Genomic DNA, 55,928 nt, shown 5'->3' with positions numbered 1-55,928 from the left:
GGGTCGATTTAGAGGATAAAGAAACTCAACTTGCTCCATTGACGACTGAAATTGTGATGCCGTGGGTGAAGCTGTTTTTAACAGAAAGTACAATTGCTTAGATAGTGACTAAAGCAAGTTTTACATTGTTACTTGTCTTTTAAAAACAGAGGAATATTTAAGTTTCTGCACTTGCGATACACATTGCGTAAACTTTATGACAACCCAGTTCTTCAAGCTTTTGTTTTAATGCATAGATAGAGCTGCCTGTGGTCACGACGTCATCTAAAATAAGTACACGGCGGTAACGAAGCTTTGATGTGGGGTTGATCTGAAACTGTTGTTCAATCTGATCAATGCGTTCTAATCGGCTTAAGCCTTTTTGTGAATGTTGCTGTAAACGACTAACAGGTTGCCAGATGGGAACATTCATTTGTTTGGCCATAATTTTAGCCAGGATCAGAGACTGATTGTAACCGCGTTCTAGGAGTCGTCTAGTAGATATCGGCATCGGGACAATAGCCTGAATTTTAGGTAGGCGAAGTTCGATTAGTGCGCCAGCAAGCAAGTTTTGAAAATGCAGTTGTTGTTCGTATTTAAATTTTTGAATAATCCTGTCAATTGGATAGGCATAATGACAAGCCACCTGAATATCCATTTGCTGACGCTGAACTGTACTTTTAGACCATGGCAATTGTTGCCAGCAATCTTTGCAGAGTGAATGGCGGTGTTGTAAGTCTATTCCACAAAGTACGCAGGGGGAAATGCTTTGGATTGCTTTGTAAAGTAATGGGCTAATGAATTGCAGCATGTTTTTATTTTTCTTTTTATTTGATATTAATTTTACACCACATGTATGAAGGCTCAAGAGTTTTTTATTGGATTTAATCATTCATTTTAAAATCTACAAAGCGTATAGCGACTCTTGTTAGGACGGCATCCATGCCACTCATGTGATCGTTGCTACTTGATTAAACATTTTATTTGTACTTGTTATCTAATGTGTTCTTTTGAAATCATGCTTTACACATATGCATAGCGTGGGGCTTCTGGCAGCCAGCGTTTGAGTAAAGCTTTGGCATTTTCCGGATAATCTTTGAGAATTTGCTGTGCCACATAATGCGCCTGATTCAGCAGATGGTCATCACGTTCTAACTTGGCAACCCGAAAACCCATATCTCCGGTTTGCTTGGTGCCAAGTAGCTCACCCGGGCCGCGAATTTCCAGATCTTTTTCTGCAATCACAAAACCATCATTACTTTCACGCAAAATGCGTAATCGTTCCTGACCATTTTGCGATAAAGGACTTTTATAAAGCAGGGCACAGAAACTGGCGGTTGCGCCACGCCCAACCCGTCCACGTAATTGATGTAACTGAGAAAGCCCTAAGCGTTCAGCATTTTCAATTACCATAATCGAGGCATTCGGCACATCAACCCCAACTTCAATGACGGTGGTGGCAATGAGGAGTTGCAGCTGATTGTCTTTAAATTGCTGCATCACCGACTGCTTTTCATCGGCTTTCATTTTGCCGTGTACCAAGCCAATATTGATATGTGGAAAGCGTTCTTTAATTTCCTGATAAGTGGCTTCTGCCGCTTGTGCATCTAAAGTTTCAGATTGTTCCACCAAGGTACAAACCCAATAAGCTTGCTTGCCTTCAGCACAGTTTGTAGCAATCCGGGCTAACACTTCTTCACGGCGGTCTAAAGGAATGGTGACGGTTTGAATCGGGGTACGACCCGGAGGAAGTTCATCAATCACTGAGGTATCCAGATCGCCATAAGCAGACATCGCCAGTGTGCGAGGAATCGGGGTAGCTGTCATCACCAGTTGATGTGGCGTCATGTTGTTGGCCCCTTTATTACGCAAGGCCAGCCGTTGATCTACGCCGAAGCGATGCTGTTCATCAATAATCACCAAACCGAGTTTGGCAAATCCGACATTTTCCTGAAACAGGGCATGGGTACCGACCACCAGATTAGCGGTGCCTTCCTTAATACCTTGTTCTGCTGCTGCACGAGCTTTCCCTTTTTGCTTGCCTGAAAGCCAAGAAACATTAAGACCTAGGGGTTCAAACCATTTTTTAAAATTTAAATAATGCTGTTCAGCCAGAATTTCCGTCGGTGCCATTAGTGCCACTTGCCAGCCTTCTTCTAAAGCATGACAGGCTGCCACGCCAGCCACCAAAGTTTTACCTGCACCTACATCGCCCTGAACTAAACGCAGCATCGGTTTGTTTTGTTTTAAGTCCTGCACAATTTCTTTGGAGACACGTTTTTGCGCATCGGTCAGGCTAAAGGGCAGACTGTTTAATAACTGTTTGGCAAAATTTTTACTGGGTGAAAAAGACGGAGCTTCAATTTGCTGAATATAAGCACGGCGTGAGAGCAGACTAATCTGGTGCGCGACCAGTTCTTCAAAGATTAAGCGCTGCTGGGCTGGATGCGAACCTTGTGCCAGTTGCAACATGTTGGCATTCAGTGGCGGCTCATGGATATATTCCAGTGCCTGTTTCAGCGCATAGCCATTGGTGAATTTTTCTGGCAATAATTCAGGCAGGTCATCACTGTGTTGTTTTAGGGCCTGTTTGACATAATCCCGCAGTTTGGCTTGGGTTAAACCTTCAGTAGCCGGATAAATGGCGGTCAGCTCAGTTTTAGGTAAGGGCGTATGTTCAGTAATCAGCTGGATTTCAGGATGATACATTTCCAGACCACGTGCACCGACACGGACTTCACCAAAGATGCGCAGTTGATTGCCCAGTTTAGCCCGATCGGTCAAAGCCTTATAGACATGGTAAAAACGCAAGGTGATTTTGCCAAAGTCATCTTCTAACAGCACCGCCATGGATTTGCGTTTACCGGGTGGAAAATCCACACCTTTGACGATGCCTTCTAGCAAATAGCTGCGCCCCACGGTCAATTGGTTCATGGGGATGATCGTGCTACGATCTTCATAATCACGCGGCAGATGAAACAGAAGATCATCTGTGCTGAAAATATTCAGTTTTTCCAGTAAAGCAGTAGAGGTATTTCCTACCCCTTGTAATTGATGGACTGCAGCCATTTACCCTCAACTTCGGTTATGTAATCAGGTGTTTAATGCATATATTATTTATTGGTTATGGTAAAACATCTCGGCGCGTTGCTAAACAGTTATTTGAGCAAGGCCACCAAATTACCACAATTAGCCAAAGTCCGAAAACTGATGAATTTGCGACGCATCTAATTCAGGATGTTCATCAGCTCAATTTAACCCAGATCAAGCCTATAGATTGGGTGTACGTTTTGCTATCACCTTCACAGAGCAGTATCGAAGGGTATCAACAAACCTATATCGATTCTGTTGCTCCCATTGTAGCCGCGTTAAAACAGCATCCCATTCAAAAGATCGTGGTTGTGTCGTCTACTCGTGTCTATGGTGAAAATAAGGGTGAGCGCATTGATGATGCATCATGTATTCAACCTGTTGATGAACAGGGCAGATTATTACGACAAATGGAACAGCTTTATCAGCAGGCTTTTCCAAAACAATGCATCATTACTCGCCCAACCGGGATTTATGGAACTTCGATAGCCAGAATGATCAAGCTGGCCGAGAGTACTCGAACTTATGCCAACATACATTGGTCAAACCGAATTCATATCGACGACTTGGCACGGTTTCTTGCACACTTGATTCACGTGGAACATCTAAAGAATTTGTATATTGTCAGCAATAATCAGCCGCTCCCTTTGCATGAAATTATTCAATGGTTTCAACAACAGCTGAATTTAGCGGAACTAGTTCTAGACAGTGAGGTAGTGTCAGGAAAAAGGATTTATGCAACTCGAATGCTTGAAACAGGATTTGAGCTGGAACATGCAGATTGTTTTGAGGACTATTTGCAGATGTGGGAAAAAATATAAGAAACTCTCCTTCCTTCTTTTTAAAGGAGGGGTTAGGGGAGGATTAAAATTAAACCATCCCCTTGCGGACTTGAAATATATTTCGAGCTCCTCATCTCCTAAAAGGAAAATGAACTCGTAAGGCTCTTATTTCTTTTTGCGCTTCAAACGACGTTTCGCTTGTTGAGCAGCAACAGCATCCAAAGCTTCTTTCAGCTCTTCATCGCTAAAGGTCGTAATGTGCTGAAGCATTTGTAAAGTCACATCATCCAAAACCAAGTTGGCGTACTGCGCAACATTCTGGAAGTTCTCATCAAACACAATGGCGTTGTCTTCGTTGTTGCGAATATAGCCCTGCTGAGTCAGTACCTTAATAAAGCTTTGGAACAGGGCTTTATCAAAAAATTCTGGAGAATTGAACTCATACAGAACAGACAGGCGTTGACCGACCAAATAACTGAGTTCTTCAACTTGACGGGTTGAAATATTACCTGAACCACGTTGCGTGATTAGTGCTAAGGTCATGTAATACCGCTCAAGACTTTGCATCACAGGAGCAGCCAGAACCACAAGCTGGTTATGATCTTCTGAGTTTGGCGCTGGAGATTCCAGGTTGCCTTCTGTATCTATAGAGATCAATTCCGCATGAATTAAAGCTTCAACATAAGCACAAATCTGATCTTTGAGATCCTCATCTTGCCATTTCAAGAACAATTCAGCTTTCAAGAATGGATATAGCGTGCGAATCACATTGATCAGATCACCACGACGAATCGAACCGTTATGTTCAACCAAGGCAGCAATTAAAGACGGCAATACAAAAGCATGCAAAATGTTATTGCGGAAGTAGGTCAGTAATACAGCTTGATTATCTTCAATCGCAATAATATCGCCCAACACGTGTTTGATGCGTTTAATCAGCTTCAGTTTTAGACCATAGGCAATAATTTCTTTGCCTGAAAGCGGTGTGACTTGGGTGCGTTCATCGTAAGGTAAGGCAGCAACCAAATTACGATAAACATCCAGCTGTTTAATGCAGATTTCTTCATCTAAGGTATGTTTTGGCGTTGCCAGTAGAATCAGAGAAAGCAGCGATACCGGGTTAATTACCACAGCCCGGTTAATGTTTTCTAAAATTGCATTGCCTGAACCGTTGACTGCATCCGACACTTCTTGCGGAACTGGGTCATCATTCTTTTCAATTTTGATTTGATCTGCACCGTGTTTTTTCAGCATGTCATCTAAAAATACCGGTTCACCAAAGTTCACATGCACTTTACCGAAAATGCGCTCGATTTTACGCAAGGTTTTTAAAATGCCAATAATCGACTCAGATTCTTTCGGCTTGCCTTGCATTTCACCGACATAGGTTGAGCCTTCCATCAGGCGTTCATAGCCAATATACGTCGGCAGGAATACGATCGGTTTTGATCGGCCACGCAAATGGCTATGTACCGTCATCGCAAGCATGCCTGTTTTCGGTGGCAACAAACGTCCGGTGCGTGAACGGCCGCCTTCAATAAAATATTCCAGCGGGGTGTTGCGCGATAAAATGCTGTACAGGTATTCTTTAAATACCGTGGTATATAAGCCATTGCCACGGAAGGTGCGACGAATAAAGAAGGCACCGCCACCACGGAGTAATTGACCCACAAACGGCATATTCAGGTTATCACCTGCAGCAATGTACGGAACCATCATGCCACGTTTATAAATCACATAAGACAGCAACAAGTAGTCAATGTGACTGCGGTGGCAAGGGGTATAAATAATTTCGTAGTCTTTGGCGAGTTCACGTACGGTACTAAAATTATGCACTTCTACGCCGTCATATAGCTGTGTCCATAAACGGGTCAGCGCCATATCGGCAAAATGCACCGCAGAATGTGAATAATCAGAGACAATCTCGTTTAAATAAGCAATCGCACGACGTTCCGATTCAATCATGCTGACTTTACTGCGTATGCTTTCACGGCGAATTGCTTCTTGCACATCTTTAGATTTGATCAGTGAATGCATGACATTGCGGCGGTCTGACAGGTCAGGGCCGAGTACAACTTCGCGCTGACCGTCTAAATACTTATTCAGGGTATTGAGGATATAGGTCGCAGGCGACAAGTTTGGATGGGTCTTTCTGGCAAATTCGACCAGCGTACGCAAGGATTGCCCTTGATGGAATTCCAGATAAGACTGACGGCCATGCAAGCCGATATTCACCAGTTGTTTAACTGTACCCGGGGTTGCCCAAGTATCCGTAAACAGCAGCTTGAACCAGGAATCTTCTTTATCAGGTGAGCGCCCCCACAGCACAGTCACAGGAATAAGCTCGATATCAACTTCAGGATGATTTTCTAAAAGATCAATTAAACGGAGTAAGCGTGGCGGAAAAGCATGCGGTGGAGGATTGAGTAAATTATTTTCATTGTGATGTTGTAAGAACAACACAGATGCTTTTTCTTTCTGATTCCCGACCACTAACGGATCTAAGGCAGGGGGAAGTTTGAGACGTCGTGTTTCACCATCAACAATCAGTGCATTGCTACGTGAGTAGTTTTGTAGAACATAACAGATGATTTTTTGCTTAATCGGTTGCTCTGTTGCTGTATTTTCTTCTGTAGTTGTCGGTTCAGTAGGAACCTCACCAAGAACATGTGGGGTTACCACGAGGTCAAGCAGCTTGCTTGAAAGCTGACGATAGATTTGACCAAAGCCACTCTTGGACATATACACTCCTACTTAAATGACCGAAACCACAGATGTTCTGAGGGGGGATTATTTAGCATCATTATAATTTAAAACATTATGTCATTTTCTGACAAAATGCATGTTGATTGTTAAATATATCGTTAAAAATCGTCTTTTTAGCCACTATATACCATAAATAATCTGACACACCAGTCAGTCTAACTGTAGGGCTTTGGTCTGGATTTATGGCAAAATAGCTGCAATAGTTTATCTGATTGATTTAAATTTTTCGCCTACATTTCAGGTATCCCCCAGCAAAATAGGTCGTTTATGAATGCGTTAACCCAAGAATTGGTTGAATTACTTAGCCTTGAAAAAATTGAAGAGAATGTCTACCGAGGGATAAGCCGAAACTTGGTCGGAAAACGTGTTTTTGGTGGCCAAGTGTTAGGACAGGCATTACGAGCTGCCTCGTATACAACGGATCGTCCTGCACATTCACTGCATGCTTATTTCTTGTATGGAGGGGATATCAATGCACCTATTCTGTATCAAGTCGACCGTTTGCGAGATGGCAAGAGCTTTGTCAGTCGCCAAGTCCGTGCCATTCAACATGGTCGTACCATTTTTACCGCGATGATTTCTTTTGCCCATCCAGAAGAGGGGTTGAATTACCAGATTAGTGAACCTGAATATCCGGCACCAGAACAGGTAAAATCAGAAGCTGAACTGAAAAAAATGTTTGTGGAATTTGTGCCGGAAAATGTGCGTGCCAGTTTTATGCGCGATCGCCATATTGATATTCGTCCGATTGATCCAAGCAATCCATTTCAACCCCAACCTGAAGCGCCATCTTATGCGCACTATTTGCGGACGCATGATACAATCGCGCCAGAAATTGACGAGCTTTCTTTACATCAGGCCATTGCTGCATTTTATTCAGACTTTACTTTAATGACCACAGCGCTTCGTCCGCATGGTTTAAGTTATTTATCGCCAAGTTTGCAATGTGCCAGTATTGATCATGCCATGTATTTCCATAAGCCATTCCGTGTGGATGAATGGATGCTATACGACATGGATGCTACGGTAAGTGCGAGTTCGCGTGGCCTGAATTTCGGTCGCATGTGGCAAAATGGTGAGCTGGTATGCAGTACTACTCAAGAAGGTCTAATTCGTATCCGCGAAATTGAAACCCAATAACAGATCATATTTGTTTTTAAAAAAACCGGGTATAAAGCCCGGTTTTTTTAAAATGTTATTTTAGTGGCAGTGCGGAATATCTTCCGAGACATCTTTATGGCAGCCATGGCCAGAATGAGCAAAAGCTGTTCCCATACTGAATATGAGCGTGGCGATAAGAATTATTTTTTTCATATGGGTACTCTTTTAATTATTTGTAGAGGAGTAGTGATTCAAAAGCAGATTTTATGCCATTTATTCGGCAAGTCGTTGGAGATTCAGATAAAGTGTAAATTATGCTTTTGTATATTTGTGCTGAACTTGTGACAAAAAGTTCCTCGATTCTAAAAATAAGGCATGGCATAGTGCGTGCAAGACTTAACAATAAAAGCATGTAGAGATGAGCTTAAATACCCAAATTTTGATTGCTGCAATTTTAGGCGTGGCTTTCGGTTTTATTCTGAATCTTTATCCCGACACCGCATTTTTTAATGCCAGTTTGTATGGTTTGGGAATTGCCAGCAGTATTTTTATTGGCTTATTGAAGATGCTGTTAATTCCCCTTATTTTTAGTTCAATTGTAGTTGGCGTCTCCAATTTACAATCGGGTGGGCAATTAGGCAAAGTCTGGAAAATTACCTTGGCCTGCTGTGTTACGACCACCACTTTGGCTTTAATTCTCGGGATCAGTTGTGCGCATCTGTTTGATGTCGGCAAGGGCGTAGACATTGCCTTGTTTCAGGATGCTATGAATACGCATCAAACCCCGGACACTTTAACGCCAACCTCATTTTTCACCAATTTTATTCAAAATACCCTAATCAATCCTTTTAAAGCTTTTTCCGAAGGCAATGTCCTGGCTGTAGTACTGTTTGCCTTATTTTTTGGGGTGGCTTTGGTACATGGCGGCGAACGTTTCAAAACTGTACGTCAGGTCAGTCAGCAGTTTTTTGACATGATGATGTTTATGATCATCTGGGTAATGCGACTTGCACCGATCGGTATTTTTGCTCTGCTGGCAAAACTCATTTCAACCGAAGACATTTCTGTACTGAACCGTCTGATGGAATTTGCTGCTGTGGTGACCGGAACCACTATTTTTCACGGTGCCGTGGTTTTACCACTCCTATTGTGGATTTTTGGCAAGATGGATCCGATTACCTTTTTTAAAGGCACACGCACAGCCCTGATTACTGCTTTTGCAACCAGTTCCAGTTCGGCCACCCTGCCACTTTCCATGAAGTGTGCTCAAGAGAACTTGGGGGTACGTCCAGCAACAGCCGGTTTCGTTATTCCCTTGGGAACACAGCTAAATATGGATGGCACAGCACTTTATGAAGCTGCTGCGGCTTTATTTATTGCCAACTTGATGGGGCTGGATTTAAGTATTGGACAACAGCTTATTGTTTGTTTGACAGCTATGATTGCCTCCTTGGGTGCACCGGGTATTCCAAGTGCAGGCATGGTGACCATGATTATGGTATTGCAGTCAGTCGGTCTGCCCGCGGAAGCCATTGCCATTTTATTACCGATAGACCGTTTACTGGATACCGTGCGTACTGTGGTTAACGTGCAAGGCGATATGATGATTAGCGTGGTGGTCGACCGTCACACCCGTGATGAGGAAATTCCAACTTAATCGTTTTCCCAGCATGGATTCCAAATTACCTCCCAAACATGCCCATTGGGATCTTGAAAATAACCTGCATATCCACCGTAAAAGGTAGCTTGTGCAGGTTTAATAATTTGAGCACCTGCACGTGCTGCTTGTGCCATGACTTGATCGACTTCTAATGGACTAAAAACATTATGTCCAAGGGTCATTTGGGTCGGACACATTGGGTTCAGTTCCAGACCGGTATCCTGCTGAATACTCTGTTGCGGCCATAAGGCAAGTTTTAAATCTGATTGCAGATCTATAAAAGCGACTGCACCATATGCATAGTCTTGACCCAGAATGCCTTTACTATGTAAGCCCAAACCTTCACAATAAAACTTGAGTGATTCCTCTAAGTCCTTGACGGCAAGCGTAATAACAGAAATATACGGCTTCATTTTTTATCCTGATTTTTTTCTTATCTGGATTTATTGTAGTGTAAATAAAAGCAGGGCATAAAGCCCTACTGTTTGGTATTTGTGTGATTGCTTTAAGCGACTTTCAGTGCTGCCCGTTTTGCAGCAGGGGAAGTGTTCAAATAGGCAATTGCATCTTCAGTTTTGGCTTCATGCACCGGATCGTACCAAGGCATTAAATATCCCAGTTGTTGTGAAACCAGCCACAGTGGGTTCGGCATTAAGCGATTATCTTTTTGTGAAATGCGATACCATTCACGCCAGATCCACGGTTTAAATACCTGGGGGCGAACAGATTTAAAACGTTCATCCTGCTGCATGATATGCGCTGCACCATCGACCCATAAACCAAGCACACCTGCAATGACCACCACACTTAAGTAATAACGCGCAATATAGCCACCGCCGAGATGACGGTATAAATCAAAGGCTACGGTACGGTGTTCTATTTCTTCTGCGCCGTGCCATTTGACCAGATCGAGCATGGCAGGATCGGCACCAAGCTGTTCCCAATATTGGTTATACAAAATATATTTTCCCAGCACGCAGGTCATATGCTCAACTGTAGCGATAATGCCGAGACGAAATAAGTCCCACTGATGTTCGAGTGATTTTGGTACCCTTAAACCGAGCGGTTGGTCTGCCAGTAACGTGCCAAAGAGGAAATCCATGAGTTTAAGATTGCGCTCTACATCAATGTTGCGCACCGAGAGATATTCTTTATTCGCTGAAGCATGTGCCTGTGCATGCATGGCTTCCTGGCGGATAAAAGCTTTGACATCCTGTTTGAGTTTTTCATCGCTAATTTGTGGCAAGACTTTGTTATATAAACGGCAGAACCAGAATTCGCCCGCAGGTAAAATCATATTAATTTCATTGACGAAATAACTGACAAAAGGCTGATTGGGAATCCAGTCGACAGGGGTCTGTTGCCATTCAAATTTGACTTTACGCGGCTTGATTTGGTAATCAATTGATGATCCAGTTTTAGACTTTTTCAATAACGATAAAAACTTCATCATCCTGTCCTTATTTTGTCTGTGATCAAGTTATTTGGTCCGTGATCATGATTGCATCGACTTAGGAGCAGTATAAAAAAATGCCCTCAATTGTGCTTAGCAATAGAGGACATTCAAATATCAATAGATGATAAATTTTGTCAGACAACCGGTATTAATCAGCTTGTCTGCTTTCATCGGTCACATCGTCGGCAATTTCGATCTCTGCCTCATCATCTGCATCCATAATTTCTACTGGTTCATCCAGATCGTTGGCGTCAGCTTCAGGAATGCTATCTAAATCGAATTCAGTCGCTTGTTCCAGGGTAAAGTTCAGACGACCGGCCATCACGCTGGCAAGTTCTTCCAAACCTTGTTTGTTCATCGATGAGAACAACTGAATCGAAAAATTAAGCTTCATTTTTCTCAATTGCTGTTGCACTTCTTGCAACGCTTTTGATGCAGGGCCACGGTTCAATTTGTCTGATTTAGTCAACAATACATGGACAAACAATTTACGTGAATAGGCCCATTCCAGCATCATCACGTCAAAGTGTTGCAGGGGATGGCGAATATCCATCAACAACACCAACCCTTGCAGGCTTTGACGATGAATTAGATAATTTTCCAGTTCTTTCTGCCAAACCAGTTTCATTGCTTCAGGTACAGCTGCATAACCATAACCCGGCAAATCCACCAGACGCTGATCCGGATTACCCAAGCTAAAGAAGTTGATCATTTGGGTGCGACCCGGCTTTTTCGATGCACGTGCCAACTGTTTTTGATTGGTTAAGGCATTGATGGCACTGGATTTACCGGCATTTGAACGGCCTGCAAAAGCAATCTCATAACCTGTATCTTCTACACACAGGTTGAGCTTTGGCGCACTCATCAAGAATTCGGCTTGGCGTAACCAGTTGAGTGAACGCACAGAATATTCAGTAATGGCAGAATCAACTTTTTTCTCATAGCTGATCTTTTGCTTAGGCGCATTGGCTATTTTACTGTTTTTGGATTTTCCTCTGCTGTGGTGCATAACTCAACTTCAATAAATGATCTACAAAGAAACATTATAAAGGAAGTCGTCTAGGCAAGCGACCTTTGCATTTTGAAAGCAGTAAAACTTCCGCTGGCGATTTAAAGATTAATCAGCGAAATGAGGGGTGAGGTGGTAACTTTACTGGAACTACTTTGATCAAGTACATCGCCTAAACGATAGTGATCTAAGGATTGATAAAACTGTTCAAGTGCTTGATCTAAAATGCCTTTAAGGCCACAGTTGCTGCGCAGTACGCAAGGTGGTGTATTGCATTCCACAATCTGGTTATCGCCTTGCAGGATACGCACAATTTGACCCAGATTTAAATTTAAAGTTTCTGCATTTAGGCGAATCCCGCCGCCTTTTCCACGTGTGGTAATGATCCAGTCCTGTTTTCCCATGAAATGAACAATTTTAACCAGATGATTTTGCGAGACATGTAAATCTCGTGCAATCTCGGCAATGGTATAGGGGATATCTCTGGGTCTGGAGATGTACATCAATAGACGCAAGGCATAATCAGTAAATTTATTGAGTTGCATAGAGTCTTTAAAAGATAAAGATGAGGAGGGAGATTTATAGGGTAGCTTGAAAGTCCCCCGAAAGGAACTTTCAATCAGAATTAATTATTCAGCATTTAGCCTTTAACGGGTGCAGAAACCTGAACCACATCTCCTGTTTGGTAGTTTTCAAGCAAAATGTTGGCTACAGAATACTCTGTATGATTTACTTCAGGTTTTACATCAAAGGTAAACTGATCTGCAGATTGAGCATCTGCAAAGGTAAATTGTTGTGGCTGTTGAATGTCATGTCCAGGAACTTTAACTTTCACAGAAATATAACTTCCTGCTTCAGCAGCAACAACCGGCTTGCCATCTTGTGCTTTTAAAGTAAAACGTTTACCGGCATCGGTTGCTTCAACTGCAGTCACTTCAAAGGCACGCCATCCAGCCCAACCGCCATTTTGTGCAGCCAAACCTTCATATTTCTGTTTTTCTACCCCAGCCAGGATGCCTGCCAATTGCATATAAGCTTCTTTCCAAGCAGCAATCAGGTCAGATTCGAAGGGTACATTTAAAACTTCGCTAATTGAATGCAATAGATTGTCACCTACAATGGCATATTGATCAGGTTGAATATCAAGACTGACATGCTTAGTTGTGATGTGTTCAATCGCTTTAGCTAAAACACTTGGATTTTCAATATGTTCTGCATAGGCCAATACCGCTGCTGCTAAGGCACGTGGCTGACGGCCACTAGTTTGATGATCTAAGTTAAAGACATTTTTTAATTCTGGATTATTGTTCAGCATGCGGTTGTAAAAATAGCTGGTCAGTGCAACACCATTTTCACGTAGGACAGGGACAGTGGATTTAACAAGTTCAATATGTTGTGGAGTCATGGCTAGAACATCTTTTGTTGTGGCTATAAGATGTATTTAAAATACATCTTATAAAAATTATTGTAAATACATCTTTTTAAAAAACCATAAAAAAATTATGGAATATCTGAATATCCCATAATTTTGAAAATCCTGATAGGAAAAAGAAGTTATTTTCTGCCGAAAAGAGAACCGAGCAAACCACGGACAATTTTTTGTCCTGTACTGCCCCCTAAACTGCGTGCCGCACTTTTGGCAAATGTCCCGACAATATCCTGAGTCATTTTTTCGCGTTGTTTTGATACGTGATCAGCTTCTTTCTGCTGCTCACGTGCAATACGTTCTTGTTCGCGTGCTTGCTGCTTTGCAAAAGCTTCCTGATCTTTTGCTTGTTGTTTGGCTAACGCTTCTTGTTCTTTGGCTTGCTGTTTCGCTGTTTCTTCAGCAACTGCTTGTTGCTGACGTTGGACGACTTTTTGCTGCAACATTTCATAAGCACTTTCGCGGTCAATATGTTGTTCATACACCCCGGCAACGATGCTTTGATTCATCAGTATTTTACGTTCATCTACGCTCATCGGGCTAAATGAAGAGTAGGGTGGCATCACCCAGCCCCGCTCTACAATTTGTGGAATACCTTGTTCATCCAGACAGCTAATTAAGGCTTCACCGACACCCAGTTCGGTAATGGCTTGATCGACCTTAAATTCAGAATTGGCACGGAAAGTATCTGCTGCCGTTTTTACCGCTTTTTGATCTTTCGGGGTGAAGGAACGTAAGGCATGTTGTACACGGTTACCGAGTTGTCCTAAAACGCTTTCAGGCAGGTCGAGTGGATTTTGAGTGACAAAATAAATTCCTACACCTTTGGAGCGAATCAGACGCACCACCTGTTCAATTTTTTCCTGTAGCGCTGCGCTGGCATTATCAAACAATAAATGCGCTTCATCGAAGAAGAACACCAGTTTAGGTTTATCCATATCGCCCACTTCAGGCAATTGTTCAAACAGTTCTGATAGCATCCAGAGCAAGAAGGTGGCATACAGTTTTGGGGTATTCATCAGCTTGTCTGCGGCAAGTAAATTGATATTGCCGCGACCTTGGCTGTCAGTCTGAATGAAATCCATAATGTCTAAAGCGGGTTCGCCAAAAAACTGATCACCACCTTGGTCTGCAAGAGCCAGTAAGTTGCGTTGAATGGCACCCAGACTGGCAGGAGAAAGATTGCCGTATTCCGCCTGAAATTCTGCAGCATGTTCAGATACATAAGCGAGGATTGATTTTAAGTCCTTAAAATCAATCAGCAGTAAGCCCTGATCATCTGCAATCCGGAAAACCGCCGAAAGTACCCCTTCCTGTGTCTCATTCAGATTGAGCATTTGTGCTAATAGTAACGGTCCTATTTCCGAAACCGTAGTACGGATCGGATGACCTTGTTGGCCAAATAAGTCCCAAAACACTACGGGTGATGCAGCAAACGGGATAGATTCAATCTTTAGGACTTTAAGGCGTTCATCGAATTTAGCATTGCTTGACCCCGCTTTAGCCAAGCTTGAAACATCGCCTTTGGCATCGGCTAAAAATACGGGCACACCCATTCGGGAAAAGTTTTCTGCAAGAACTTTTAAAGTCACCGTTTTACCCGTTCCCGTTGCACCCGCGATTAAGCCGTGACGGTTGGCGAACTGTGAATGTAGAACAATCTCTTGTTGAGTATTCGAGGTTTTCTTGGCAATAACGATAGGTGTACCCATGTCTGTTCCTATTTTATTTTCTTGTGTTCTGAGTTATTCGAGTTGTGGTGTATTTAATTGTTTTAACGCGTTTTCTATATCTTGAATTAAATCGCTTGGATGTTCCAGTCCTATACAAAAACGAACCAATAATCCTTGTTGTAAATGTGTATGCTCAAGTACACGCATATCCTTTAAGTTATAAAGCATGACTAGGCTGATAGGGCCACCCCAGCTAAAACCCAGCTTAAATAGTTGTAAGGCATCGCAGAATCTGCGGATATCTTTCAAACTATATTCAGGTTTGAAAATAACACTGACCAGGCCGGTACTTTCACCTGTGGTACAAATCTCTTTCCAATAATTATGACCAGCAGATGAGTCATCGGCAGGATGTAGCACCTGAACAAATTCTTGCTGTTGTTTCAGCCAGTTCAGTAGTTTTAAAGTACTTTGAGACTGATGTTCATAACGAACTCGCATGGAAGCTAAACTGCGTTGAACTTGTGCAGCATCATCCCCTGAGATAGAAATGCCTTGAATGGCATGCATGCGGAACAGTTTGTGATGCAGGTTTTTGTCATCTGTCACCACCGAACCCATCAAAATATCACCGCCACCACTTGGGTATTTCGTCAATGCATGCACGGTCAGATCAACACTTAAATGCTGATCAGAAAAATCAAATGCATTAAAGGCAAGGCCTGCTCCCCAAGTATTGTCCAGTGCAGTCAGGATAGTGTGTGCTTGAGCTTTTTTGACCAAGCCGACCAAATCGGGAAACTCTAAAGTGACTGACCCTGCAGCTTCCAACCAAATCAGTTTGGCTTTATTCGTAGGTTGGAAACTATCCACATCTATTGGATTGTAAACCTTAACTGTAATACCGTAACGTGTTTCCAGATTGCGTAGATGTTCCATGTTTGGACCATAGATATTGTCTGCAACCCAAACTTCATCTCCGTGTGCCAAAAAGCATGAATTTACCAGATTGATGGCAGACAAACCACTTGGCGCCAGCAGGCAATATTCACCGCCTTCAATTTGGGCAAGGTTGTCGCCCAAAGTAAAAGTAGTCGGTGTACCATGGGTGCCATAACTATAGTCATAGTCGTCGGTCCAATGGCGATTAAACAGTGCATTGGTATCTTTAAAAATAATGGTTGATGCACGAAACAGGGGAGGTTGGACCGTAGAAATGTACTGAGGCGCTTTACGTGGTGCATGAATCAGTTCTGTTTGCGAATTCTTTTTCAATTTTTTGCTCTAAGTCGTATCAAAATTAGTCTTAGCTTAAGAGAAACTTGAACATTAGGCTATATAAATGCCGAAATGTATAGAAACGTTAATTTGCACATAATGTTGGCTTCATTTTTGCTAAACCTATATCAGAACACAACAATAGGCGGGAGCGCATGAAGTCGCATTTAAACGTACATTATTTTCAGCATATTGCTGGTGAAGGGTTCGGCAGTTGTTATCCATTTTTAAAACAGCACCAGGCTAAAATGAGTGCAACGGAGTTTTTTGCATTACCTGTAGATCGTCCTTTGGATATTGAAGCTTTACCCCATGTGGAAGATGTGGATTTACTCATTATTATGGGTGGGCCAATGAGTGTGAATGATGAAGCAAATTTTCCTTGGTTAAAAGTCGAAAAACGCTGGTTGCGACGTTATCTGTCGATGGGCAAACCCGCAATTGGTTTGTGTTTGGGGGCTCAGCTTATCGCTAATGCATTGGGTGCAGCGGTTAGCCGCAATGAAAAACAGGAATTAGGCTGGACTGGGGTGCGCAAAGTTAATCATGTGCCTGAAGCATGTTTTGAATTGCCAGCGCAATTTAATGTGATGCAATGGCATAGTGAAACCTTTGAAATACCGAAAGGGGCGATTCATTTAGCCGAAAATGATGTTTGCCGAAACCAGATGTACCAAATTGGCAAAAATGTCTTGGGATTCCAGTTTCATCCAGAGATTACACCAGAAACATTAAAACTGTTTTTAGAAAATAATGAAGAGCGGGTAAATTTTACAGGAGAGTATGTACAATCTGAACAACAATTAAAAAAGTCGCCAAAAATTAATTTTATTCAAGGAAATCAAATATTAAATAAAGCAATAGAGTATGTTTTGCAAAATACTGCATGTTGATTTATTTTTAAACAATGTTACAAATTTATAATGTCAGAAAACCACTAAAAAGCACAAAAGAGATTTGCTTAAGCGTTAAACAGTGGCTATAATGAGCGGCCCTTTAATGAAAGGGGTTAACTACGAATAAAGTAGTTAATATCGTGACAGTCGTGGCATCGATCATGACCTTAGTGATTTTCACTGCCTTTGACACTTACCAATAGGTGAGATGCGTCAGAGGTGATTCTTTATATTTTTGGCTTGGAGTTTACTGGTATGTCTAACCAGAGAATCCGTATCCGTTTGAAGTCTTTTGATCATCGTTTAATTGATCAATCTGCTCAAGAGATCGTAGAAACAGCAAAACGCACTGGCGCACAAGTTTGTGGTCCAATTCCGATGCCTACACGCATCGAACGTTTTAACGTTCTAACTTCACCGCACGTTAACAAAGACGCGCGTGACCAGTATGAAATCCGCACTTACAAGCGCTTGATCGACATCGTTCAACCAACAGACAAAACTGTTGATGCATTGATGAAATTAGATCTTGCAGCTGGTGTTGATGTTCAGATCGCATTGGGTTAAGGCTTTCGGGTTAATTAACACTCTAAGTTAATTAAGCCGCTTTTTTAGAGGTTTATGCACATGGCTATTGGTTTAGTCGGTCGCAAGTGCGGTATGACACGTATCTTTACAGATGCTGGTGTTTCTGTACCTGTTACAGTGATTGAGGTTGATCCTAACCGCATCACTCAAATCAAAACGCTTGAAACTGATGGTTATCAAGCGATTCAAATCACTACTGGTGAGCGTCGCGAATCTCGCGTAACTAATCCTCAGAAAGGTCACTTCGCTAAAGCGGGTGTTGCTGCTGGTCGTTTAGTTAAAGAATTCCGCGCTACAGAAGCTGATCTTGAAGGTCGTGAAGTTGGTGGTTCTCTTACTGTTGAATTGTTCTCAGTTGGTCAAGTTGTTGACGTAACGGGTCAATCTAAAGGTAAAGGTTTCCAAGGTGGTGTTAAGCGTTGGAATTTCCGTACGCAAGACGCAACTCACGGTAACTCACTATCTCACCGTGTTCTAGGTTCTACTGGTCAAAACCAGACTCCTGGTCGCGTGTTCAAAGGCAAAAAAATGGCTGGCCATTTAGGTGCTGAACGCGTAACTGTACAGGGTCTTGAAATCGTTTCTATCGACACTGAACGTTCAGTTCTTGTTGTTAAAGGCGCGATTCCTGGTGCTACTGGTGGCGACGTTATCGTTCGTCCTACGATCAAGGCCTGAGGGGAAATATTGTGAATTTAAATACTGTTTCCGGCTCTGCTGTTGAATTGTCTGAAGTTGCTTTCGGACGTGAGTTTAACGAAGCTCTTGTACACCAAGTTGTTACAGCTTACTTAGCTGGTGGTCGTCAAGGTTCTAAAGCTCAAAAATCGCGTGGCGATGTATCTGGCGGTGGTAAAAAACCTTTCCGTCAAAAAGGTACGGGTCGTGCGCGTGCTGGTTCTATTCGTAGCCCGATCTGGGTTGGTGGTGGTAAAACTTTTGCTGCCCGTCCACAAGATTGGTCTCAAAAAGTTAACCGTAAAATGTACCGCGGTGCTATGCAATGCATCCTAGCTGAACTTGTTCGTCAAGATCGCTTAGTTTTAGTTGAAGATTTTGCTGTTGCAGCTCCAAAAACTAAAGAATTGCTTGCAAAACTTAACGACTTGAATGCGACTCGTGCATTAATCGTTACTGATGCTGTTGATGAGAACTTGTATCTTGCTGCTCGTAACATTCCACACGTTGATGTGGTTGATGCTGCTGCAATTGATCCTGTTAGCTTGATCGCGTTCGATAAAGTTGTTATGTCTGTAGCTGCTGCTAAGAAAATTGAGGTAGAACTCGGATGAACAACGAACGTATCTATCAAGTCCTACAAGGACCTGTATTCTCAGAAAAAGCACAAGTTTTAGGTGAAGCTGCTGGTGTTCAAGTTTTTAAAGTTGCTATCAATGCAAATAAACTTGAAATCAAAAAAGCAGTGGAACAACTCTTTGGTGTGGAAGTTGTTAAAGTTAACACAACGATCACTAAAGGTAAGACTAAACGCTTTGGTAAAACATTGGGACGTCGTTCTGATGTTAAAAAAGCATACGTCACCCTGAAAGCTGGCCAAGAAGTTGAAATGGCTGACTTGGGCGATACCGCTGAAAGCGCAGCGGAATAAGGACGAGAATTATGCCTATTCAAAAATGTAAGCCAACGTCACCAGGACGTCGCTTTGTAGAGAAAGTCGTTCATGACCATCTTCACAAAGGCGCGCCTTATGCACCGTTGGTTGAAGCTAAAAAACGTACTGGTGGTCGTAATAACAACGGTCACATTACGACTCGTCACGTTGGTGGCGGTCATAAGCAGAACTACCGTATTGTTGACTTCAAACGTAACAAAGATGGTATTCCTGCAACTGTAGAGCGTATCGAATACGATCCTAACCGTACTGCACACATTGCTTTGGTATTGTATGCGGATGGTGAGCGTCGTTATATCATCGCTCCTAAAGGTTTACGCGCTGGTGATAAAGTACAGTCTGGTAACGATGCTCCAATTCGTCCAGGTAACTGCTTACCACTTCGTAACATGCCTATCGGTTCTACTCTTCACAACATCGAACTTAAAATCGGTAAAGGCGCGCAATTAGCTCGTTCAGCTGGTACTTCTGTTCAGTTGTTGGGTCGTGACGGTTCTTACGCAATTGTTCGTCTACGTTCTGGCGAAATGCGTAAAATTCACGTTGAATGCCGTGCAGTTCTTGGTGAAGTTTCTAACCAGGAAAGCAACCTTCGTTCACTCGGTAAAGCGGGTGCTTCACGCTGGCGTGGCGTTCGTCCTACCGTACGTGGTATGGCGATGAACCCAGTTGACCATCCACATGGTGGTGGTGAAGGGCGTAACAAAGGTATTCAACCTGTAAGCCCATGGGGTCAAAAAGCTAAAGGGTACAAGACACGTACCAACAAGCGTACGACTAAGATGATCATTCGCGACCGTCGCGTTAAGTAACAAGTAAAGGAATCTGACAATGCCTCGTTCTCTGAAAAAAGGCCCATTCGTCGATGCGCACTTGTTCGCTAAGGTTGAAGCGGCTATCGCGGCTAATAACCGTAAGCCGATCAAAACTTGGTCGCGTCGTTCGATGATACTCCCAGATTTTGTTGGTTTAACAATTTCTGTTCATAATGGTCGTAACCATGTTCCGGTAATTGTGTCTGAACATATGGTTGGTCATAAACTCGGTGAATTCGCGCCAACTCGTACCTATCGTGGTCACGGTGTTGACAAGAAATCTAAACGTTAAGGTGCTATGATGGAAGTTACTGCTAAATTACGCGGTGCCGCTATCTCGGCACAAAAAGCACGTTTGGTTGCAGATTTGATTCGTGGCAAGTCTATTGCTCACGCTCTAAACATCTTGAACTTCAGCAACAAAAAAGCTGCAGTTTTAGTGAAAAAAGCGTTGGAATCTGCAATTGCAAACGCTGAACATAATAACAGTTTAGATGTAGACGACCTTAAAGTTGCTACGATTTACGTTGATGAAGGCACTAGCCTTAAACGTATTATGCCACGTGCTAAAGGCCGTGCAGATCGTATCACTAAGCGTACTTGTCACATCACCGTTAAGGTAGGGGTTTGATATGGGTCAGAAGGTTCATCCAATCGGTATCCGCCTAGGTGTTGTGAAACGTCATAACGCTAACTGGTATGCGAATCCGAAACAATACGCTGAATATTTGCTTAAAGATCTTCAAGTTCGTGAGTTTTTAACTAAAAAACTTAAGAATGCGATGGTTAGCAAAATTCTTATCGAACGTCCTACAGGCGCTGCTAAAATTACAATTAGTACTGCTCGTCCAGGTATCGTAATCGGTAAAAAAGGCGAAGATATTGAGAAATTACAACGCGAATTAACATCTATTATGGGTGTTCCTGCGCAAGTAAGTATCAACGAAATCGACCGCCCAGACTTAGACGCTCGTTTAGTTGCTGAAGCTATCGCTTCTCAATTAGAAAAACGTGTAATGTTCCGTCGTGCTATGAAGCGTGCGGTTCAAAACTCTATGCGTGCTGGTGCTAAAGGTATTAAAGTTGAAGTTTCTGGTCGTTTAGGTGGTGCTGAGATTGCCCGTACTGAATGGTATCGTGAAGGTCGTGTACCTTTGCATACACTTCGTGCTGACATCGACTACTCATCTGTACGTGCTGAAACTACTTACGGTACGATCGGTGTTAAAGTTTGGGTATTCCGCGGCGAGATTTTAGGTGGCATGAAACAAGTCATGAACCCTGCTCCTGCTGAAGAACGTCCAGCTAAACGCGGTCGCGGTCGTGGTGAGGGTCAGGAGCGTCGTGGTCGTCGCAATGATCGTTCTGCTGAAAAAGGAGAATAATCCATGTTGCAACCTAAACGTACTAAGTTCCGTAAGGTACAAAAAGGCCGTAACACTGGTCTAGCGCATCGTGGTAGCACTGTATCTTTCGGTACTATTGCACTTAAATCTCTCGAGCGTGGTCAAATGACTGCTCGTCAAATTGAAGCTGCGCGTCGTACAATCAGCCGTCGTGTAAAACGTGGTGGTAAGATCTTTATCCGTGTTTTCCCGGACAAACCAATTACTGAAAAACCATTAGAAGTTCGTATGGGTAAAGGTAAAGGTTCTGTGGAATACTGGGTTTGCCAAATCAAACCAGGTAAGATCTTGTACGAAATGGATGGTGTTAGCGAAGAATTGGCACGTGAAGCGTTTACGCTTGCAGCTGCTAAGCTTCCGTTTAAAACCACTATCGTTACTAAGACGGTGATGTAATGAAAACTAATGATCTACGTGAAAAATCGGTAGAAGAGTTGACAGCTTTGCTTGATGAGCAACAGCTTAACCAATTCCGTCTTCGTATGGCTAAAGCAACTGGTCAATTGGGTAAATCGCATGAAGTTGCGCTTACTCGTAAGACTATTGCTCGTATTAAGACACTCCTTACCGAAAAACAGGGGAACGGACAATGAGTGAACAAACAGTTCGCACGTTAACTGGCAAAGTCGTAAGCGACAAGATGGATAAATCTATTGTTGTACTTATTGAACGCCGCGTTCAACACCCGTTGTATGGCAAATTAATCCGCCGTTCAACTAAATTACACGCTCATGATGAGAACAATGTTGCTAAAACTGGCGACTTGGTAACCATTAAAGAAAGCCGCCCAATTTCTAAAACTAAGTCTTGGACTCTAGTTGAAGTTGTTGAAGCAGCTGCTGAGTAATTAACGTTCTTGTTGCATCATCGGTTGATTTCGAGTACTCTTTGAGCCTTTCGAAATTTCGACCGGTGTTGCTCGGTTTTGGAGTAGGGCAATGATTCAGACCGAAAGTATGCTCGACGTAGCAGACAACAGTGGTGCACGCCGCGTACAATGTATTAAAGTACTTGGTGGCTCGCATCGTCGTTATGCTTCAGTTGGCGACATTATTAAAGTTACTGTAAAAGAAGCTATTCCTCGCGGTCGTGTTAAAAAAGGCGACGTGATGAATGCTGTAGTTGTACGTACGAAATTCGGTGTACGTCGTCCGGATGGTTCTATCATCCGTTTTGATGACAATGCTGCTGTGATTTTGAACAACAACAAAGCGCCGATTGCAACTCGTATTTTCGGACCAGTGACTCGTGAACTTCGTACTGAACAGTTCATGAAAATCATTTCATTGGCTCCTGAAGTTCTATAAGAGGCACTCATGGCTAAGATTAAAAAAGGCGATCAAATTATTGTGATCGCAGGTAAAGAAAAAGGCAAACAGGGAACTGTTCTGTCTGTTTCAAATGATCGTGTTAAGGTTGAAGGCCTTAACTTGGTTAAGAAGCATCAAAAGCCGAACCGAGCTACTGGCGCTGAAGGCAGCATCGTAACTCAGGAAGCTACGCTTCATATCTCAAACGTGGCAGTTTTTAATGCTACAACCCAAAAGGCTGACCGTGTTGGTTACCAATTTGATGCTGAAGGCGTGAAAACTCGCGTATTCAAATCAAATGGTGAATCAGTGGCGGTAGCGAAGTAATAGGTTGATATAGGCCATGGCCAGACTTAAAACACGTTACAACGAAGAACTTAAAGCTCAATTGTTAGAAACTTTGGGCGTTAAGAATGTGATGGAAATTCCACGCATTACAAAAATTACCATCAACATGGGTGTTGGTGCTGCATCAGCTGACAAGAAATTGTTAGACGGCGCTCTTTCTGATATGCAAGCAATTGCTGGTCAAAAACCAGTACTTACTTTAGCTCGTAAATCAATCGCAGGTTTTAAAATCCGTGATGGTTGGCCGATTGGTTGTAAAGTTACTTTACGCGGCGAACGTATGTACGAATTCTTAGACCGTTTGATCTCTATTGCGATCCCTCGTATTCGTGACTTCCGCGGTTTTTCTGCGAAATCATTTGATGGTCGTGGTAACTACTCGATGGGTCTCAAGGAGCAAATCATGTTCCCTGAAATCGATTTCGATAAGATTGATCGTATTCGTGGTATGGATATTACCATTACTACGACTGCTCGCACCGATGACGAAGGCCGTGCGCTTATGCGTGCATTCGGCTTCCCGTTCAAATAAGAGGTCGATATGGCTAAGAAAGGTATGATTAATCGCGAATTGAAACGCGAAGCTACTGTTGCTAAATTTGCTGCAAAGCGTGCTGAATTAAAAGCAATCATTGCAAATGTAAATGCATCAGAAGAAGAACGTTTCGAAGCGATGATGAAATTTCAAGCATTACCACGTAATGCGTCTCCAGTACGTCTTCGTAACCGTTGTGGTTTAACTGGTCGTCCTCATGGTTACTTCCGTAAGTTCGGCTTAAGCCGTAACAAATTACGTGAAACAGTAATGCAAGGTGATGTACCGGGCGTTGTTAAGGCAAGCTGGTAAGGAGCGACTATAAATGAGTATGCAAGATACCGTTGCCGACATGTTAACCCGTGTTCGTAACGCACAAATGGCTAAGAAACAAACTGTTTCTATGCCTAACTCTAAGTTGAAGGTTGCTATTGCTAACGTTCTTCAACAAGAAGGTTACATTTCTAACGTAGAAGTTGCTGATGCCGAAGGCAAAGCAACTTTAACAATTACGTTAAAATATTTTGAAGGCAAACCAGTTATCGAAACTGTGAAACGCGTAAGCCGTCCAGGTCTACGTCAATATCGCGGTAAAGATGCACTTCCGAGCGTTAAGCAAGGTTTAGGTATTGCAATTGTTTCTACAAGCAAAGGCATCATGACTGATCGCGCAGCACGTTCTGCTGGTATCGGTGGTGAAGTTATTGCTTTTGTTTCTTAATAGGTGAATCCTCATGTCTCGTGTGGCTAAAGCCCCAGTAACTGTGCCTAACGGTGTTACAGTTACTCAGAACGGCCGGCAGGTCGAAGTGAAAGGCAGTAAAGGTACATTGTCTTTCAACCTGCATGCGCTGGTCGAGCTAAAACAGGAAGAAGGTCAGCTTAATATTGCTCCAGTTAAAGAATCGAAAGATTCTTGGATGCAAGCTGGTACTGCTCGCGCTGTGCTTAACAACCTTGTAAAAGGTGTAAGTGAAGGCTTCGAACGTAAGTTACAACTAATCGGTGTTGGTTATAAAGCTGCGGTTAAAGGTGATGTTGTTCATCTTAACCTAGGTTATTCCCACCCAATCGATTATAAACTTCCTGAAGGTGTAACTGCTGAAACTCCAACTGCTACTGAAATCATTTTGAAATCAGCAAGCAAACATATGTTGGGTCAAGTAGCTGCAGATATCCGTTCATATCGTGAACCAGAGCCTTATAAAGGTAAAGGTGTTCGTTATTCGGATGAAGTTGTTCTTCGTAAAGAAGCTAAGAAGAAATAAGGCGCGAGGTTCTTATGAACGAAAAGAAACAATCCCGTTTGCGTCGTGCGAAAAGCACACGCTTGCACATTCGTGCATTGGGTGCGACTCGCTTGTGTGTAAACCGCACTCCGCGTCACATCTATGCTCAAGTTATTTCAGCAGATGGTGGCAAAGTTTTAGCGCAAGCTTCAACTTTAGATGCTACTTTACGTGCTGGCACAACTGGTAACGTTGAAGCAGCTCAAAAAGTAGGTGCTTTAATCGCAGAACGTGCTAAAGCAGCTGGTGTATCAAAAGTTGCATTTGACCGTTCTGGTTTTAAATATCATGGTCGTATCAAAGCCTTGGCTGATGCTGCTCGTGAAAACGGCTTGGAGTTCTAATCATGGCTAAAGTTGAACAAAACGAAGGTCTTGTTGAAAAGCTGGTTGCCGTTGATCGTGTAGCCAAAGTTGTTAAGGGTGGTCGTATCTTCTCTTTCACAGCATTAACTGTTGTGGGTGATGGTAATGGTCGCGTAGGTTTTGGTCGTGGTAAAGCACGTGAAGTTCCAGCTGCTATTTCTAAAGCACTTGAAGCTGCTCGTCGCAACATGATTACTGTTGATCTTGTTAACGGTACTGTGCAACACCCTATTAATGCTCGTCACGGTGCAAGCCGCGTTTACATGCAACCTGCTTCTGAAGGTACTGGTGTAATTGCTGGTGGTGCTATGCGTGCAGTTCTAGAAGCTGTTGGCGTACATAACGTATTGACAAAATGCTACGGTTCTACAAATGCTGCTAACGTAGTTAACGCAACTTTCAAAGGTTTGCGTGATATGACTTCTCCTGAGAAAGTCGCTGCGAAACGTGGTCTTACTGTTGAACAAATTCAAGGGTAATCAATCATGAAAACGATTAAAGTTACCCAGACTAAATCTTCATCGCATCGCTTGAAAAATCACAAGCTTAGCCTTCAAGGTTTAGGTCTGCGTCGTATTGGTCATACTGTAGAAGTGCAAGATACGCCTTCTAACCGCGGTATGATCAACCAAGTCTACTATATGGTTAGTGTAGAGGAATAAGCCATGACTCTGCGTTTAAATACTATTGCACCTGCAGAAGGTGCTAAGCGTGACAACCTTCGTCTAGGCCGTGGTATCGGTTCTGGCGTTGGTAAGACCGGTGGCCGTGGTGTCAAAGGTCAAAATTCGCGTAAGAGCGGTGGTACACGTCCAGGTTTCGAAGGCGGTCAAACTGCGTTATATCGTCGTTTGCCTAAATTCGGCTTCACTAGCCAATTGGCTTTGAAAACTGCTGAAGTACGTTTATCTGAGCTTGCTAAAGTTGAAGGTGACATCGTTTCACTTGAAACTTTAAAAGCAGCGAATGTTGTACGTAGAGATATGACTCGTGCTCGTATCGTACTTTCTGGTGATATTACTCGTGCATTCACTATTCAAGGTGTTGCATTGACTAAAGGCGCTAAAGCTGCTGTTGAAGCTGCTGGCGGCAAAGTCGAGGAGTAATCGCTAGTGTCTATGTCTCCTAGTTCTTCAGGTCATGTCAACATGATGAAAGGGCAGCCATTTCATGTGAAATATCGTGAAATAATTCGCCGAATGATGTTCCTTATTGGTGCATTAATGGTCTTTCGACTAGGAGCACATATTCCAGTACCAGGCATTAATAATGCTGCACTTGAAAATCTTTTTAATGCAAACCAGGGTACTATCCTTGGTTTGTTTAACATGTTTTCTGGTGGTGCATTAGAGCGGATGTCAATTCTTGCTTTAGGGATCATGCCTTACATTTCTGCTTCAATTATTGTGCAGTTAATGTCTACGGTTGTTCCTTCGCTGGAAGCTTTAAAGAAAGAAGGCGAGCAAGGTAAGCGTAAGATTAATCAATATACGCGACAAGGTACATTGTTGCTGGCACTTGTGCAGTCTGTAGGGATGTGTGCAGGGCTTATTAGTCAAGGAATTACTTTGACTGGAGGCCTGGCTTTTTACATTCCTGCCGTAACTTCACTGGTCGCGGGTACGATGTTCTTGATGTGGTTGGGTGAGCAAATTACTGAACGCGGAGTAGGGAATGGTATATCCATGATCATCTTTGCGGGCATTGTTGCAGGATTGCCGAATTTAATTATGCAGTCTTTATCATCAGTAGATAATGGTCAAACAAGTCTTATCGGCTTGGCAATCTTTGGTTTATTGTCTATAGGTGTGTTAGCAGCGATTGTGTTTATTGAAAAAGCACAACGTCGCATAGCAGTCAATTACGCTCAAAAACAACAAGGTCGTCGTGTATTTACTGCACAGCAGACACATTTGCCATTAAAAATTAATATGGCGGGTGTTATCCCGGCAATTTTTGCTAGTTCATTGCTTTTGTTCCCTGCGAGCTTAGGGCAATGGGTGGGTAGTGCTGATCCTAGTGCAGGAATTATCAAACGTGGCTTGCAAGATTTGGCACTCGTGTTGTCGCCTGGACAGCCGTTGTATTTGGTGCTCTTTGGTGCGTTAATTATCTTTTTCTGTTACTTCTATACTGCGCTAGTATTTAGCCCTAAAGAAGTCGCAGAGAACTTGAAACGCAGCGGAGCTTATGTGCCTGGTATTCGTCCAGGTGAGCAAACTGCTCGTTACTTAGATCATATTCTCAATCGTTTGACCTTTATTGGCGCGATTTATATCACAGTGATTTGTTTAATGCCGATGGTGTTACAAAGCTCATTTGGTATTCCATTCTCTTTGGGTGGTACCTCTTTGCTGATCGTTGTGGTAGTCGTGATGGACTTTATGGCTCAGCTACAAGCACATCTCACCTCGCATCAATACGATAATCAAACGTTAATGAGAAAAACGACTGCTCATCCTAAGGGATAAGCGCACTTGAGGTTTCATCATGAAAGTACAAGCTTCTGTTAAAAAAATTTGTGGTAGCTGTAAAGTTATCCGTCGTAATGGGGTTATCCGCGTGATTTGTAGCGCAGAACCTCGTCATAAACAGCGTCAAGGTTAATCTGATCAAGACCTGTTGATTTCAGTAGGTGAATTGGGTTAATATCCGCCCCTCAAGGTTTTTGTCGGGCGGTTGATTATCTCTACTGCCTTTTTGGAGAAAGTGAATGGCTCGTATTGCCGGTGTAAACATTCCGGATAACAAGCATGCTGTTATCTCCCTCACGTATATTTTTGGTATTGGTCGCCACACTGCTAAGAACATCTTAGCTGCTGTAGGTATTCCAACTACTACTAAGATCCGTGAATTGGATGATGCTCAACTTGATGCGATTCGTGCAGAAATTACTAAGGTTCCGACCGAAGGTGATTTACGTCGCGAAATTTCCATGAACATTAAACGTTTAATGGATTTAGGCTGCTACCGCGGTCTTCGTCATCGTCGCAGCTTGCCTGTCCGTGGACAACGCACCAAAACTAACGCACGTACCCGTAAAGGTCCGCGCAAACCTATTAAGAAATAAGATTTCTGGAAGCTAAAAGATGGCTAAAGATACTCGCACACGCAAGAAGGTCACCCGTACCGTCTCTGAAGGTGTTGCACACATTCACGCTTCTTTTAATAACACCATTGTGACTATTACCGATCGTCAAGGTAATGCACTGGCTTGGGCCACTTCGGGTGGACAAGGCTTCCGTGGATCACGTAAATCAACTCCGTTTGCTGCTCAGGTAGCTGCTGAAGTTGCTGGTAAAGCTGCTTTAGATTACGGTTTGAAAAACTTGGACGTCCTTGTAAAAGGTCCTGGTCCCGGTCGTGAATCTGCGGTTCGTGCTTTAGGTGCAGTGGGTTATAAAATTAACAGCATTACCGATGTGACGCCAATCCCGCACAACGGTTGTCGTCCACCTAAAAAACGTCGCGTGTAAGGAGAAACATTCATGGCTCGTTATATTGGTCCAAAATGCAAACTCTCTCGCCGCGAAGGGACAGACCTGCAACTTAAATCAGGCGTTAAACCGTTTGACGTTAAGACAAAAAAACATGCAAAAGCTCCTGGCCAACATGGTCAAAGCCGCGCAAAACAATCTGAGTACTCACTACAATTACGTGAAAAACAAAAAGTACGTCGTACGTATGGTGTGTTAGAACGTCAATTTAGTAATTACTATAAAGAAGCTGCTCGTGTTAAAGGCGCAACAGGTGAAAACTTGTTGAAATTGCTAGAAAGCCGTCTTGATAACGTTGTTTATCGCATGGGTTTTGGTTCTACACGTGCAGAAGCTCGTCAGCTTGTATCTCACCGTTCAATCACTTTAAATGGTCGTCGCGTTAACATCGCTTCAATCCAAGTTAAAGCGGGTGACGTGATTGCAGTTCACGAAGGTGCTAAACAACAATTGCGTATTAAAGGCGCAATCGAGTTAGCTACTCAACGTGGTATTCCTTCTTGGATGGAAGTTGACCATTCAAAACTGGAAGGTACGTTTAAAGCTGCACCGGATCGTTCTGATTTACCTGCTGAAATCAATGAAAGCTTGATTGTAGAATTGTATTCTAAATAATCCCTTGAGGTAGCAATAATGACGCGTACTGCAAATGAGTTTCTAACTCCGCAAGCGATCAAGGTCGAAGCGGCTAGCGGGACCTCGGCAAAAGTGATTCTGGAACCATTAGAGCGTGGCTTTGGTCATACTCTGGGTAATGCTTTACGTCGTATCCTTCTTTCTTCTTTACCTGGCGCTGCTGTGGTGGAAGTTGAAATAGAAGGGGTTGAGCACGAGTACAGTACCTTGGAAGGCTTGCAGCAGGACATCGTCGAGCTCTTGCTGAACCTAAAAGGATTGTCGATTAAGCTGTTCGATCAAAACGAAGCATATTTGACATTAGAAAAACAAGGTCCTGGCGACGTAACTGCCGCCGATCTTCGTTTACCTCATAATGTTGAAGTGGTAAACCCTGAGCATTTGATTGGCACTTTAAGTGCTTCAGGCTCATTGAAAATGCGCCTGAAAGTTTCTCAAGGCCGCGGTTATGAGACTTCTGACTCACGTTTCCCAGAAGGCGAAACTCGCCCTGTAGGTCGTTTACAGTTAGATGCTTCTTATAGCCCAATCAAACGCGTGTCTTACACAGTTGAAAATGCTCGTGTGGAACAGCGTACTGACCTTGATAAATTGATCATTGATCTTGAGACCAATGGTACGGTTGATCCAGAAGAAGCTATCCGTAAAGCGGCAACAATCTTGCAACAACAAATTGCAATTTTTGTTGATCTTCAGAAAGATCAAGCTCCTGTTGCTCAAGAGCCTCGCGAAGAAGTGGATCCAATCTTGCTTCGTCCAGTAGATGATCTAGAGCTTACTGTTCGTTCTGCTAACTGTTTGAAAGCAGAAAATATTTACTACATCGGTGATTTGGTTCAACGTACTGAAGTGGAGTTGTTAAAAACTCCTAACTTAGGTAAAAAATCGTTAACTGAAATCAAAGATGTTCTGGCATCGAAAGGCTTGCAATTGGGCATGCGTTTAGAGAACTGGCCACCGGCTAGCCTCCGCATGGACGATCGCTTTGCTTATCGTAGTCGTTAATTAAGTAGGACTATCACCATGCGTCATCGTAATAGTGGTGTGAAATTAGGCCGTACAAGCAGTCATCGTAAAGCGATGTTCCAAAACATGGCTAATTCTTTGTTCGAACACGAGTTAATTAAAACTACTGTTCCTAAAGCAAAAGAATTACGTCGTGTTGCTGAGCCTTTAATCACTTTAGCTAAAGTCGATTCTGTAGCAAACCGTCGTTTGGCGTTTGCTCGTACTCGTTCAGCTGCAACTGTAGGTAAATTATTTACAGTTCTTGGCCCTCGTTACAAAGAACGTAACGGCGGCTATCTACGTGTTCTTAAAGCGGGCTTCCGTGCAGGTGATGCTGCACCGATGGCTTACGTTGAGCTAGTAGATCGCGAAGTTAAATAATTTCGCACAAAGAACTTCAGTTGTTTGAAAAAGACCGGTGTTTCACCGGTCTTTTTTTATGCCTGATTATTTTTCATAACTAGATAATTTTAAATTTTGGCCTGAACTGATATATTTTTTGTCAGATTTATTGAAACTTGACATTGTGTATTGTCAGAATTGTGGTTTAATAAAATAAAGTTCAACAAGGTTATAAAAAGAATATGGAAAAGCACATTGATATTTTGATTGTGGGCGCAGGTATTTCAGGTATTGGTCTTGCTGCACATCTTTCAAAGAATTGTCCACAACGTCAATTTGATATTATTGAGCGTCGTGAAAGTTTCGGGGGAACATGGGATTTATTTAACTATCCCGGAATTCGTTCAGACTCTGATATGTCGACCTTTGGCTTTAATTTTAAGCCGTGGCAAAAGGCCAATGTCCTCGCAGATGGGGCATCTATTAAAGGTTATTTGTCTGAAGTCGTGGATGAATACCAATTAAAAAACAAAATTCATTTTAAGCATCGTGTGCTAGCTGCAAATTATGATTCTTCAATCAGTAAGTGGGTGGTAAAAATTGAAGATGCAAATCAAAAACAACAAACCTGGATTGCCAATTTTGTCCTAGGTTGCACTGGTTACTACAACTATGACCAAGGTTTCCAACCGGATTTTCCAAATCAAGCAGCGTTTAAAGGCAAGCTCATTCATCCTCAACATTGGCCAGAAAATCTCAACTATGCAGATAAAAAAGTCGTGATTATCGGCAGTGGTGCAACTGCTATCACCTTGGTTCCGGCAATGGCGAAAGGGGGAGCAGCGCACGTCACGATGCTGCAACGTTCTCCGACTTATATTGCTTCTGTCCCTTCGATTGATTTTGTTTATGACAAAATGCGTAAAGTCTTGCCCGAAGCGCTTGCTTACAAACTAACGCGAGCCCGAAATATTGGAATGCAACGTGGTATTTATGCCCTTGCTCAAAAGCAGCCGAAATTGCTGCGTAAATTATTACTCAAATCCATTGAGATGCAGCTCAAGGGTAAAGTGGATATGAAGCACTTTACCCCATCTTATAACCCCTGGGATCAACGTCTCTGTGTAGTACCTGATGGAGATTTATTCAAGGTATTACGCTCAGGTAAAGCAAGTGTCGAAACGGATCAGATTGAGAAATTTACTGAAAATGGGATTCAGCTGAAATCAGGTCAACATTTGGATGCCGACATTATTGTCTCTGCGACAGGGCTAGAAATTCAAATTTTAGGCGGTATTAAAGCGACCATTGATGGGAAACCTATGGATACTTCTAAGCATATGTTGTATCAAGGGATAATGGTTAGCGATGTACCCAATATGGCGATGATTATCGGGTATATCAACGCATCCTGGACGCTTAAAGTTGATATTGCAGCAGAATATATTTGTCGTCTGATCAATTACATGGACAAGAGTGGCTACGACCAAGTGATTGCTCAAGGTGATCAGACTGAATTGATGGAAGATACTGTCATGGGGAGCTTATCTTCAGGTTATATTGCACGTGCAGCGGATGTAATGCCGAAACAAGGTAAACATGCGCCTTGGAACGTGACCAATAATTATCTGGCTGACCGCAAAGTATTAAAAAATGCCAGATTTGATGATGCTGTACTTAAGTTTCAAAAACACAGTACACAAGTTTCAGCTAAACCTAAATTAGTGTCTTAATTTACATGATAGATAAAAAAGGAGCATGAGCTCCTTTTTTATTTTACTTAAAGGGAACGAGAGATTAACTCTTTCATAATCTCATTGGTTCCTGCATAGATCCGGTTGGCACGGTTATCAATATAGGCTCGTGCAATCGGGTATTCCATCATGTAGCCATAGCCGCCATGCAATTGCAGACATTCATCGACAACTTTGGAAAACATCTCGGAAATTTTGTACTTCGCAGCAGCAGCTGCATCAATGCCAAGTTTTTCTTCAAGCTGTAATTCCATGCAACGGTCTAAATAAGCACGACAGAAATCAATTTCAGTACGCAATTCGGCAAGCTTGAAACGCGTATTTTGGAAAGTGCTGATCGGTTTACCAAAGGCTTGCCGCTCTTTGGTGTATTTTACCGTATGAGCGAATGCAGCTTCTGCGCCAGCTTGGCAAATGATCGCAACCAGCATGCGTTCCCAAGCCAACTCTTTCATCAGCATCATAAAACCCATGCCTTCCATACCAAGCAAATTTTCTTTAGGTACGCGGACATTATCGAAGAACAATTCACAGGTATCTTGTCCCTTCATACCAATCTTGTTGAGTGGTTTTCCTTTGCTAAAACCTGCTCGATCTGCCTCAATAATAAGTAATGATAAATTGGCAGAACCTTTATCTGCACTGCCCGTTTTGCAGACCACGATGGCCATATCGCATAAATAGCCATTGGTGATAAAGATTTTTGAACCATTAATCACATAATCTTCACCATCCAAGACCGCAGTAGTACGTACTGCTTGCAGGTCTGATCCTGTCCCGGGTTCGGTCATGGCTATCGCAGTAACCACTTCACCGCTCGCCATTTTCGGTAACCATAGCTTTTTTTGTTCTTCGTTACCGAAATTATTTAAGTAGTTGGCAACAATATCTGAGTGCAGGGAAAAGCCTGTGGATGAATCCATCGCGTAAGCTTGTTCTTCAATCAAAATCATACTGTAAAGCCGGTCAACGCCTGAGCCGCCATATGCCTCAGGCATGGTTGCACAGAGCAATCCCATATCACCGGCTTTATTCCATAATTCGCGATCAACATGTTGTTGCTGCTCATATCTTTCAATATTGGGAACCACTTCTTTTTCATAAAACTTGCGCACGGTTTCACGGAAGGCTTCATGCTCTGCTGTGAATAAATTGCGTGGCAACATGTTGGCTATTGGTCGAATCGTACCTGATTGCATTTTTATTCTGTCCATTTTCAGAGTCATTGTTGTATAGAAAGTAAAAGATCTATGAACAAGCGACAATGTGCTGAATGCTCAAATATTTAACCTAAATGATGAATTTGGTCAATTGCAGGAAATGGCTCGAAAATTGCCGCACTGATAAGGTAAACTAGCAAAAATTTGCATACTGTTGGGGAATGCTATGAGTGAAGAAATAACCTTGGAAGAACGCAAAGTCATTTACCGTGCCCGTCGTGGTTTAAAAGAAATTGATGTGTATTTTGACCCTTATGTCAAAAATCATTATTTACAAGCCGATGCAGCAGAGAAAGAAACTTTTGCTGATTTAGTAGCGCAAGAAGACCCAGACTTACTGGATTGGTTTATGGAAGTGTCTGAACCGCCACGTCCAGAGATGAAAGATTTGATTAATAAGCTGAAACATTACGTACATGGTTAATCGATCTTTTCAACTGAAACGCAGCCGCTTGGCCTTTGTGTTTCAGTTGATCATTTTTATTCTTGTGATTGCACTTTTGCAGCAACTGTTGTCGCCATGGTTATGGTTGTTTTGCGTGCTGTTGGGTGTAATGGCTTATGCCTATGGTTTAAAAGCCCCGCAACCCATGTACTTTGAACATTTAGAGGCGCGAGAGTGGTCACTCTCTAGTGTCAAATCCAGACAGATTAAACGTGTTTCGATTAGTCATATTATTGATCATCAACTTTATATTGTGGTTTATTTCCAGCATTTTCAGGAAAAACCGTTACTGATTTGGATTGATCAGTTGCCGTTAAAACAATGGAAAGCATTAAAGAAATTGGCGAAACTGATTTGATTGTTAGACAATTAAATCTTTAAAATTATAATTAAAATATTAATAATCAAATATATGTAAAATTTTAACTGAGCTTTGTAAGACAGGTTGAATATAAAATTAAGAAATATACTTATTGTTAGACAACTTTTCTTGTTAATTATTTGCACTAAATGTACATTAAATCTACCAACAGCAAATGAAGAAATCATGATGGTGATTCCAACTTGGATGTTTCTGGTGGTAGCGATTGTTTTGGCAATTGTTATTGGACGACTAGGAACAGTGCTGAAGGATCGATTTGCACAACATGAAAGCCGTTAGGCTTTTACCCCTTAATAAGTAGCATGTGCCGAACCGTCGCAATGCTACTTTTTTTTGCCCAAAAATTATAACTTCATTGAATCCAGTCAATTTTCCGAACTTCATTTCATGGCAAAGTAGCTAATCTGATTAGAGTAAATGCTCTTTTATTCAGATTTCGCATCTGATATGTTTAGTTGCTATGGACATAAACACAATTATAGAGGACAGGAAAATGTCGAGAGTCCAAAAAATATGCCAGGGTATGGCAGTTATTGCAGTTGCAAGTTCTTTATTATCAGGTTGTTCTCAAGTGGTTAAATCAGGGGCAAATATTGCACTTGGTTTTAGTGAGAAACATATTGTACCGCCTATTTTAGCAATGGATGATGCTGACATGGCGTGTAATTCGGGGAGTGCATTGACTCCAGCGATTATGTCAACCAAAGATATGGGCGCAGATCCGACCCGTATTGCCGTTCTTTTATATGCTTCATCTGGAATTTGCGCTGAAAATCAGGCACTCGAATCAGAGTTACGCTATTTACGTGCCTCAAAAGCTGGTCAAGTTTCAGAAGCTCAGGATGCCCGTATAGAACAAAAACGCTGGGCTGCGATTGCTGCGCAACGTCAATACGCAGGTTATCAGCTTCTGGAAAGTCGTTGGGAAGCAAAATATAACAAGAAACTGGGCGAAGATTGCCCGAAAATGAAGAGTGATCTGGATCAAACCGTTTATTTGATGGGGATGATTAGCGGTTTGCAAGCCATGACCAATGACATTAATTCTGGTGGGGCAATTAATGTTCCGAAAGATATTGCTGCAGTGGTTGAACGGGGCATGACATGTGTAGACAACGCCAAATTTTGGGGTGCACCCAATGCTGCTCGTGCGGTGATTTGGACGCTATTGCCAGGTGCGGGAGAAGGTAAGCCTGATCCATATCAAACCTTGAAAGAATCTGTGAAATTGGGTGAGCAAAAAGGGGTACGCTTGTCACATGCCTTATATGCCGTTGCTGCACAAGCCAGTGGGGATGATGCCAAAATTCGTGATGCATTAAAAACCTTTGCAGCTTCACGTTCAGAAGAAAAACCGGTGAATCCGCAATTTAAGCTGGTGGATAGTATGGCGAAGAATATGGTACAGGGTATTTCAGACCGATACTGGACTGAACATACCGGCATTCGTACTAGTGAGGATGGAATGCAGCGTTTCTGGGATGATAAAGAGAACACTGCAGAACTCGATGATTTATTTAATGAAGATGTGACGGCTAAATCCTGAGTTGAGTCGGTTAAAAGAGGATTTTAATTGGCCTGAATGGATGATTTTAATCTTTGATAAATCATTTTTAAATGGGGGACATGTCAATGAAAGATCAATTTCTCATCCGGAAAATTGTTTTTATTGCAATAGTGGTGTCATTTTCGGCATGTCTTCAAGTTTTCGCAGATTCATTTATATATTGGCAAGCAGGCTTGTTTCAAGAGTTTTGGCGTCTCTGGACCGGGCATTGGGTGCATGTAGGGTGGATCCATTACGCGCTGAACATGCTGGCTTTTGCCTGTTTACCTTTCATTTTCCCACGGGTAAAAGTCTGGCAGTTTGTTGCTTTACTTCTTTTACTTCCATTATTTATCAGTCTGTGTTTCTACTATTTCTTTCCTGATATTGAGGCCTATGCAGGGTTGTCGGGGGTCTTGCATGGCGCTTATGTCACGGTTGCCTGCGTACATTTGTTATATAAGAAAGAGCGTAATTTTGCAGCATTTGTCTTGTTTCTTATTCTGGCCAAATTAATTTGGGAAAATACTATCGGCAGTGTAGGGACGGCTGAACTGATTGGCAGTCCGGTATTGGTTGAGGCACATTTATTGGGAGTAATTGGGGGAGTAATTATCGCAATATTTTATATTTTATGGGATTATTTTTTTGAATAGTGATGAGATTGACATTTAAAACATAAAAGAAAATGCATATTGTCATTTTTATTCATACAGAATTGATGCAAATTTGTTCATAACAATAAAGAGATTGAATAGAGAAAGGATATTTTCTATTCGAAAGAGGAAAGTTGGTATTGCTGAACCTGTAGCAATGACCAAGATAAAAATAGGAATGCACATGCAAAATGATGAAAATAACAGATCAGGATTAGGTCTGTTACGTTATATATGGACAGAGTGGATCTCGACTTTTGTCATTCTATTACTACTTTTGCTTACCCTCATCATCGGTACTGGTGAGATGATTCATGGTCAGTTGTTACGTGTCGGCGAGCGCTTGTATGGCAATCAGGACATTGGCATGCAATATTCTTTTCTGCGCGCAGAGCCGGCATCGCCCACTTGTGACCGCCATCCCGATGTAGATGCGCAAGTCCAGAAGCAAATGAAATCCAATGCCAATGATGAATTTGCCGATATTTTTGGTACCACATCGGAAGCAGACGTACGTGCTTCAGTCTTGGCGGGACAACAACAGTGTGAAGAAAAATATCAGTTCTATGACAAAGCGGTGAAATATATTAATGATCATCCCAGCCTAAGAACGTATCGAACCATTGAAACCTCGTTCTTTGGGATTTTTAAATTTGGTACAGAAAATCGCGTCATCATTTTGTTGCTAATGGTGGTGGTCGCTGCGATTACCGCATCGGTGAAGTTTCATCATATTGGCCTGCGTGCTCCGACAACGAAACTGGATTATCGGGTTTATGCGCTGTTTATGGTGCTCGGTAATGGTTTACTGACTTCATCTGTACTTAGTCAATATCATTCAATCATCAATTCAGGTGTGACCTCGAGTTATGAAACGCTGGTGGTTTACTGGCTATGGATTTTCTTGTTTGTTAGCCTGACCGTAATTAGTTTGCTCCAGTTTATTAAGCCACCTGCAGCCAAACAAGAAGGCAAAGGAAATTTTGGCTTAGCTTTACTGAGTGTGCCTCTTTATGCCTACATGGCATTAGTGACCGGGATGGTCTTTACCTTTGTCATGGATTATCCGATGGGGCAAGGGATTTACTTGGGGATTTTAGTTGAATTTTCCGGCATTTTCTTAAACCTTGCACTGTTTATCTGGGCAGGGATGTTGCTGACCCAAACCCGGGTTATGGATTTATTCTTAGGAATTTTACGTCCGTGGAATTTGGCACCGGAAACCCTGACCTGGCTCATTTTGATTGCTGCTGCGATTCCAACTGCTTATACCGGTGCTTCAGGGATTTTTGTTGTGGCTGCAGGTGCGATTATTTATAAGGAAGTGTGGAATTCGGGTTCACGCCGTCAATATGCCTTGGCCGTATCTGCAATGTCGGGTTCACTGGGTGTGGTAATTCGTCCATGTCTACTGGTGATTTTGATTTCGATGTTGGACAGTCGCCATGTGACTTCAGATGAGCTGTTTAATCATGGTATTTACGTCTTCTGGCTCACTGCACTGATCTTCCTTGGGGTGTCACTCTATCTGGCTGAAACGCGTTTCCGTGTCAATTCACCGAAAGTTGCGGTACCAGGCATGTTGAAAGCCATTATTCCCGTGATTCCTTATATCGTAATTACGATTATCGTGATTGCTCTATATAAATATGGTCTAGACACCAAAATGGATGAATTCACTGCACCTGTGATTCTACCGATTATTTTGATTGCTTATATCATGTTTGATAAGTGGTGGGGAGATCATTTTACAACTCCGCCAGACCGCCATGCTGCGTTGGCTTTGGAACATGAAAAGCAATCGACTTTTATGCGTGAGCATACGTCGCATGCGGGAGAAAAAGCACGTGGTTTTGGTCATTCACTCTGGTTTGCATCGGCAGAAACCGTTGGACATATTGGTGCACTCATCATCTTGATGGCCTTGTCTGCCAGTGTCGGTGGCCTGATTGAACGTAGTGAAGTGGTTGAGTTATTGCCAACGCATTTGGGTAACATCTATATTTCACTCGCATTCATCGCCTTGTTACTGGCTATTATTGGCATGACCACAGACCCGTTTGGTGCAGTGATTCTGGTTGCTGCAACCATTGCACCGGTGGCTTATGAAAATGGTATTCATCCAATTCATTTCTGGATGATTGTACTGGTTGCCTTTGAGTTGGGGTATGTCACACCGCCCGTCGCCCTGAATCATCTGCTGACGCGAATGTCTGTCGGAGATGATGAGGTTCGGGCGGCCGATGCAGAGGCCAAAGCCAAATATACCAAGTTCTATTACCGCTATGAGCGCTGGTTATTGCCGATTATGGTGTTGTTCCCATCATTACTGATTGTGACCTATGCGCCGTATATTTTTAGACTGTTTGACTGGTATCAATAATTTTTAAGTGGTAACAAAAAAGCATCTTCGGGTGCTTTTTTGAGGACAGGTTATTTTTTATTTATTGCGTTGAGCGTTTTAGTCCTAAAGGGCTATACAGTACAATTGTACTAAGAATCAATATAAAACCCATCAAATTATATTGATCTGGTGTTTCCCGCTAAAATATAAAAATCTAAATGCCGGCAAAAATAATCGCAATATAATTTACCGGCCCAATCTACCCCGCAGGTGCAAGTTTATAGGCATTCGACATAAAGATTTTCTTAATATTCGCCGTAATCCTGCATAAATTAGCAAACTGAGTTCAACCCATGAATAAAGCTTCCAGAGCCAAAACATTGGAAATAAGCGTACCGATAAAACAGAAATTAAACAAGATTTTTTCAGGTGACTTGGTACTGGTCAGGGCTCAATAAAAACCGGGTACGATGTAGGTAAACACCATGGCATTGGACAGCTTTAAGTTAGCAATTGCATAAAAGAAGTCAGACGTGGCAATCAACCCAATGACTGCACGTTAAGTTATGCATCCCGATTTTCTCAGTTTTAAAAACCCTGTCCCTTGCTTAAAAATGAAAAAAAAGGAATAAGCCGACAAAATTTCGGAAAAATACAAGGCTGGGATTGTTGACAGTATGTGAGGCATAACCAATGCATATATCCCTCAGGGAAAAGAGAAAAGCAAAGCAGGTGAGTAAAGCAAGCACTTTAAATAAACTACGATTGCTTGTAGCTATGGGCCTGAAAAAATCAGCTAGAATATTTGCTGCTATTTTAGCCGAATCTTCAATTATAGAATTATTGTTTTTGAGCCAGTTGGGCTTCAAGTAATTTAATCTGCTCTTGTTTGAGTGCAACTAAATCGTTGGCATCTGCATGTTGTGCTTTTAACACAGCTTCCTGATTATTCAATTGCTTTTGAATATCTTCCAGTTTAGCAATTTCTTCTTTGGCTAAGGACTCATTCTCTGGAACAGCTGCTTTCAGAATTTTTTCATCGACCAATTGAATGGGTTTTTCATCGGTTGCAACTGGGCTTTCATTCGGTTTCACTTCAGCAGAAGCAGCAGGCTTTGCCGGAGTATTTAAGCTTGTTGCTTCATGTTCAGCAAGTACTTCGTTCGATGTTGCAAAAAACCATTGATATGCCAAAAAAAGCACAATGATTGCAACTAATCCCCCAGTAATGCCCAATAAAAGTTTTGGGCTATTTCTTTGATCTAACGTCATGTATTGAACCTGTTATTATTTTGGCTGACGAGGTTTGAACTGAATGACGCCAATCTCATCCGGTACTTCCGGCATTTCTGGTTCATCAATATGCGTCGGGCGGTTTTCTGTATAATCGCATTCGACGCATTCAATCCATTCGTCTTCGCCAGAGGTAAGCATGACCACTCTATCTAGCGCTTCACATTTAGGACATTTTGCACCTGCAATGAAACGACGTTTAATAGCCATCTTACTTACCTTCTGATCAATCTAAGACGCCTATTTTAAGCGTTTTTAGCGGGGTTCGTCCAACCTTGATGACGTAATAAAGCATCTATTTTTGGCTCGCGTCCGCGGAAATTGATAAACGCATCAAGTGCTGTATCTTTTCCGCCAACTGCTAGAATAAATTGACGAAATTCTTTTCCGGTCTGAATGTTAAAAACTCCTTCTTTTTCGAAACGATCAAACGCGTCGCTGGCCAAAACTTCGGCCCATTTATACGAGTAATAACCTGCGGCATAGCCACCGGCAAAAATATGGCTAAAACTATGCTGGAAACGGTTATAAATTGCCGTTGGTGCCACTGCATATTTTTGGCGAATATCGTCGAGGGTGGCTTGGACTTGTTCTGCATTTAAAGCAGAACTGTGCTTGTGGATGGATAAGTCAAATAGGGCAAATTCAATTTGACGCAAGGTTTGCATACCAGACTGGAAGAAGCGTGCATCCAGTAAAGCTTTCAATAAGTCTTGTGGTAAATGCTGTTTGGTTTCGATATGTTCACTGAGCAGATCCAGACTGTCGGTATCCCAAGTCCAGAATTCCATAAACTGGCTTGGCAGCTCGACCGCATCCCAATCCACGCCGTGTGTACCTGCTACCGCAATATGGTCGACTTCGGTCAACATGTGATGCAAGCCATGTCCAAATTCATGGAATAAGGTATTTACTTCATCATGCGTGAGCAGGGCAGGTTGATCACCGACCGCAGGAGTAAAGTTACACACCATGTAGCAAATCGGCTTTTGTAAGCCATCTTTAGTTTGCATACGTGAACGGAAGCCACTCATCCATGCACCACCGCGTTTGCCACTGCGGGCATACAGATCAAAGTAAAAACCGCCAACCACAGTGCCTTGATCTTCCAGTTCAAAATAACGTGCATCTGGGTGCCAAACCGGAGCTTCGCGTTCCACAATATTGATGCCGTAAAGACGGTTCACAATACTGAACAAGCCTTGCAGAATTTTCGGAGCAGGGAAATATGGTTTTAATGACTCTTGGGATAAATTGAATTGATGAACTTTAAGCTTTTCAGAATAGTAGCCGGTATCCCAAGGCTGTAAATCGTGAATACCATCTTGAGATGCGATGGCTTTGAGTTCGGCAATTTCTTGAGTTGCTGGCGCACGGGCATGTTCGGCCAAGTCGACCAGAAATTTATCGACCGTTTCGACGTCTGGCGCCATTTTGCTAGCCAGTGAAAGCTCGGCATAATTGTTAAAACCTAATAGCTGAGCCATTTCATGACGCAGGCTTAAGATTTCCTCCATCACTTGCGTATTGTCAAATTCAGGATGCTCAGACAGATCTGAAGCACGTGTAGTGTAGGCTTTATACAGTTCCTCACGTAAGCCACGGTCATCTGCATAGGTCATAATGGCAAGATAAGAAGGAATATCTAAAGTGGCAACCGCTTGTTCAAGTTCACGTTGCTGACCATATTGCTTTAATAAATCGATGCTGTTTTGTGGTAAGCCTTTGAGTTGCTCTTCGTTAAGTGGTTTGAAGTAGGCTTGGGTTGCATCCAGCACATGGTTGGAGAAGTCGGATGAAAGCTGAGATAAGCGTGCGGAAATTTCTGCATAACGTGTTTTGGCTTCGCCTTCTAAAGCCACGCCTGAAAGTTTAAAGTCGCGCAGGGCCAATTTAATCGCACTTTGATGCGCTTCAGGCAAGGTATTAAATACAGTTGCATCCTGCACGTTCTGATACGTTTGATATAACACTGTGTGTTGACCCAGTTGGGTATAGTATTCGCTTAAGGCAGGCAGCAGGGATTGATAGAGTTCACGGGTTTCTGCGTTGTTCATCACCGCATTGAGATGGGATAGCACACCCCAAGATTCACTCATATTATTTTCAAGGGTATCCACTTGGTCTAATACGGCCAGTTGCACCTGAATACTTTCAGGAACTTCGGTTAAATCATTTAAAAAGTTTTGTCCTTGTTGAATGGCTTGTTCAATCTGTTGTTTTAAGTCTGCAAGTTGAATTTGATCAAATTGGGGAACGGGCAAGGTCGCCTTTTCTAAAGTCATTTCTAATACGCCATTTCATTTATAAACTTAATAGTAGATGTAGGGCTTAGGCATAAGGAAATCAAGGTCTAGATTGCTTTTATGGGTAAATACATATGAATATCGATGATCAATAAAAAAAGCCCTACCGAAGTAGGGCTTAATTTTAAAACATTATTCTATCTTAGGTTTGGCATTATCCTTTTTCTTTTTCGGCTTAGCCTTTTTTCTCACTTTGTCTTTATCTTTGGCTTTTAGTTCCGATTTAGCTGATGGCTTTTTGTCGGACTTTTTAGCAAAAGGAGCTGACTTGCTTTTTGGCTTTTTCTTGCGAATTGGCTGTTCACCATCTTCACTCACCACCGCTTTAGCACGCGGGCTAAACACTTCCTCTGTTGTGGTCTTGGCCACACGTGGGGCACGGCTACGAATTGCACGACCGGCATGGGTCATTTGTTGTAATAGTTGAAAGTCAATCTTGCGATCTTCCAGATTCACGGCTGCGACTTTGATTTTGACCTCATCGCCAAGACTAAAGGTTTGGCCACGACTTTGACCGACCAAGCTTTGGCTGGCCTGATCATAAACAAAGAAGTCATCGCCCAGTTGGCTGACATGAATCATGCCATCGACATAGAGGTCTTTAAGGGTGACGAATAAACCAAATTCAGCGACTGCACTAATGGTACCCACGAATTCTTCACCTAAATGCTGCTGCATATAGTGACATTTCAGCCAGGTGGTCACTGAACGTGATGCTTCATCCGCACGGCGTTCAGTTTGAGAGAAATGTTCACCTGCATCATCTAAAGCGGCACCTGAAAGCGCGAAAGGCTTTTGTTTTAAATGGGCTTTGATGGCACGGTGCAACAACAAATCAGGGTAGCGACGAATAGGTGAGGTGAAATGTGTATAGGCATCATAAGCCAAACCAAAATGTCCGGCGTTGTTTGCGCCGTAATAGGCTTGCATCATTGAACGCAATAACACCGCATGAATACTTGGCGCATCAATACGGTCTTTAGTCGCATCAATCACCGCTTGGTAATCTTTTTGTGTTGGCTGTTCAGGGAAGGGCAAGCCAAGCAATTTCACATATTCACGAACTTTTTGGATACGCGAAAATTCAGGTGGTTCATGCACACGGTACAACATTGGAATGTCGTTTTCTAATGCATATTCTGCTGCTGCAACATTGGCCAGCAACATACATTCTTCAATCAGCTTATGCGCTTCATTGCGCGAACGCGGCAGAATTTCTTTAATTCCACCCAACTCATCAAAAGTCATATAGGTTTCGACCGTTTCGAATTCCATCGCATGACGTTCAGAACGTAAACCTTTGAGAATCTGATACAGCTGGAACAAAGTATTTAATGACTTGTGCATACTGCGGTCTTCAGGAATCGCATTGCTGTGGCCCTCAAAGTATTCTGCCACTTGGGTATAAGTCAAACGTGCTTTTGAATGCATGACTGAGGGATAGAACTGGAAGCCGGTAACTTTACCCGCGCGGGATAAAGTCAAATCACATACCATACAGAGACGGTCTACGTGTGGGTTGAGCGAGCAAAGACCATTGGAGAGTGCCTCAGGCAGCATCGGCAAAACAAAGTGCGGGAAATACACAGAGGTACCCCGTTCTTTTGCTTCATCATCCAGTGGTTTATCGGTACGGACATAATGACTGACGTCAGCAATCGCAACCACCACACGATAACCGCCACCTGGACGTTTTTCTGCATACACAGCATCGTCAAAGTCGCGTGCATCTTCACCATCAATAGTGACGAGGGCTAAATCGCGTAAATCGATGCGACCTTCACGGTCCTGTTCGTTCGGTTCTTTAAAGCTTTCTGCATCGCGAACCACTTCTTCTGGAAATTCATAAGGCAAACCAAACTCTAAAATGGTTTGTGGAATAATGATTTCCGTATCAGCTTTATCCGCCATCGATTGCACGATGTGGCCTGTAGGTAATTCTTCACGGGTCGGGTAGTCATCAATGGCGACACGAACAGAATCACCCACTTTAACTTGGGCATGTTCAATCAGTTCTTTTTCTAAGGTAATCGGTTGATGTGCATTAGGATTCGCAGGTTGAATGAAGTATTCGCCGTCATACACCGCAACTTTACCAATAATCTGTTTTACACGATGCTGTACAACTTCAGTAATAAAACCCCAAGGTTTACCTTTGCGGTCTACAGAGGTTTGACGAACTTTAACGCGGTCACCATTAAAGACCAAACGCAGTTCACGTTCAGGTAATAAAATATCATCATGACCGGAAATGTTTGCGGTTCCCAACCCTTTCGAATTGATGTATACGGTTGCTTCATGAGTCGGTTGGCTGGTTGCGAGCTGGAACCTGAACCCATCTTTCATCAATTGACCATCGCGTACCATGGCACTTAAACGATGGCTGAGTGCTTCTATACTTTTTTCATCTGCAATATTGAAGTGTTCCACTAAATCTGCATGAGATTGTGGTGCTTGTAGTTTTTCAATCGTTTCTGAAATGAGAATACGGCTTGGAATAGGATTGTCATAACGTTCGGCTTCAGCCTTGGCTTCAGGGTCGACCCAATTTTTCATAATGTCTTTGGCTTCATGTCAGAAGATAGGATTAGCATAAGTCATGCAGCAGGATACTGCACGAAAATGATTGCAATATTGTGTTTTCAATTTCAATTTTACAGTGAAGCAGCATATTTCACACGAGCAACTGTCTAGAAAAGCGGGAAAAGGGGCTTAATAAAGCTGTAAATCGTTTAAAAAATAGATGATTGATTAAAAATATCAGAATTTTTTGAAATGTGACTTGAAGTAGTAGAGTTTAGTTTGTATTATGGCGGCTCGTTACGGTGAGGTGGCCGAGTGGCTGAAGGTACTCCCCTGCTAAGGGAGCGTGGGTCTTAAAGCCCACCGAGGGTTCGAATCCCTCTCTCACCGCCACGAATAACTTGAAATGCGCTCATAGCTCAGCTGGATAGAGCACTTGGCTACGAACTAAGGGGTCGGGAGTTCGAATCTCTCTGAGCGCACCAATCAAGTTAAACGTAAATGTAACGACGTCGAAAGACAACTCAAGTACGCGCTCATAGCTCAGCTGGATAGAGCACTTGGCTACGAACTAAGGGGTCGGGAGTTCGAATCTCTCTGAGCGCACCAACTTGAACCCATCGACAGATGTAAAACTGGAAAAAACCGCATATGTTGCGGTTTTTTTGTGCCTGAAATTTAGTTAGAGCATCTGATTGAGCTTGCTTAAATATTTTTAAAAATGGGCTTCACTGCATTTGTCAGAAAGAGTTTCAAACATAGAAGTTTTTTATATTTCGGTTTAGTTTATTCATTCAATAAAAAGATTTTACCTCCGATAAATTATGATAGTGAGGGTTTAAATATGACTCTACTTACGTTAATCAAAGATAATGAAGACATTCATGATCAAAAGGGCTATATCCATTCAATTCGAGATAAAATTACGGCGCAGCCAATCTCGGATATTACCGATCACCAAGGTAACCAATATATTGATTTGGTATTGGAAGGAGGTGTGGTGTGGGGGCTTGCCTTAATCGGTTATACATACACGCTTGAACAAGCAGGTATTCGTTTTCTAAACTTAGCTGGAACTTCAGCAGGTGCAATAAACGCAATAGTTTTTGCAGCTTTAGGACAATCCTCTGACAAAAAAATTGAACAGCTCCTGGCTATTTTTAATAAAATGGATTTAAAAATTTTTGTTGATGGCGGTGTTCTAGCTCAAGAATTAACAAGTGATATTGAACAAAAAGATCCTCCATTTTTTGCAATGTTTCCAAAACTGTTAGGTCTTTTAACTCTCGGAAAATTTAGCAAAAACAAACTGGGTATCAACCCGGGGCAGTATTTTGAAAACTGGTTAGACAGCATTTTAAATCAGCATAATGTCTCAACAACGGCTAAACTTTTTAAAAAACTAGAGAATAAAAATTTAAAAATCAGAGAAATCAGCAAAAGAAAATACCCGGCTCTTGATCAAATCCGCTTTGAAAATACTTTCAAAACCAATAAATTGGCTATTATTGCATCAGATATTACTACTCAAAGCAAAATTATTTTTCCTCAAATGGGGTATTTATACTGGAACAATCCCCTAGACGTTCATCCCAAACACTATGTCAGGGCTTCTATGTCCATTCCGTTGTTTTTTGAACCTGTTCGAATCAATAACATACCCAAAAATCGTGAAGAGTTTTGGCAGGTATTAACGGGCTTTGAAGGGAACCTTCCTGAAGTTGCTTATCTGGTTGATGGAGGGGTGATCTCTAACTTTCCAATTGATGTTTTTCATTCTCGGGACAGCATTCCATTATGTCCCACATTTGGAGTCAAACTTGATGTGAGTAGAAAAAAAGCTTCAACAGTAGACAGCATAGCCGACTATTTAACCGCACTCGTCAAAACCACCATTCATACCAATGATTATACTTTTTTGCTTAATAATGATGATTACAAACAATTGATTACATATGTAGATACTTCACAGAAATATGTGCCAAATCGTAAAAATAACTCGAATAATATTGTGAAAAAAATATGGGGGAAAATTAAGCCCAATGAATCAGATACTTTTGGGATTCTTGATTTCAATATGTCGGATGAAAAAAAAGCTGCACTATTTGCATTAGGTGCAAAAGCAGCCTGTGACTTTATTTGTGGAAATGACGTATATGCTTCAAGTAACAAACAAAAACCTTATCCACCATATACAATTCCACCCTTTAATTGGGAAGAATATAAAAATTTAAGAGAACAGTTAATTGTGGCGGATACCCGAGCCTATCAAGAAAAAAAACAGAAAATTAAAAAATTCTCTTTATTGCCATAAATAGGTTTAAGAAAGTTATATGCGTATTTTCTTGTGGTTACTAAATATTCTAGCAACCACTGATGATATTCTAAATAGCCTCACATCTGTCTTTACCAATTAAGTTATTTTCCTGAACATTAGAGTCTAGAGCATGTTCAGGGCTTGTGGCTGATTTTTAAGATCAATGTTTGAGAAAGATGTCATGATAAATTACACGATCGGCCATTTTTGTTTAAAAAATAGATGAATAATTGATTTCTGCCCAATAACTGTTCACTTGATTACGGATTTGTTAAAAAGCTCTTAACAGAGCGTTAAAAACGCGTATAATGCAGCACATCAAGACGTCGCGCTCATAGCTCAGCTGGATAGAGCACTTGGCTACGAACTAAGGGGTCGGGAGTTCGAATCTCTCTGAGCGCACCAACTTGATTCATCGACAGATGTAAAACTGGAAGAAACCGCTTAATTGCGGTTTTTTTGTGTCTAGTATAAATTAAATATGTTAAAAAATTATTTCATCTTCTGCTTAATTTTTAATGCCAATACGGTATTGCCACCAATCGCAGGTAACATGTCATGATAAGGCATGCTTCGCATCGCTCTGAGCAGAAACGGAGCTTTGTCATGAATTTTCATGGCACTGGTGACCTTTAATAAGGTACCGTTGCCTTGCGGAATCAGCTGCATTCCGCCTTTGACAAACTGCAAATCTCCACCTACCGCATCAAACTGATTTTCTAAACTGTTGGGATAGTCAAAGCGCAGCTTAGAATCGAATGGAATATTGATGACGCCCAATCCGACTGAAATTTTATAGTCTGCATCAAAGGTGTTGGAATCAATTTGTTTGATGTCGATGTCTTTAATCTGGCGTGGAAAAAGTTCCTGATAAGCAGGCACACTCAGCCAATGCTTTAACTGTTGCGGGCTTTTGGCAAAATATTGATAGCTGCTACTAAAACGCAAGCTTTCCAGGCCATGCGAATAAGGCACTTTATTAGATGGCAAAATAAACGAGACGGGTTCTTGCGAGGACTGGCTCAATGCTGCAATTTTTTGAACCTGACTTGAACTTAATCGGGTTTCAGGTAATTCTCCAACTTTTAGGATTTGAGAGCTAGGCGTTTTAAAATGTTGTTGCAAGGCTTCTAATAAAAAAGCGTTGGTACCAGAAGGAATACCGAGTTTGGCCTCTGGAAGAGCATTCAAAATGGTACTGAATAAAAAGCCTTTAGGGTGGTTTAAGTCGCCCCATTGAGTAACAGTAATTAAAGTCTTGTTTCCGCCTAAATCAAACCATTCAATTTTACCCGCGCCGTAAGGAATCGGGGCATCCAGTACAATGGTAGAAATACTATTGGCAGTTAAATGATGCTGCATCAACACATTTTCTTTAAAGTTTAAGATAGGAATAGGAGTGGGAATAGATACTTGATATTTCATCTGTGTAATTGCGCCTTGCTGCTCCAGTACTTTCGCAGATTTTAAGGTCGGAAATAGCCCATTGTACCCGCTATAGTTACTTAAAAGTCGTGCTACGTTTTGGCTATTGGCGGGTACAACGACTGCACCGGTATAAAACTTGCCTGTCATACTTTGCGGATTTTTAAAGGTCGGCAAAGTAATTGCCTGTGCAGGATGGGCATAAATCAAAATACGGTTTGCAGTCAAATCTGCCAGTGTTTGAGCTTTACCTTGAAATACACTTAAGCTGCTGGGAATTTGTTCTTTCCATTGAATAATTTTTGCAGAAGTCTGCATGCCAATCAGGCAGCACAGAATCAAGAGGCTGCATTTCTTTTTATGGGTTTGCATATCACATCCTGTTTATGCTTTTTTCTTACTGAATGCTGATGTTTTAATCAATTTTTAAAGCCTTGGGAAGCAAACTTATGTAAATTTGGTGGGATGGGGGCGAGTAAAAACAATAAGAAAAAGGTCAAATCTGGTGTAATATCTAGCGCAATTGTTGTAATAATTTGATGATGAAATATGTCAGAGACCAAGCCCGCGGTATCACTACGTTATTCCTTAAACCTGGAAGAATCACAAGATGGTTTTGCACTTGCAACTTTTGGTAAAAAGCAGCTTACGCGCTTTATTACCCCGTTGGTGAGTATCGGAATCATTATTTGGGGTTTTTATCTCGGCTTTAATGGCGTAGGTCGCTATTACGTGGCGCTTGGCGCTTTCTTTTTAATTTTACAGTTGATTATGCGTTACTGGTTTTTACCGATGATGTTTAAACGTCAATTCGTAAAATACCAATTCGGTAAAAGTGAACAGGGCATCGAATTATTTCAAGATTATGCCGAAATTTATGCTAATGGTCGTAAGCAGATATTCAACTACAGTGAAGTACAAAATTTTGCTATAGGTAAACTCACCTATATGATTGAGCTAAAAAACCGTACCGTCATTATTGTGCCGAAACGTGCTTTTGAGCAGCAATCTGCGGATCAAACGGTATTTGAAAATACATTCAAAAAGTAAGTTTTAAAATATTTAAATGTAAATTAAAAGGGAAGATCATGAATACACGTCCATCTAAAATTGTCTGTGTCGGTCGTAGCTATGCAGACCACGCCAAAGAATTAGGCAATGCTATTCCTGATCGTCCAGTTTTATTTATTAAGCCGCCCAGTAGTTTGACGAGTTTAGAACAAGGTATCTCATGGAATCCTGAGTGGGGCAATTGCCACTATGAATGTGAACTCAGCTTAAGGATCGACCGTACTTTAAAAGCAGAAACCGATCCAGCCAAAGCCCTGCAAGCAGTCGGTGCAGTGACTTTAGGTTTGGACTTGACCCTGCGAGATTTGCAAGATGATTTAAAGAAGAAAGGACAGCCTTGGGAACGTGCCAAAGCCTATGATGGTTCGTGTGTTTTGGCAGACTGGGTGGAGCTTTCAGAAGTCAAAGACTGGAAAGGTGTGCATTACACCTTGCATGTCAATGATGAGCTGCGTCAAAAAGGTGATACTTCTTTACTGATTTTTGATATTGCGACTTTGCTTGCAGATATCAGTCAGGTCTTTACGTTAGAACCGGGTGATGTGGTGATGACGGGTACGCCAGCAGGTGTGGCGGCCTTAAAACCAGACGATCAATTGACCATGACATTACAAGGTCAAACCCAAGATTTTGTCTGGAAAACCTTTGTTCAGGCTTAAGCTTTGAATGAAGAAAAGGACTGCTTAGGCGGTCTTTTTTTAAATAGATATGACGCAAAATACTTGTCAAATTATCTCCAACCAGATGATCTTCAATTTCGAAATTGAGAGACTTAGCGTATCTTTGGACGCGTAAAAATACGGTAAGTTTAAAGGAAAAATAGTGATAGAACGCAAGGCACTGGATGTACAAGCCTCTACCATCATGTTTGGCTTGTGTATTCTTTGGGGCTTACAGCAAGTTGTCTTAAAAATGGCGGCTCCAGATATTTCTACTTTAATGCAAGTTGCCTTGCGATCAGGACTTTCTGCCTTAATGGTTTATCCACTGATCAAGCTTGCAGAAGGGAAGGCATTGTGGAGCAAAGATTATTTGTATCCTGGCTTAACGGTGGCTATATTATTTGCTGCTGAGTTTTTTATGCTTGCTCAAGCCGTCCGGTATACTTCTGCGTCACATACTGTTGTGCTGCTTTATACCGCACCTATTTTTGTGGCCTTAGGTCTGCACTGGAAATTGCCTTCTGAACGATTATCCATTTTGCAGTGGTGCGGTATTTTTATCGCTTTTTTGGGTATTGTAGTGACGTTTATTGGACGTAACGGCAGTTCAGAGTACGATCTATCGCGCGTACTGTTTGGAGATTTTTTGGCGTTATTGGCAGGAGTTCTCTGGGCAGCCACCACAATTGCCGTTCGCTTAAGCAAGCTTTCTGATGCGCCCGCGACCCAGACTTTGTTCTATCAATTGGCCGGTGGTTTTGTATTTTTATTTCCTTTAACTTTCGTGTTAGGACAAGCCAGCATTCATTGGACAACACTTGCCATTAGCAGTCTGATTTTCCATAGCGTTGCTATTTCATTTGCCAGTTATCTGATTTGGTTCTGGCTATTGAAAAGTTATTTGGCTTCACGTTTAGGGGTGTTTTCATTTTTAACGCCCTTATTTGGCATGCTGTTTGGTGTGTGGTTGCTCAATGAAAGCATCGAAATGAACTTTATTATTGGCACAGCTATGGTGATGGCTGGTGTATTGGTGGTGAGTTTACAGGGCTGGTTCAAGCCGAAAAATAGTAACGCATGAAAGCATGCAATAAAGCCACCTTAATAGGCTTTTCATCCATCTTGATTTGGGCAAGTCTGGTTGCAGTGGTTAAACTGATTACTGAATCCTTAAGTCCTGTTTCAGCGATTGCCCTGATTTATAGTTTTAGTGCAATCGCCATTTTAGTGTTGAATGGACTGCCGCGTTTTCAGCACATCTCGAAAGCTTATGTGTGGGGCTGTGGTGCTTTATTTGTGGCTTATGAAATTCTATTTTTAGTTTCGATTGCCTTGTCACACAATCATGATCAGGTGCTGATTATTGCAATGATTAATTATTTGTGGCCGCCACTTACGATTGTATTTTCAATCCTGGCCAAGCAGCTGAATTATCGTTGGCCGGTTATTTTAGGCTTTATTATTTCTGTCCTTGGGCTATTGCTGGTGGTTAATCCGGATATTTTGAATTTGCATCAATTTCTGCACATACTGCAACAAAATCCCATGGCCTATTTTTTTGCATTTTTAGGGGCTTTGCTTTGGCCATGTTATAGCGTAATGACCAAAAAATATGCCCAAGGACAAAATGCGGTACCGCTATTTTTTATGGTGACGGCAATCGCCTTATGGGGTATTCATTTTATTCTGGATGAGGCTTTTATTTTTCCACAGTTGAATATGTGGTTGTTGATTGCAGTAACTGGTGGTTTGGTGGGAATTGCCTATAGCAACTGGAATCAGAGTTTGCAGTTTGGCAATATAAAACTGCTGATCCTTGCTACCTATTTTATGCCTGTTTTATCTTCCTGTATGTCGATGCTAATTTTGAATACCACCCCGAATTTTACCTTTTGGATCGGAACATGCTTAGTCACTTTTGGGGCGGTAATTTGCTGGAAAAGTACTTCTGAAATTTAAGTCTTAAATATTTATCCTTCCTCTTTTAATGAGGAAGGATAAAAGTTTCTATATAAAGTAAAATTTCTCAATAAATGGCAGGCTGAGCCACCTAAAGGTTTATTTCTGTTCCAGAATTTTGGATAACGGGATCGCTAATTTTGCTGAAAGATAGTCATCAGTTTCAACCAGTGCAGGCCCCAGTTTTTGCATCCATTCATCGTCAGGGTGAAGATTGCCCATATCCTGACGGCGTGGAAGTGGATAGGGTAACTGGGTATAGAAACTCCAGAAATCGACTTGATCCAGATTGCGTGCTAGCACAAACTCGTCATTGTCGGTACGTTTGACCAAATTTTGTTTTTCAAGCATCAGTACATAAGAAGGCCAGCGCCCAATTTCTTCACGCCCTAAAATGCTTAAAGCTTCTTCATCAGAAACACTTTCACCTTTCAGTTGTTTTTTATAAAACAGTTCCAGTAAATCCAGCAGCATAATCACAGGATGACGTTTCCGTTCTTTGCCTGAATAAAAAGCGGTTATTGCATAACTGATTTCAACGCCTAACAAGACAATATTCCAGGACAAGAAAATCCATAACAGGAAAATCGGCACGGCGGCAAAAGCACCGTAGACAATTTCATAACTGGTGAAATTGGACATGATGAAACCAAACAGATTTTTGAGTAATTCAAATACCACCGCACTGAATGTTCCCGCAATCAAAGCCGCCTTGATTGGAACACTCCGGTTGGGAATAGTCCAATTCAAAATGAAAAAACCCAGAATGGTCAGGGCAAAGGAAATACCCCAAAAGATAAACTCGCCATTTAATTCATAACCGGCAAAATTATTGCTCAGTACATTTAAAGAAGCCACGGCAGATGAAATAACGAAGGCACTGCCCAATACAATTGGACCCAGGGAGATAATGGTCCAATAACGCATGAATCCAATAATGCCGCCACGTGTTTCACGAACGCGCCAAATTCGGTTAAACACCGTCTCGATACTGGTTAGCATCATTACGGTAGTAATAAATAGAAATAAAATCCCAATGATAGTCAAATTACTGGATTTATCGGTAAAAGCATTGAAGGCTTTGTCAAAAGCAATCGTGGTTCGGGGTAAGAAATTACTATAAATCAGTTGTTGTAATTGTTGCCTTGCCGGTTCAAGGGCTTTAATGGAAGAAATGATGACCAGAAAAACAGTCAGCATGGGCACTACTGCAAATAGCGTGGTATAGGTTAAGGAACCTGCCTGTTCACGGCAACGATCGGCTTCAAAACGTCTTATCACAAATAAAACAAACTGAAACCAAGTCTTGTCATAAAAAGGGAGTTTTTTCAAATACTTTTCTAACATAGGTATAAAGTCTCAATTTTTTTAATCATCTTTATGAATTTTCATGATCAAGCTTAACCAAAAAAAAGGAAAAATACCGTATAGTTTTCTTTTTTAGCTTTGTTTATAAAAATTATGCAGCCTTATGTTCTTGTTTTATATTACAGCAAATATGGTTCAACGAAAGAAATGGCCTATTTAATTGCCAACGGCATTGAATCTACAGGTATAGCTGTAAAAATCCGCACTGTTCCCAATTTATCGACAGTGGTCAAAGAAGCGGAGCCAAGTATTCCTGCTGAAGGAGATATTTATTGTACTTTAGATGATTTGGCAAACTGTTCCGGTTTGGCACTCGGTTCTCCAACCCGTTTTGGCAATATGGCATCGGAGATGAAGTATTTTTGGGATCAGACCACCAGTCTTTGGCTGAATGGTGCTTTACATCAAAAACCGGCCTGTGTCTTTACCTCATCTGGTTCAATGCACGGCGGACAGGAAAGCACATTACTGACCATGCTGCCACCATTGTTCCATCACGGCATGATGATCATGGGTTTGCCGAATGCCAATCCTGCATTATCCAATACTAAATCGGGTGGTACACCGTATGGTGCAAGCCATGTCAGTGGTCCGCGCCATGATTTAGGCTTAAGCCAGGATGAAAAAGTCTTATGTGAAGAGCAGGGCAAGCGATTGGGTAGTGTGGTTAAAAAGCTACAGACAAACTCATAATTTTCTAAAGTAGAAAGCAACTTAAGTAGGTGAATTTCTGAATAGAATTTTTATCGATTTATAAAAATAAAAAGACCATTCTAAAATAAATGGTCTTTTTTAATTACAGTATAAAATTCAAGCGTTAAGCCGTTATACTTTTTCTTTAAAACGATGATTGCACTTTAGGCATTTGTAATCTAAGAACACATTTTTATCGATAATTACACCGGCTTTTTTGCCGAAAATGTTCCCTAAAATACCGCCAGTGACACCTACGGCAATTGCTCCTACAAATGTGCCAACAGTTCCACCGAAAATAACCCCTAATGGTCCAGCAACAGCACCAATGGCTGCACCTGTCGATGCACCTGTTGCTGCGCCACCCACTGTACCTGCTGTTGCACCCGCGGAAGTAAGAAGGATGCCACTTATTGTCTTGATGTTTTTCTCGTGATCTCGTTTTTCAACTTCAGAAGATCCGCATTTAGGACATTGCATAAATTTTTCCATCAATTATTTATCTTTTGGTTATCTTGAAATGAAGCCAGTTTATTACTTCAAACAGATAATGCACCATCACAATTTACAGTATGGATGTTCTAACACATCGAGTCAGAAACATTTCATAGCAACTTGATTCTAGCTGAATGAAAGTCATAGAAGTTTATCTGAGTTGTAAATGCACTCATTTTCTAAAGATTTTACTGCTGCTAAAGATTCAACACAGTAACTTTTATCAAGTAACAAGCAGCGAGTCGGGTTGGAATTTTTTTCAACCCTCTACCAAAAATTCAGCTTTTACTTGATGAATTAAATCAGCAAGACCTAAAGCAGCCTGATCATTCTCCAAAAATTCATCACACTCGTTAACATTTTATCATTAGAGTTAATTTTTTCTGTGAAACTCTAATCTTACTCTGAAAAACTCACTTTCCTCTTGGAATTCCTATACAAATAACTTAATTAGGATTAATTTGCTATATTTTTAATAAATTGAGATTTTGTTCACCTTTTTATAAAATTTTAATAAAATCAAAAATTATAGTTTTATAAACTGAATTAATCTCCCCAGTTGAGTCTTTATTAATAAATGT

General features: G+C 41.9%; 62 protein-coding genes, 4 tRNA genes and 3 pseudogenes (1 of these 69 running past the window's edge). 49 read left to right on the top strand and 20 right to left on the bottom strand.

The genetic code is table 11. The features are described 5' to 3' along the window. Nucleotides 1-101 carry the 3' end of an NUDIX hydrolase gene (locus E0H89_RS13675; protein WP_131217812.1) on the top strand. Its footprint begins 307 nt before the window's first position, so only the last 101 of its 408 coding nucleotides appear in the window; the start codon falls outside the window, past its left edge; it ends in the stop codon at nt 99-101. 56 nt (nt 102-157) lie between these two features. On the opposite strand, the gene E0H89_RS13670 is transcribed toward E0H89_RS13675, so the two are convergent. Both E0H89_RS13670 and recG read right to left on the bottom strand, forming a co-directional pair. Continuing rightward, nucleotides 158-790, bottom strand: a complete 633-nt coding sequence (locus E0H89_RS13670; protein WP_131217811.1) for a ComF family protein — start codon at nt 788-790, stop codon at nt 158-160. 212 nt (nt 791-1,002) lie between these two features. Next, nucleotides 1,003-3,048 (bottom strand): ATP-dependent DNA helicase RecG, encoded by a 2,046-nt coding sequence (recG, locus tag E0H89_RS13665; RefSeq protein ID WP_131217810.1) that lies wholly within the window; start codon nt 3,046-3,048, stop codon nt 1,003-1,005. A 35-nt stretch (nt 3,049-3,083) separates the two neighbouring features. Between recG and E0H89_RS13660 the strand changes: the two genes are divergently transcribed. Beyond that, a complete protein-coding gene (locus E0H89_RS13660; RefSeq protein ID WP_131217809.1) occupies nt 3,084-3,890 on the top strand; it encodes an NAD-dependent epimerase/dehydratase family protein in 807 nt (268 codons plus the stop codon). Between the two features lie 126 nt (nt 3,891-4,016). Here the strand turns inward: E0H89_RS13660 and plsB are convergent, their stop codons facing one another. Then, a complete protein-coding gene (gene plsB, locus E0H89_RS13655; RefSeq protein ID WP_131217808.1) occupies nt 4,017-6,593 on the bottom strand; it encodes a glycerol-3-phosphate 1-O-acyltransferase PlsB in 2,577 nt (858 codons plus the stop codon). Between the two features lie 291 nt (nt 6,594-6,884). On the opposite strand from plsB, the gene E0H89_RS13650 reads away from it, so the two are divergent. Together E0H89_RS13650 and E0H89_RS13645 are read left to right on the top strand one after the other, a co-directional pair. Further along, complete coding sequence (locus E0H89_RS13650) at nt 6,885-7,757, top strand: acyl-CoA thioesterase (RefSeq protein WP_131217807.1); 873 nt, start codon at nt 6,885-6,887, stop codon at nt 7,755-7,757. Nucleotides 7,758-8,136: 379 nt separating this feature from the next. Next, on the top strand, nt 8,137-9,375 hold the full coding sequence (locus tag E0H89_RS13645; protein WP_131217806.1) for a dicarboxylate/amino acid:cation symporter: 1,239 nt from the start codon (nt 8,137-8,139) through the stop codon (nt 9,373-9,375). On the opposite strand, the gene E0H89_RS13640 is transcribed toward E0H89_RS13645, so the two are convergent. From E0H89_RS13640 to E0H89_RS13610, 7 genes are all read right to left on the bottom strand, one after another. Further along, a complete protein-coding gene (locus E0H89_RS13640) occupies nt 9,372-9,791 on the bottom strand; it encodes a VOC family protein (RefSeq protein ID WP_131217805.1) in 420 nt (139 codons plus the stop codon). The two genes, E0H89_RS13645 and E0H89_RS13640, sit on opposite strands and share 4 nt — an antisense overlap. Before the next feature lie 92 nt (nt 9,792-9,883). Beyond that, nucleotides 9,884-10,828, bottom strand: coding sequence for a metal-dependent hydrolase (locus tag E0H89_RS13635; RefSeq protein WP_131217804.1), 945 nt, complete (start codon nt 10,826-10,828; stop codon nt 9,884-9,886). Between the two features lie 154 nt (nt 10,829-10,982). Then, complete coding sequence (gene yihA / locus E0H89_RS13630) at nt 10,983-11,843, bottom strand: ribosome biogenesis GTP-binding protein YihA/YsxC (protein WP_131217803.1); 861 nt, start codon at nt 11,841-11,843, stop codon at nt 10,983-10,985. A gap of 101 nt (nt 11,844-11,944) precedes the next feature. Continuing rightward, complete coding sequence (locus E0H89_RS13625; protein ID WP_131217802.1) at nt 11,945-12,388, bottom strand: RrF2 family transcriptional regulator; 444 nt, start codon at nt 12,386-12,388, stop codon at nt 11,945-11,947. A gap of 95 nt (nt 12,389-12,483) precedes the next feature. Continuing rightward, nucleotides 12,484-13,248, bottom strand: a complete 765-nt coding sequence (locus E0H89_RS13620) for a globin domain-containing protein (RefSeq protein WP_131217801.1) — start codon at nt 13,246-13,248, stop codon at nt 12,484-12,486. A gap of 149 nt (nt 13,249-13,397) precedes the next feature. Then, nucleotides 13,398-14,981, bottom strand: coding sequence for a helicase HerA-like domain-containing protein (locus tag E0H89_RS13615; RefSeq protein WP_131217800.1), 1,584 nt, complete (start codon nt 14,979-14,981; stop codon nt 13,398-13,400). A 33-nt stretch (nt 14,982-15,014) separates the two neighbouring features. Beyond that, on the bottom strand, nt 15,015-16,217 hold the full coding sequence (locus tag E0H89_RS13610) for a PLP-dependent transferase (RefSeq protein WP_131217799.1): 1,203 nt from the start codon (nt 16,215-16,217) through the stop codon (nt 15,015-15,017). Between the two features lie 158 nt (nt 16,218-16,375). Here E0H89_RS13610 and E0H89_RS13605 point away from each other — a divergent pair, with 158 nt between their 5' ends. The 30 genes and pseudogenes from E0H89_RS13605 (at nt 16,376) to E0H89_RS13460 (ending at nt 32,621) form a co-directional block, all read left to right on the top strand. After that, nucleotides 16,376-17,113, top strand: a complete 738-nt coding sequence (locus E0H89_RS13605; protein WP_131217798.1) for a type 1 glutamine amidotransferase — start codon at nt 16,376-16,378, stop codon at nt 17,111-17,113. 258 nt (nt 17,114-17,371) lie between these two features. Further along, nucleotides 17,372-17,683: a 30S ribosomal protein S10 gene (rpsJ, locus tag E0H89_RS13600; protein ID WP_000070912.1), complete on the top strand. Its 312-nt coding sequence runs from the start codon at nt 17,372-17,374 to the stop codon at nt 17,681-17,683. A gap of 60 nt (nt 17,684-17,743) precedes the next feature. Beyond that, nucleotides 17,744-18,382: a 50S ribosomal protein L3 gene (gene rplC, locus E0H89_RS13595; RefSeq protein WP_131217797.1), complete on the top strand. Its 639-nt coding sequence runs from the start codon at nt 17,744-17,746 to the stop codon at nt 18,380-18,382. Nucleotides 18,383-18,393: 11 nt separating this feature from the next. Next, nucleotides 18,394-18,996, top strand: coding sequence for a 50S ribosomal protein L4 (rplD, locus tag E0H89_RS13590; RefSeq protein ID WP_131217796.1), 603 nt, complete (start codon nt 18,394-18,396; stop codon nt 18,994-18,996). Next, nucleotides 18,993-19,313 carry a 50S ribosomal protein L23 gene (gene rplW / locus E0H89_RS13585; protein WP_131217795.1) on the top strand — a complete coding sequence of 107 codons (321 nt, stop codon included), beginning with the start codon at nt 18,993-18,995 and terminating at the stop codon, nt 19,311-19,313. Before rplD ends, rplW begins: the two co-directional genes overlap by 4 nt. Nucleotides 19,314-19,324: 11 nt before the next feature. Next, complete coding sequence (gene rplB, locus E0H89_RS13580; protein ID WP_067726653.1) at nt 19,325-20,149, top strand: 50S ribosomal protein L2; 825 nt, start codon at nt 19,325-19,327, stop codon at nt 20,147-20,149. A 19-nt stretch (nt 20,150-20,168) separates the two neighbouring features. Continuing rightward, complete coding sequence (rpsS, locus tag E0H89_RS13575) at nt 20,169-20,444, top strand: 30S ribosomal protein S19 (protein WP_004281508.1); 276 nt, start codon at nt 20,169-20,171, stop codon at nt 20,442-20,444. A 9-nt stretch (nt 20,445-20,453) separates the two neighbouring features. After that, complete coding sequence (rplV, locus tag E0H89_RS13570; protein WP_131217794.1) at nt 20,454-20,783, top strand: 50S ribosomal protein L22; 330 nt, start codon at nt 20,454-20,456, stop codon at nt 20,781-20,783. Nucleotide 20,784: 1 nt separating this feature from the next. Continuing rightward, nucleotides 20,785-21,601: pseudogene (rpsC, locus tag E0H89_RS13565) on the top strand (30S ribosomal protein S3). After that, nucleotides 21,541-21,954, top strand: coding sequence for a 50S ribosomal protein L16 (gene rplP, locus E0H89_RS13560; RefSeq protein WP_067726649.1), 414 nt, complete (start codon nt 21,541-21,543; stop codon nt 21,952-21,954). The pseudogene rpsC and the gene rplP overlap by 61 nt, the downstream one beginning before the upstream one ends. Next, a complete protein-coding gene (rpmC, locus tag E0H89_RS13555) occupies nt 21,954-22,151 on the top strand; it encodes a 50S ribosomal protein L29 (protein ID WP_005012982.1) in 198 nt (65 codons plus the stop codon). Before rplP ends, rpmC begins: the two co-directional genes overlap by 1 nt. Then, entirely contained in the window at nt 22,148-22,405 is a 258-nt protein-coding gene (gene rpsQ, locus E0H89_RS13550; RefSeq protein WP_131217792.1) for a 30S ribosomal protein S17, read from the top strand. The genes rpmC and rpsQ overlap by 4 nt, the downstream gene beginning before the upstream one ends. Before the next feature lie 91 nt (nt 22,406-22,496). Beyond that, a complete protein-coding gene (gene rplN / locus E0H89_RS13545; RefSeq protein WP_004650480.1) occupies nt 22,497-22,865 on the top strand; it encodes a 50S ribosomal protein L14 in 369 nt (122 codons plus the stop codon). Nucleotides 22,866-22,874: 9 nt separating this feature from the next. After that, nucleotides 22,875-23,195, top strand: coding sequence for a 50S ribosomal protein L24 (gene rplX / locus E0H89_RS13540; protein WP_131217791.1), 321 nt, complete (start codon nt 22,875-22,877; stop codon nt 23,193-23,195). A 16-nt stretch (nt 23,196-23,211) separates the two neighbouring features. Further along, entirely contained in the window at nt 23,212-23,748 is a 537-nt protein-coding gene (gene rplE, locus E0H89_RS13535) for a 50S ribosomal protein L5 (protein WP_131217790.1), read from the top strand. Nucleotides 23,749-23,757: 9 nt separating this feature from the next. Then, nucleotides 23,758-24,063: a 30S ribosomal protein S14 gene (gene rpsN, locus E0H89_RS13530; protein ID WP_086164635.1), complete on the top strand. Its 306-nt coding sequence runs from the start codon at nt 23,758-23,760 to the stop codon at nt 24,061-24,063. A 13-nt stretch (nt 24,064-24,076) separates the two neighbouring features. Beyond that, a complete protein-coding gene (gene rpsH / locus E0H89_RS13525; RefSeq protein ID WP_067726639.1) occupies nt 24,077-24,472 on the top strand; it encodes a 30S ribosomal protein S8 in 396 nt (131 codons plus the stop codon). Between the two features lie 13 nt (nt 24,473-24,485). After that, the gene (rplF, locus tag E0H89_RS13520) at nt 24,486-25,019 is read left to right on the top strand and encodes a 50S ribosomal protein L6 (RefSeq protein ID WP_131217789.1); all 534 of its coding nucleotides are present in this window, start codon (nt 24,486-24,488) and stop codon (nt 25,017-25,019) included. Between the two features lie 14 nt (nt 25,020-25,033). Then, nucleotides 25,034-25,384, top strand: a complete 351-nt coding sequence (rplR, locus tag E0H89_RS13515; RefSeq protein WP_086184234.1) for a 50S ribosomal protein L18 — start codon at nt 25,034-25,036, stop codon at nt 25,382-25,384. 2 nt (nt 25,385-25,386) lie between these two features. Further along, on the top strand, nt 25,387-25,884 hold the full coding sequence (rpsE, locus tag E0H89_RS13510) for a 30S ribosomal protein S5 (RefSeq protein WP_086164633.1): 498 nt from the start codon (nt 25,387-25,389) through the stop codon (nt 25,882-25,884). Nucleotides 25,885-25,890: 6 nt separating this feature from the next. Continuing rightward, a complete protein-coding gene (rpmD, locus tag E0H89_RS13505) occupies nt 25,891-26,067 on the top strand; it encodes a 50S ribosomal protein L30 (protein WP_034682838.1) in 177 nt (58 codons plus the stop codon). A gap of 3 nt (nt 26,068-26,070) precedes the next feature. Further along, nucleotides 26,071-26,511, top strand: a complete 441-nt coding sequence (gene rplO, locus E0H89_RS13500) for a 50S ribosomal protein L15 (protein WP_067726631.1) — start codon at nt 26,071-26,073, stop codon at nt 26,509-26,511. 45 nt (nt 26,512-26,556) lie between these two features. Continuing rightward, nucleotides 26,557-27,876: a preprotein translocase subunit SecY gene (secY, locus tag E0H89_RS13495; protein WP_171459172.1), complete on the top strand. Its 1,320-nt coding sequence runs from the start codon at nt 26,557-26,559 to the stop codon at nt 27,874-27,876. Between the two features lie 19 nt (nt 27,877-27,895). Next, nucleotides 27,896-28,012 (top strand): 50S ribosomal protein L36, encoded by a 117-nt coding sequence (rpmJ, locus tag E0H89_RS13490; protein WP_000867907.1) that lies wholly within the window; start codon nt 27,896-27,898, stop codon nt 28,010-28,012. 106 nt (nt 28,013-28,118) lie between these two features. Beyond that, complete coding sequence (gene rpsM / locus E0H89_RS13485; protein ID WP_053579520.1) at nt 28,119-28,475, top strand: 30S ribosomal protein S13; 357 nt, start codon at nt 28,119-28,121, stop codon at nt 28,473-28,475. 19 nt (nt 28,476-28,494) lie between these two features. Next, a complete protein-coding gene (rpsK, locus tag E0H89_RS13480; RefSeq protein ID WP_001040166.1) occupies nt 28,495-28,881 on the top strand; it encodes a 30S ribosomal protein S11 in 387 nt (128 codons plus the stop codon). Between the two features lie 12 nt (nt 28,882-28,893). Beyond that, nucleotides 28,894-29,517 carry a 30S ribosomal protein S4 gene (rpsD, locus tag E0H89_RS13475; protein WP_131217788.1) on the top strand — a complete coding sequence of 208 codons (624 nt, stop codon included), beginning with the start codon at nt 28,894-28,896 and terminating at the stop codon, nt 29,515-29,517. Between the two features lie 18 nt (nt 29,518-29,535). Continuing rightward, a complete protein-coding gene (locus E0H89_RS13470; RefSeq protein ID WP_004650465.1) occupies nt 29,536-30,543 on the top strand; it encodes a DNA-directed RNA polymerase subunit alpha in 1,008 nt (335 codons plus the stop codon). An 18-nt stretch (nt 30,544-30,561) separates the two neighbouring features. Further along, nucleotides 30,562-30,927 (top strand): 50S ribosomal protein L17, encoded by a 366-nt coding sequence (gene rplQ, locus E0H89_RS13465; RefSeq protein ID WP_067726622.1) that lies wholly within the window; start codon nt 30,562-30,564, stop codon nt 30,925-30,927. 203 nt (nt 30,928-31,130) lie between these two features. Continuing rightward, nucleotides 31,131-32,621, top strand: a complete 1,491-nt coding sequence (locus E0H89_RS13460) for a flavin-containing monooxygenase (protein WP_131217787.1) — start codon at nt 31,131-31,133, stop codon at nt 32,619-32,621. A 47-nt stretch (nt 32,622-32,668) separates the two neighbouring features. On the opposite strand, the gene E0H89_RS13455 is transcribed toward E0H89_RS13460, so the two are convergent. Further along, nucleotides 32,669-33,841, bottom strand: a complete 1,173-nt coding sequence (locus tag E0H89_RS13455) for an acyl-CoA dehydrogenase family protein (RefSeq protein WP_131217821.1) — start codon at nt 33,839-33,841, stop codon at nt 32,669-32,671. Between the two features lie 187 nt (nt 33,842-34,028). Here E0H89_RS13455 and E0H89_RS13450 point away from each other — a divergent pair, with 187 nt between their 5' ends. From E0H89_RS13450 to E0H89_RS13430, 5 genes are all read left to right on the top strand, one after another. Beyond that, on the top strand, nt 34,029-34,286 hold the full coding sequence (locus E0H89_RS13450) for an FAD assembly factor SdhE (protein WP_131217786.1): 258 nt from the start codon (nt 34,029-34,031) through the stop codon (nt 34,284-34,286). Continuing rightward, nucleotides 34,279-34,665, top strand: coding sequence for a hypothetical protein (locus E0H89_RS13445; protein WP_131217785.1), 387 nt, complete (start codon nt 34,279-34,281; stop codon nt 34,663-34,665). The genes E0H89_RS13450 and E0H89_RS13445 overlap by 8 nt, the downstream gene beginning before the upstream one ends. Nucleotides 34,666-35,182: 517 nt before the next feature. Next, nucleotides 35,183-36,235, top strand: coding sequence for a hypothetical protein (locus tag E0H89_RS13440; protein ID WP_131217784.1), 1,053 nt, complete (start codon nt 35,183-35,185; stop codon nt 36,233-36,235). 86 nt (nt 36,236-36,321) lie between these two features. Further along, nucleotides 36,322-36,891 (top strand): rhombosortase, encoded by a 570-nt coding sequence (rrtA, locus tag E0H89_RS13435; protein WP_131217783.1) that lies wholly within the window; start codon nt 36,322-36,324, stop codon nt 36,889-36,891. 184 nt (nt 36,892-37,075) lie between these two features. Then, nucleotides 37,076-39,274, top strand: coding sequence for a TRAP transporter large permease subunit (locus tag E0H89_RS13430; RefSeq protein ID WP_131217782.1), 2,199 nt, complete (start codon nt 37,076-37,078; stop codon nt 39,272-39,274). Nucleotides 39,275-39,335: 61 nt separating this feature from the next. Here the strand turns inward: E0H89_RS13430 and E0H89_RS16770 are convergent. The 5 genes and pseudogenes from E0H89_RS16770 to rnr form a co-directional block, all read right to left on the bottom strand. Further along, a pseudogene (locus E0H89_RS16770) lies at nt 39,336-40,014 on the bottom strand (DMT family transporter). 61 nt (nt 40,015-40,075) lie between these two features. After that, on the bottom strand, nt 40,076-40,507 hold the full coding sequence (locus E0H89_RS13420) for a hypothetical protein (RefSeq protein ID WP_131217781.1): 432 nt from the start codon (nt 40,505-40,507) through the stop codon (nt 40,076-40,078). A gap of 15 nt (nt 40,508-40,522) precedes the next feature. Further along, nucleotides 40,523-40,732: a YheV family putative zinc ribbon protein gene (locus tag E0H89_RS13415; protein WP_171459170.1), complete on the bottom strand. Its 210-nt coding sequence runs from the start codon at nt 40,730-40,732 to the stop codon at nt 40,523-40,525. Between the two features lie 41 nt (nt 40,733-40,773). Next, nucleotides 40,774-42,813 (bottom strand): M3 family metallopeptidase, encoded by a 2,040-nt coding sequence (locus tag E0H89_RS13410; RefSeq protein WP_131217779.1) that lies wholly within the window; start codon nt 42,811-42,813, stop codon nt 40,774-40,776. A gap of 153 nt (nt 42,814-42,966) precedes the next feature. Further along, nucleotides 42,967-45,393, bottom strand: coding sequence for a ribonuclease R (gene rnr, locus E0H89_RS13405; protein WP_205755862.1), 2,427 nt, complete (start codon nt 45,391-45,393; stop codon nt 42,967-42,969). A 265-nt stretch (nt 45,394-45,658) separates the two neighbouring features. On the opposite strand from rnr, the gene E0H89_RS13400 reads away from it, so the two are divergent. The 5 genes from E0H89_RS13400 to E0H89_RS13380 all read left to right on the top strand — a co-directional run bounded on the left by E0H89_RS13400 (nt 45,659) and on the right by E0H89_RS13380 (nt 48,079). Then, nucleotides 45,659-45,750: transfer RNA gene (locus tag E0H89_RS13400), tRNA-Ser, on the top strand. 15 nt (nt 45,751-45,765) lie between these two features. Further along, nucleotides 45,766-45,842, top strand: a tRNA-Arg gene (locus E0H89_RS13395). A gap of 47 nt (nt 45,843-45,889) precedes the next feature. Further along, nucleotides 45,890-45,966 (top strand) — tRNA-Arg (locus tag E0H89_RS13390). Nucleotides 45,967-46,201: 235 nt separating this feature from the next. Next, a complete protein-coding gene (locus tag E0H89_RS13385; RefSeq protein WP_131217777.1) occupies nt 46,202-47,671 on the top strand; it encodes a patatin-like phospholipase family protein in 1,470 nt (489 codons plus the stop codon). Between the two features lie 331 nt (nt 47,672-48,002). Then, nucleotides 48,003-48,079 (top strand) — tRNA-Arg (locus E0H89_RS13380). 87 nt (nt 48,080-48,166) lie between these two features. On the opposite strand, the gene E0H89_RS13375 is transcribed toward E0H89_RS13380, so the two are convergent. After that, nucleotides 48,167-49,417, bottom strand: a complete 1,251-nt coding sequence (locus E0H89_RS13375) for an SRPBCC family protein (RefSeq protein WP_171459169.1) — start codon at nt 49,415-49,417, stop codon at nt 48,167-48,169. A gap of 231 nt (nt 49,418-49,648) precedes the next feature. Here E0H89_RS13375 and E0H89_RS13370 point away from each other — a divergent pair, with 231 nt between their 5' ends. The 4 genes from E0H89_RS13370 (at nt 49,649) to yddG (ending at nt 52,791) form a co-directional block, all read left to right on the top strand. Next, entirely contained in the window at nt 49,649-50,149 is a 501-nt protein-coding gene (locus tag E0H89_RS13370; protein WP_131217775.1) for a YcxB family protein, read from the top strand. A gap of 38 nt (nt 50,150-50,187) precedes the next feature. Further along, nucleotides 50,188-50,829, top strand: a complete 642-nt coding sequence (locus E0H89_RS13365; RefSeq protein WP_131217774.1) for a fumarylacetoacetate hydrolase family protein — start codon at nt 50,188-50,190, stop codon at nt 50,827-50,829. 205 nt (nt 50,830-51,034) lie between these two features. Continuing rightward, entirely contained in the window at nt 51,035-51,913 is an 879-nt protein-coding gene (locus tag E0H89_RS13360) for an EamA family transporter (protein WP_171459168.1), read from the top strand. Beyond that, nucleotides 51,910-52,791, top strand: a complete 882-nt coding sequence (gene yddG, locus E0H89_RS13355; protein WP_131217772.1) for an aromatic amino acid DMT transporter YddG — start codon at nt 51,910-51,912, stop codon at nt 52,789-52,791. The genes E0H89_RS13360 and yddG overlap by 4 nt, the downstream gene beginning before the upstream one ends. A 99-nt stretch (nt 52,792-52,890) precedes the next feature. On the opposite strand, the gene E0H89_RS13350 is transcribed toward yddG, so the two are convergent. After that, the gene (locus tag E0H89_RS13350) at nt 52,891-54,138 is read right to left on the bottom strand and encodes a YihY family inner membrane protein (RefSeq protein WP_131217771.1); all 1,248 of its coding nucleotides are present in this window, start codon (nt 54,136-54,138) and stop codon (nt 52,891-52,893) included. Between the two features lie 114 nt (nt 54,139-54,252). Here E0H89_RS13350 and wrbA point away from each other — a divergent pair, with 114 nt between their 5' ends. Next, entirely contained in the window at nt 54,253-54,852 is a 600-nt protein-coding gene (gene wrbA / locus E0H89_RS13345) for an NAD(P)H:quinone oxidoreductase (RefSeq protein WP_131217770.1), read from the top strand. Nucleotides 54,853-54,984: 132 nt separating this feature from the next. On the opposite strand, the gene E0H89_RS13340 is transcribed toward wrbA, so the two are convergent. Together E0H89_RS13340 and E0H89_RS16765 are read right to left on the bottom strand one after the other, a co-directional pair. Beyond that, nucleotides 54,985-55,344, bottom strand: a complete 360-nt coding sequence (locus E0H89_RS13340; protein WP_131217820.1) for a hypothetical protein — start codon at nt 55,342-55,344, stop codon at nt 54,985-54,987. Between the two features lie 144 nt (nt 55,345-55,488). Beyond that, nucleotides 55,489-55,693 (bottom strand): annotated as a pseudogene (locus E0H89_RS16765) (hypothetical protein); the annotation flags it as partial. Nucleotides 55,694-55,928 lie beyond the last annotated feature (235 nt).

Origin of the sequence: Acinetobacter sp. ANC 3781 (assembly GCF_004331285.1) — a bacterium.
Taxonomy (GTDB): Bacteria; Pseudomonadota; Gammaproteobacteria; order Pseudomonadales; family Moraxellaceae; genus Acinetobacter.
This window is presented reverse-complemented; position numbering and strand designations above follow the sequence as displayed.

What these genes read in the sequence shown, in the direction of transcription:
- E0H89_RS13430 (WP_131217782.1), top strand. Translation starts at nt 37,076, where the DNA reads ATGCAAAATGATGAAAATAACAGATCAGGATTAGGTCTGTTACGTTAT.
- secY (WP_171459172.1), top strand. Translation starts at nt 26,557, where the DNA reads ATGAAAGGGCAGCCATTTCATGTGAAATATCGTGAAATAATTCGCCGA.
- rpsH (WP_067726639.1), top strand. Translation starts at nt 24,077, where the DNA reads ATGAGTATGCAAGATACCGTTGCCGACATGTTAACCCGTGTTCGTAAC.
- rplN (WP_004650480.1), top strand. Translation starts at nt 22,497, where the DNA reads ATGATTCAGACCGAAAGTATGCTCGACGTAGCAGACAACAGTGGTGCA.
- E0H89_RS13470 (WP_004650465.1), top strand. Translation starts at nt 29,536, where the DNA reads ATGACGCGTACTGCAAATGAGTTTCTAACTCCGCAAGCGATCAAGGTC.
- rpsD (WP_131217788.1), top strand. Translation starts at nt 28,894, where the DNA reads ATGGCTCGTTATATTGGTCCAAAATGCAAACTCTCTCGCCGCGAAGGG.
- E0H89_RS13350 (WP_131217771.1), bottom strand. Translation starts at nt 54,138, where the DNA reads ATGTTAGAAAAGTATTTGAAAAAACTCCCTTTTTATGACAAGACTTGG.
- rpsJ (WP_000070912.1), top strand. Translation starts at nt 17,372, where the DNA reads ATGTCTAACCAGAGAATCCGTATCCGTTTGAAGTCTTTTGATCATCGT.
- rpmD (WP_034682838.1), top strand. Translation starts at nt 25,891, where the DNA reads ATGAAAACGATTAAAGTTACCCAGACTAAATCTTCATCGCATCGCTTG.
- E0H89_RS13635 (WP_131217804.1), bottom strand. Translation starts at nt 10,828, where the DNA reads ATGAAGTTTTTATCGTTATTGAAAAAGTCTAAAACTGGATCATCAATT.
- E0H89_RS13360 (WP_171459168.1), top strand. Translation starts at nt 51,035, where the DNA reads ATGTTTGGCTTGTGTATTCTTTGGGGCTTACAGCAAGTTGTCTTAAAA.
- E0H89_RS13660 (WP_131217809.1), top strand. Translation starts at nt 3,084, where the DNA reads ATGCATATATTATTTATTGGTTATGGTAAAACATCTCGGCGCGTTGCT.
- E0H89_RS13420 (WP_131217781.1), bottom strand. Translation starts at nt 40,507, where the DNA reads ATGACGTTAGATCAAAGAAATAGCCCAAAACTTTTATTGGGCATTACT.
- rpsS (WP_004281508.1), top strand. Translation starts at nt 20,169, where the DNA reads ATGCCTCGTTCTCTGAAAAAAGGCCCATTCGTCGATGCGCACTTGTTC.
- rplO (WP_067726631.1), top strand. Translation starts at nt 26,071, where the DNA reads ATGACTCTGCGTTTAAATACTATTGCACCTGCAGAAGGTGCTAAGCGT.
- E0H89_RS13645 (WP_131217806.1), top strand. Translation starts at nt 8,137, where the DNA reads ATGAGCTTAAATACCCAAATTTTGATTGCTGCAATTTTAGGCGTGGCT.
- E0H89_RS13650 (WP_131217807.1), top strand. Translation starts at nt 6,885, where the DNA reads ATGAATGCGTTAACCCAAGAATTGGTTGAATTACTTAGCCTTGAAAAA.
- wrbA (WP_131217770.1), top strand. Translation starts at nt 54,253, where the DNA reads ATGCAGCCTTATGTTCTTGTTTTATATTACAGCAAATATGGTTCAACG.
- rpsN (WP_086164635.1), top strand. Translation starts at nt 23,758, where the DNA reads ATGGCTAAGAAAGGTATGATTAATCGCGAATTGAAACGCGAAGCTACT.
- E0H89_RS13640 (WP_131217805.1), bottom strand. Translation starts at nt 9,791, where the DNA reads ATGAAGCCGTATATTTCTGTTATTACGCTTGCCGTCAAGGACTTAGAG.
- rplE (WP_131217790.1), top strand. Translation starts at nt 23,212, where the DNA reads ATGGCCAGACTTAAAACACGTTACAACGAAGAACTTAAAGCTCAATTG.
- rpmC (WP_005012982.1), top strand. Translation starts at nt 21,954, where the DNA reads ATGAAAACTAATGATCTACGTGAAAAATCGGTAGAAGAGTTGACAGCT.
- E0H89_RS13445 (WP_131217785.1), top strand. Translation starts at nt 34,279, where the DNA reads ATGGTTAATCGATCTTTTCAACTGAAACGCAGCCGCTTGGCCTTTGTG.
- E0H89_RS13340 (WP_131217820.1), bottom strand. Translation starts at nt 55,344, where the DNA reads ATGGAAAAATTTATGCAATGTCCTAAATGCGGATCTTCTGAAGTTGAA.
- rplX (WP_131217791.1), top strand. Translation starts at nt 22,875, where the DNA reads ATGGCTAAGATTAAAAAAGGCGATCAAATTATTGTGATCGCAGGTAAA.
- rrtA (WP_131217783.1), top strand. Translation starts at nt 36,322, where the DNA reads ATGAAAGATCAATTTCTCATCCGGAAAATTGTTTTTATTGCAATAGTG.
- E0H89_RS13605 (WP_131217798.1), top strand. Translation starts at nt 16,376, where the DNA reads ATGAAGTCGCATTTAAACGTACATTATTTTCAGCATATTGCTGGTGAA.
- plsB (WP_131217808.1), bottom strand. Translation starts at nt 6,593, where the DNA reads ATGTCCAAGAGTGGCTTTGGTCAAATCTATCGTCAGCTTTCAAGCAAG.
- E0H89_RS13385 (WP_131217777.1), top strand. Translation starts at nt 46,202, where the DNA reads ATGACTCTACTTACGTTAATCAAAGATAATGAAGACATTCATGATCAA.
- E0H89_RS13625 (WP_131217802.1), bottom strand. Translation starts at nt 12,388, where the DNA reads ATGCAACTCAATAAATTTACTGATTATGCCTTGCGTCTATTGATGTAC.
- rplW (WP_131217795.1), top strand. Translation starts at nt 18,993, where the DNA reads ATGAACAACGAACGTATCTATCAAGTCCTACAAGGACCTGTATTCTCA.
- E0H89_RS13670 (WP_131217811.1), bottom strand. Translation starts at nt 790, where the DNA reads ATGCTGCAATTCATTAGCCCATTACTTTACAAAGCAATCCAAAGCATT.
- rplR (WP_086184234.1), top strand. Translation starts at nt 25,034, where the DNA reads ATGAACGAAAAGAAACAATCCCGTTTGCGTCGTGCGAAAAGCACACGC.
- rpmJ (WP_000867907.1), top strand. Translation starts at nt 27,896, where the DNA reads ATGAAAGTACAAGCTTCTGTTAAAAAAATTTGTGGTAGCTGTAAAGTT.
- rpsQ (WP_131217792.1), top strand. Translation starts at nt 22,148, where the DNA reads ATGAGTGAACAAACAGTTCGCACGTTAACTGGCAAAGTCGTAAGCGAC.
- E0H89_RS13620 (WP_131217801.1), bottom strand. Translation starts at nt 13,248, where the DNA reads ATGACTCCACAACATATTGAACTTGTTAAATCCACTGTCCCTGTCCTA.
- rplC (WP_131217797.1), top strand. Translation starts at nt 17,744, where the DNA reads ATGGCTATTGGTTTAGTCGGTCGCAAGTGCGGTATGACACGTATCTTT.
- yihA (WP_131217803.1), bottom strand. Translation starts at nt 11,843, where the DNA reads ATGCACCACAGCAGAGGAAAATCCAAAAACAGTAAAATAGCCAATGCG.
- E0H89_RS13410 (WP_131217779.1), bottom strand. Translation starts at nt 42,813, where the DNA reads ATGACTTTAGAAAAGGCGACCTTGCCCGTTCCCCAATTTGATCAAATT.
- rpsE (WP_086164633.1), top strand. Translation starts at nt 25,387, where the DNA reads ATGGCTAAAGTTGAACAAAACGAAGGTCTTGTTGAAAAGCTGGTTGCC.
- rplB (WP_067726653.1), top strand. Translation starts at nt 19,325, where the DNA reads ATGCCTATTCAAAAATGTAAGCCAACGTCACCAGGACGTCGCTTTGTA.
- recG (WP_131217810.1), bottom strand. Translation starts at nt 3,048, where the DNA reads ATGGCTGCAGTCCATCAATTACAAGGGGTAGGAAATACCTCTACTGCT.
- rplF (WP_131217789.1), top strand. Translation starts at nt 24,486, where the DNA reads ATGTCTCGTGTGGCTAAAGCCCCAGTAACTGTGCCTAACGGTGTTACA.
- yddG (WP_131217772.1), top strand. Translation starts at nt 51,910, where the DNA reads ATGAAAGCATGCAATAAAGCCACCTTAATAGGCTTTTCATCCATCTTG.
- E0H89_RS13440 (WP_131217784.1), top strand. Translation starts at nt 35,183, where the DNA reads ATGTCGAGAGTCCAAAAAATATGCCAGGGTATGGCAGTTATTGCAGTT.
- E0H89_RS13615 (WP_131217800.1), bottom strand. Translation starts at nt 14,981, where the DNA reads ATGGGTACACCTATCGTTATTGCCAAGAAAACCTCGAATACTCAACAA.
- rplQ (WP_067726622.1), top strand. Translation starts at nt 30,562, where the DNA reads ATGCGTCATCGTAATAGTGGTGTGAAATTAGGCCGTACAAGCAGTCAT.
- E0H89_RS13460 (WP_131217787.1), top strand. Translation starts at nt 31,131, where the DNA reads ATGGAAAAGCACATTGATATTTTGATTGTGGGCGCAGGTATTTCAGGT.
- rplV (WP_131217794.1), top strand. Translation starts at nt 20,454, where the DNA reads ATGGAAGTTACTGCTAAATTACGCGGTGCCGCTATCTCGGCACAAAAA.
- E0H89_RS13370 (WP_131217775.1), top strand. Translation starts at nt 49,649, where the DNA reads ATGTCAGAGACCAAGCCCGCGGTATCACTACGTTATTCCTTAAACCTG.
- E0H89_RS13455 (WP_131217821.1), bottom strand. Translation starts at nt 33,841, where the DNA reads ATGCAATCAGGTACGATTCGACCAATAGCCAACATGTTGCCACGCAAT.
- rpsM (WP_053579520.1), top strand. Translation starts at nt 28,119, where the DNA reads ATGGCTCGTATTGCCGGTGTAAACATTCCGGATAACAAGCATGCTGTT.
- E0H89_RS13375 (WP_171459169.1), bottom strand. Translation starts at nt 49,417, where the DNA reads ATGCAGACTTCTGCAAAAATTATTCAATGGAAAGAACAAATTCCCAGC.
- rplP (WP_067726649.1), top strand. Translation starts at nt 21,541, where the DNA reads ATGTTGCAACCTAAACGTACTAAGTTCCGTAAGGTACAAAAAGGCCGT.
- E0H89_RS13365 (WP_131217774.1), top strand. Translation starts at nt 50,188, where the DNA reads ATGAATACACGTCCATCTAAAATTGTCTGTGTCGGTCGTAGCTATGCA.
- E0H89_RS13450 (WP_131217786.1), top strand. Translation starts at nt 34,029, where the DNA reads ATGAGTGAAGAAATAACCTTGGAAGAACGCAAAGTCATTTACCGTGCC.
- rpsK (WP_001040166.1), top strand. Translation starts at nt 28,495, where the DNA reads ATGGCTAAAGATACTCGCACACGCAAGAAGGTCACCCGTACCGTCTCT.